Below are 43,210 nucleotides of genomic sequence, written 5' to 3' on the forward strand. Positions count from 1 at the left end.
ACCAGTGCGCGCGCGGATTCTTCCGGCGAGGTGCGCTCGCTCAACAATACTTGCAGGCGGTGATCGGCCAGCACGCCATGAACACCGTCGCTGCAGACCAGGAGCCTGTCATGCTGGCGCAGTCCGACGGTGGCATAGTCGAAGCGGGCAAAATCCTCGAAGCCGATGGCGCGGTTGAGCAGGTGTGCGAGATCGCCGCGTCCGGCGATGTGATCCGTGGTCAGCCGCTCCAGGCGTCCCTCGCTCAGGCGATAGGCGCGGGTGTCGCCGATGTGAATGACGTGGCACAGCCGCCGCGACAGGATGATCGACGAGAAGGCGCAGCTCATGCCGCTGAGCCGGGGATCGGTTCGGCCTTGTGTGTAGATCCAGCTATTGGCGGCTTCCAGCGAACGCGACGCCCGGCGGCGCACGCCGAGCGTCTCGGGGAGGGAATAGTATGCGTCGATGAAGCAGCGCACCGCGAGCTCGGCAGCTTCGCGTCCGCCCTTGTGTCCGCCGACGCCGTCGGCGACGGCGGCGACGATGTCGCGATTGCTTAGGCCTGATTGCCCGAGACAGGTTCCGACATAATCCTCATTGGCGGACCGCTTGCCGGTCTCGCTGACGAAGCCGACGCGAACCCCGAGATTTCGTTGCGAACCGATCGTCACCCGCGCGGCCTGTCAAGGCTTTACTATTGACGCGTTTTCTTCACGCGAACCGGTAACCACTTCGCTAGAAAACGCTATGGTAGCGCGCGTGGTCAGACCCGCGCTCCTGATGCGGCGCCCCATGTGGTGCGCCAGCGGACCTTGACCATGGCAAGTCCGAGGAAACCAAGCAACGCCAGCAGGCCGAAAAACAGGAAGCCTGCGCCGAACCCGCCGGTCATTCCCTTGGCGATGCCAAGCGCCTTGGCCAGGAAGAAGCCGCCGATGCCGCCGGCGCAGCCGACCAGGCCGGTCATCAGCCCGATCTCGTGACGGAAGCGAAGCGGGATCAGCTGGAACACCGCGCCATTTCCCATGCCGAGCGCGAGAACGCCGATCGAGAACAGCAGCACCGAGACCCAGGCAATGCGCGGCATCTGCATCAATGTCCAGCCGGTAGATGTCGGCGCGGCCGGTCCTTCCGGCATGAAAGCGATGACGAGATACGCCGCGACGACGACGCCAAACAGGATCGACAAGGAGCGGATGCCACCGATGCGATCGGCAATCAATCCGCCGACGGGGCGGAAGCCCGAGCCGAAAGCGACGATCAGGCCCACCAGCAAGCCCGCCGCGACGCCGGACACGTGATACTGCACGGTGAAGTACAGCGGCAGCGCGTTGGCCAGTCCGACGAAACCGCCGAAGGTGATGAAATAGAAGAACATGAACCAGCGGCTATCAGGGTCGCGCAGCAGGGCGCCATAGGCCTTCAGCGAAATCGGCTTCCGCTCGCCGGGCGCATCCTTGGCGGCGAAGACGTAGTAGGCGAGGATCAGCACCATCGGCACCAGCAGCACGCCGAACACCGCCTGCCAGCCCCAATGTTCGGCGATCGACGGCGCGAACAGCGTGTCGAGCACGACGCCCATATTGCCGGCGCCGGCGATCCCCATCACCACGCCCTGATATTGCGGCGGATACCAGCGGCTGGCCTGTGGCAGCGCCACCGCGAACGACGCGCCGCCGATGCCGAGCGCGAGACCGAAGATCTCGATGGCGAGCTTGCTGTTGAGGCCGAAGTACCAAACCCATGCCGTTGCAAGGATGACGACGATCTGCGCGATGATTCCGGTTCGCTTGGCGCCGATGAGATCGGCGAGCAGGCCCATCGGAACCCGCAGCAGCGCGCCGGCCAGCACCGGGATGGCGACGAGGGTAAACTTCTCGTCGACGGCAAGGTTCATGTCGTGCGCGATGTAGACGATCAACGGACCGAGCGCGACCCAAGCCATGAAGCTTATGTCGAAATAGAGGAAGGCGGCGAGCAGCGTGGGCCAATGGCCGGCCTTCTTGAATTCAGCAAACTTCATCGAGCAGCCTCGAACATTGGCGCGCGACACCGCGCGGGCTGCGCAGTGGTCTCGGCACAAGGGACGGAATGTTGGGAAGCGAGTCGTCTCGTCGTTGAGGCGCACTCTCGCCCTGACGTCAGCAATTCGTGTGCCAGAAAAACCAGCGCGCCAGTTCGTGTGTATTTGCAGGGCCTTGCCGGGCGCGGACAAACTGCCGGGAATGCGGCCGCTGCTACGTTTGTCGGCAAAACCAGCCGCTCGAACGNTGCAGTGTGGTGTTTTATTATGCTGTGCGAAGTATTAACGGGAAAGCGCCTCNNNNCGAAATCCCGCTTGCCCGTGTCGTGCCGTCTCCGCGGTCACCCTGCCGCTTCTTCACCGTGGCGCATTCGCGTTGTGCACAATGGATAGCCCGAGTGGCTGATTTTTTGGGCATTCGTGCACCCGAAGAGGACGATTCATCAGCCGAAGCCCGATGTTGCGTCCGAAAAACTACGGGTTCGGCGTTGGCACGTCTCTTGAATACATGAGAACTCGATCGTCATAGCCGACGACTCTCTGCCCGCCGATGGGCGCTCCCAATCAATCAATATTATTTGCCGATCGACGATGCAGAGTTGCGCCGTCGAGCGGGGCCATCGGAACCTGGATCAGAAGGCAGAGCATGCTCAATAAAGTGAACAAGCCAAAGTTGGTGGTGATCGGCAACGGCATGGCCGGCATCCGCACGGTGGAATTGCTGCTGGACCGTGCGCCGGATCTCTATGACATCACCGTGTTCGGCTCCGAACCATACGGCAACTACAACCGCATTCTGCTGTCGCCCGTACTTGCCGGTGAGAAGACCGTCGACGACATCATGCTTAACACGGAGCAGTGGTACGACGATAACGGTATCACGCTGCGCAAGGGTGAAATGATCGAGATGATCGATCGGCGTACCTGCGAAGTTGTGACGAAAGAAGGCGCACGGGTACCTTACGACCGCCTGCTGATCGCCACGGGCTCGAACCCGATCATGTTGCCGCTTCCGGGCAAGGACCTTCCGGGTGTCATCGGCTTTCGCGACATCCAGGACGTCGAGCACATGGTCCAGGCGTCGACGAGCTACAAGAATGCGGTGGTGATCGGCGGTGGCTTGCTCGGCCTCGAAGCGGCCAACGGCCTGATGAAGCGCGGCATGACCGTCACCGTCGTGCATCTGCTCGACACGCTGATGGAACGTCAGCTCGATCAGGTCGCGGGCGGATTGCTGCGCAAGTCACTCGAAGAGCGCGGCATGGTGTTCAAGATGCCCGCGCAGACCGAGGCGATCCTGGGTGAGGATCGCGTGACCGGCGTGCGCTTCGCCGACGGCGAGGAGCTTCCGGCGGATCTCGTCGTGATGGCGGTCGGCATCCGCCCCAATTTCGAATTGGCGCGCAAGGCGGGCCTGCATTGCGAGCGCGGCATTGTCGTCTCCGATACCATGCAGACATACGACGGGCGGATCTACGCGGTCGGCGAATGCGTGCAGCACCGGCGCCAGACCTACGGCCTCGTGGCGCCCTTGTTCGACCAGGCCAAGGTTTGCGCCAACCACCTCGCCATGAAGGGCTTCGCCACCTATGACGGGTCGGTGGTTTCGACCAAACTGAAGGTGACCGGGATCGACCTGTTCTCCGCCGGCGACTTCGCGCCGGGCGCTGACAAGGAAGAGATCGTGATGCAGGACGCCTCTCGCGGCGTCTACAAGCGGATCATCCTGCGCGACAAGAAGATCGTCGGCGCCGTGCTCTATGGCGATACCATCGACGGTCCCTGGTACTTCCAGCATCTGCGCGATGGCACCGACGTTTCGCACATGCGCGAGCGGCTGGTGTTCGGTGCAGCCAACCTCGGCGACGGCGGCCATAGCGGCAAGAACTCGGTCGCCGCGATGAGCGACGAGACGGAAATCTGCGGATGCAACGGCGTCTGCAAGGGAACCATCGTCAAGGCGATCAGTGAAAAGAAGCTGTTCACGATCGACGACGTGCGGGCTCACACCAAGGCGTCCTCGTCGTGCGGCTCGTGCACCGGTCTTGTCGAGCAGGTTCTGGCTTTCACGCTCGGCGGCGACTATTCGGCGGCGCCGAAGGTCAAGCCGATGTGCGCCTGCACCGATCACAGCCATGACGATGCGCGCCGCGTGATCATCGAAAATGGACTGAAGACTATTCCCGATGTCATGAAGTTCATGGACTGGAAGACGCCGAACGGATGCCACTCCTGCCGGCCGGCCCTGAACTATTACCTGCTCGCGACCTGGCCCGGCGAGTACCGCGACGACCAGCAGTCGCGCTACATCAATGAGCGTGTCCACGCCAATATCCAGAAGGACGGGACCTATTCGGTCGTGCCGCGGATGTGGGGCGGCGTCACGACGCCGGACGAACTGCGCGCCATCGCCGACGTTGCGGACAAGTTCAACATTCCGACCGTCAAAGTAACCGGTGGGCAGCGCATCGATCTTCTCGGCGTCAAGAAGGAGGATTTGCCCGCGGTCTGGGCCGACCTCAATGCCGCCGGCATGGTGTCGGGTCACGCCTACGCCAAGGGTTTGCGTACGGTGAAGACCTGCGTCGGTTCGGAATGGTGCCGCTTCGGCACGCAGGATTCCACCGGCCTCGGCGTCAAGCTCGAAAAGTTCATGTGGGGCTCGTGGACACCGGCCAAGGTGAAGCTTGCGGTATCGGGTTGTCCACGCAACTGCGCGGAGGCGACCTGCAAGGACGTCGGCGTCGTCTGCGTCGATTCCGGCTACGAGATTCATTTCGCCGGTGCTGCCGGCCTGCACATCAAGGGCACCGAGTTCCTGACCAAGGTCGCGACCGAGGAGGAGACGCTCGAGATCATCGCCGCCCTGACGCAGCTCTATCGCGAGCAGGGCTGGTATCTGGAACGTATGTACAAATGGTGCGACCGGATCGGCCTTGACGCGATCCGCAAGCAGGTGGTCGACGACGTGGCCAACCGCAAGGCGCTGTTCAGCCGCTTTGCCCATTCGCAACAATTCTCGCAGAGCGACCCGTGGGCGGCGCGCGCCCAGCGCGGCGTCGATCGCAATGAATTCACCCCGCTGGCGGAGCTGGAACTTGCATGACCAAATGGATCGAAATCGGGACCCTGAACGATATTCCGGTTCTCGGCTCGCGTGTCGTGCGGACGGCCTCCGGCGACATCGCGGTGTTCCGGACCGCCGATAACGAGGTGTTCGCGCTCGACGACCGCTGCCCGCACAAGGGCGGGCCGTTGTCGCAAGGCATCGTTCACAACAAGCGCGTCACCTGTCCGCTGCACAATTTCGTCATCGAACTCAAGAGCGGTACGGCGGTCGCGCCTGACGAGGGATGCACGCGCGCGCATCAGACCAAGGTGGAGAATGGTGTCGTCTGGCTTGGTGTCCAGGTGGCAGCGACCGTGCCTGCCGAGTGAGGGTGATCGCCCGTGGCGGTGAAGACAACCTGTCCGTATTGCGGAGTCGGCTGCGGCGTTGTTGCTGACAGGGATGCCGCGGGCGGCGTGACGGTCCGCGGCGATCCGCATCATCCTGCCAATTTCGGCCGGCTGTGCGGGAAAGGCTCGGCGCTTGCGGAGACCATCGGCCTCGAGGGGCGGCTGCTCGCGCCTGTTATCAACGGGCAGGAGACGGACTGGGATACGGCGCTCGACCATGTCGCAGACGGATTTGGCAGAATCGTCCGCGAGCATGGACCGGATGCGGTGGCCTTCTACGTCTCCGGCCAGATCCTCACCGAGGACTATTACGTCGTCAACAAGCTCGCCAAGGGTTTTATCGGCACCGCCAATATCGACACCAATTCCAGGCTGTGCATGGCGTCGAGCGTGGTGGGCCATAAACGCGCATTCGGCAGCGACACCGTCCCGGGCTGCTACGAGGATCTCGAAGCCGCCGATCTCCTGGTCCTCGTCGGCTCCAACGCTGCCTGGTGCCACCCGATCCTTTACCAGCGCATGATCGCTGCCAAGGCTTCTAACCCCGCATGCCGCATCGTCGTCATCGATCCGCGGCGGACCGCGACATGCGACGGCGCCGATCTGCACCTGCCGCTTCGCTCGGGTAGCGACTCGGTGCTGTTCAACGGATTGCTCGCGCATCTGGCATCGCGCAACGCCATCGACGGCGCGTTCGTGGAGGGATTCACCACCGGCGCCGAAGCCGCGCTGCAGCAGGTCGCGGGCCAGACGGTGGCGCAGACCGCGGACATCTGCGGCCTCTCCGAGGGCGCCGTGGCGCTGTTCTTCGACTGGTTTGCCAAAACCGAACGGGTCGTCACGCTTTATTCGCAGGGTATCAACCAGTCGAGCAGCGGCGTCGACAAGGTCAATGCGATCATCAACTGCCATCTGTTGACCGGCCGCATCGGGCGTCCCGGCATGGGCCCGTTCTCGCTGACCGGACAGCCCAACGCGATGGGCGGCCGGGAAGTCGGCGGGCTGGCCAATCAGCTTGCCGCGCATATGGAGATCGAGAACGCGAAGCATCGCGACATCGTGCAGCGCTTCTGGCACTCGCCCGTCGTCGCGGACAAGCAGGGCCTCAAGGCCATCGACATGTTCGACGCGATCGCCGACCGGCGCATCAAGGCGGTCTGGATCATGTCGACCAATCCGCTGGTCAGCCTGCCGGACGCCGATCGCGCGCGCCGCGCGCTCGATGCCTGCGAACTCGTCGTCGTCTCCGATTGCATGCGCCATACCGACACCACGCGTCATGCCCACGTCTTGCTGCCCGCGCTGACCTGGGGCGAAAAGGACGGCACCGTCACCAACTCCGAGCGCCGCATCTCCCGGCAGCGTCCGTTCCTGCCGGCACCCGGCGCCGCACGGGCGGATTGGCGGAGCATTTGCGACGTCGCCCGTCGCATGGGTTTTTCGGGATTCGACTATTCGAGCGTTGCCGAGATCTTCCGCGAACATGCAAGGCTTTCCAGCTTCGAGAACGACGGGACGCGCGATTTCGATCTGTCCGCGTTGAATACGCTCGACGATCGCGCCTACGATGCGCTGACGCCGATCCAGTGGCCGGTGACGCGGGAATACCCGACAGGCACGCCGCGGATGTTCGAGACGGGTGAATTCTTCACCGCCGACCGCAAGGCTCGTTTCGTACCGGTGACGCCGCGCCCCGCCGTCAACGCGACCAGCCGCGACTATCCGCTGGTGCTCAATACCGGGCGGGTCCGCGATCAATGGCACACCATGACGCGGACCGGAAAATCGCCGCGGCTGCTGGCGCATATGTTTGAGCCTTGCGCCGAATTCCACCCCGACGATGCGCGCATGGCCGGTGTCGAGAATGGCGGGCTCGCGCGGCTGACCAGCCAGTGGGGCGAGATGGTGGCGCGTGTCGTCGTCACCGCCGACCAGCGGCGTGGCTGCGTGTTCGTGCCGATGCACTGGAATGGCGAGTATGCCGGCGACGGCCGGGTCAACGCGCTGGTCAATCCGGCGACGGACCCGATCTCCGGACAGCCTGAATCCAAGCATACGCCGGTCAAGGCGGCAGCCTACTTGCCGAAATGGCACGCCTTCATCCTCAGCCGTCAGGAAATCGAACGTCCTGTGGCGGGCTACTGGGTCGGTGGTCTCTCAGGGACGTGCTGGCGGATGGAATTGGCGTTCGACGAGCGGCAGCCGAGCTGGCGCGACTGGGCGCGGGAGCAGCTCCGTGTCGGACACGACATTGAATGGATCGCCTATCGCGATCCGAAGGCTGGACGCTTCCGCTACGCCGCCGTTCGCGACGGCCGGCTGGAAGGTTGCGTATTCATCGCCCCCGATCACAGGCTGGTCTCGCGGTCGTGGCTGACCGGCTTGTTCGCGGAACAGGCATTGTCAGCGAATGCGCGGATGTCGCTGCTGACGGGACAGCCGCTGGATGCCGGCCAGGACGTCGGGCCGATCGTCTGCTCGTGCTTCGGCGTGGGCCAGCATCAGATCTCGGCCGAAATCCAGAAAGGGGCGGCCAGCGTCGACGACGTCGGCCGGCGTCTGAAGGCCGGCACCAATTGCGGTGCCTGCAAGCCGGAGATCGGAAAACTGCTGCGCGGCGCGGCCGTGCGCGATCCGCATCCGGCATGAGCACTTCCTGATCGCATCATGCGGGGCTCGTCATCGCGATGAAGAAGCCTCGTCGAGCTTCGCGATAGCAGAGAACATCACGGCGGCCACAATGCCTGACAGCAGCGAGGCGGCGAGGACGCCGAGCCGCACCTGCTTCAGAACGATCTCATCGTCGAAGGCGAGCGTTCCGATGAAGAGGCTCATCGTGAATCCAATGCCGGTCAGGATGGCCATGGCGTAAAGCTTTGCCGTCGTCGTGCCCTCCGGCATCGCCGCCAGGCCAAGGCGGATCGCGAGCAGCGAAGCGGTAAAGACCCCAAGTTGCTTGCCTATGAAGAGTCCCGCGATAATGCCGAGCGGTATCGGTGCTGCCAGAGTAGAGAAGGCGAGGCCGTGAAGCGATACGCCGGCATTCGCGAAGGCGAAGATCGGCACGATGGCGAAGATGACCCACGGCCGGAGCGCGTGTTCGGTATCTTCGAGCAGGCTGTGCCCGTCGCGCCTGGTCAGCGGCATCGCGAGCCCGACGGCGACACCTGCGAGCGTCGCGTGTACGCCGGATTCGAGCACGCAAACCCAGGTGAACAGCCCGGCAATGAGATAGAATGATGGCCGGCGCACATCCAAAAGATTCAGGATTGCGAGTGCGGCGACGCCAAGCCCGCCGAGCGCCAGCGCCAGATGCGAAAGACTGGCGCTATAGAAGATCGCGATGACGATGATGGCCATCAGGTCGTCTATGATCGCGAGCGCCAATAGAAACGTTTTTAGCGAAGCCGGCACCTTGCGTCCCAGCATGGCGCAAACGCCGAGCGCAAAGGCGATGTCGGTGGCCGCCGGTATGGCCCAGCCGCGCAACGCCTGCGCGTCGCTCCAGTTGACCACGGTAAAAATCGCGGCCGGCGTGATAAAGCCGCCGAATGCGGCGATCACGGGCAATGCGGCCAGCTTTGCGCTCGCCAGCGTTCCCTCGATCACCTCGCGCTTGATTTCGAGCCCGACCAGCAGAAAGAACACGGCCATCAAGCCGTCATTGATCCAGTGATCGATGGTCTTGGTCAGTCCGATCGATCCGATCCGGACCTCGCCGGTCGTCCGCAGCAGTGCCTCGTAGTCCGGGCCTAACGGCGAGTTCGCAACGACAAGCGCCGCGATGGCGGCCAGACCGAGAACGGCGCCGCCGTAGAGACCCGTGTTGTCGGGTCCCTCGGATGCTGGACTTTTGATTGTCATTGGCCGGTCTTGCCGTTTATCGCGACCGACAGTGCGAGTTTGGTTTCTTCGACGATGTCCTCGACCAGTTCTTCGCGGCTGACCTGAGCGAGCTGGCCGGTGAGCAATCCCTGTTCGGCGAGCATGACCACGCCGTGCAGCGAGGCCCAGATCTTCAGCGCGCTGCGCTCGCGCAACAATCCCACGGCGGGCGCCTCCAGCGCCTCCACCAGGAGGTCGAAGGTCTCGATGGCCGCGCTGTGCAGCTCGCTGCCTTTCGGCGCGCATGCCATGGTTCGCGACGCGAACATCAGGCGATAGATGCCGTTGCGGCGCAGGCCGAAATCAAGCGTGAGCTGGGCGAAACGGGACAGTTTCGACTGCTTCGACGGCTTTTCGATCGCCGCGCGCATCATGGCCGAGAACTGGCGGAACGCTTCGGCGGTAACGGCCGTCAGCAGCGTCTCGCGATCGGCAAAATGCTTGTAGGGCGCCGGCTGCGAAACGCCGAGCTTCTTGGCAAGCGCGCTGATGCTGATTGCTTCGGGACCGCCGAGTTCGACCTCGTGCAATGCGGCTTGAACCAGGGCATCACGAAGATCCCCATGGTGATAGGCATTGAGCGCTTTTCGTGCGGGTCGCGGCGGCATTGAGTTCCATGATCTATAACTTTTGCCTTGACAGCACAACGGCAACACGAATGTAATACGATATAACTTTGCGGCGCGCCGGCGAGTCTGTCTCGACATGCCGCAACAAGGCAGCGCGAGACAATGCGCGCCAGAAAGAGGGGAACGCTGCGATGGCCGGAAAGCTGAAAGTCCGCGTCGACCAGGACAAATGCCAGGGTCACGCGCGTTGCAAATCACTGGCGCCCGAACTGTTCGACCTCGACGAATTCGGCAACGCGCACGAAGTCGGCGACGGCTCGGTGCCTGAGGGCCTGGAAGACAAGGCCTACCTCGCCCAGAGCAACTGTCCGGAAATTGCCATCGAGGTGACCGAAGAATAATCCGGTCGCGAGATCTTTCATCCACCACGATCTGAACGAACCAAACAGAGGATTTGCTCCGATGTCCGATTCCGCCAGCATCATGCCCGAACATCCTCCGGTCACCGACTGGGTCAACGATTTCGATCACACCGATCCGACCTGGACGGAAAATCCGTTTCCGATCTGGGAAGAGCTGCGCGCGGCTTCGCCCGTCGTTCACACCGAGCGCTTTCTCGGCTGCTACATGCCGACCACCTACCAGGCGGTGAAGGAAATCGCCTACGATACCGAGCACTTCTCCTCGCGGCGCGTCATCGTGCGCGACATACGGCCGGAGATCACCGCACGGGCGCCGCCGATCACCTCCGATCCGCCCGAGCACAAGCCCGCCAAGCAATTGCTGCTGCCGCCGTTCACGCCGGACGCAATGAAGAAGCTGGAGCCGCGGGTGCGCGCGATCTGCAACGAGCTGATCGACGAGTTCATTGCCGACGGCAAATGCGACGCCGCCGCGCGCTACACCAAGCACGTTCCGGTGCGCGCCATCGCGCATATGCTCGGCATTCCGGAGAAGGACGGCGACCTCTTCATCAAGTGGATTCACGGCATCCTTGAGCTCGGCATCAAGGACGACAATGCGCTGATGGAGGCGGTGAGGGAGATGACCGGCTATTTCGCCGCCCATCTCGAGCAGCGCAAGCAGAATCCGACCGACGACCTGATCTCGACGCTGATGAAGGCGAGGGACAAGGATGGCAACCCGCTGGCGGACGAACACGTGCTGGGTTCGCTGCGGCTGCTGCTGATCGCGGGCATCGACACCACCTGGAGCGCGATCGGCTCCTCGCTGTGGCATCTGGCGAAGACCCCGGCGGATCGCGAGCGCCTCGTCAAGGAACCGGAGCTGATGCCGCTCGCGGTCGAGGAACTGCTGCGCGCCTATTCGCCGGTGACGATGGCGCGCGAGGTGATGAAGGAGACGACCGTCAGCGGCTGCCCCGTCAAGTCCGGCAACATGGTGCTGCTGTCGTTCCCGGCCGCCAACCGCGATCCTGCGATGTTCCCCGATGCCGACAAGGTGGTGATCGACCGCAAGGAAAATCGCCACGCCGCGTTCGGACTCGGCATTCACCGTTGCGTCGGCTCCAACCTCGCCCGCATGGAGATGACGGTCGCGATCGAGGAATGGCTGAAGCGGATTCCGGATTTCCGGCTGGACCCGGCCGGCAAGGTCACCTGGTCGGAAGGCACCGTGCGCGGCCCGCGTCAGTTGCCGATGCTGTTCGGGAAGACGAATTGAGCGCTCTATAGATGAGGCGGGAGGGTCGATTGTCTCGGCCCTCCTTTTTCGTTTTGGCTACTTGACCTCGATCTTCGCGTCGCTGGCGACCTTCTTCCAGGCTTCGATGTCGCGCGCGTTGATGTCGCGCTGCTGGTCTCCGGCGATGAAGTCCACGGAGATGCCGAGCGCCAGCAGCTTCTCGGCGATATCGGCCTCGGCCAGCGACTCCTTCAGCGAGGCCGAGATCTTCTGCGCGATCGGAACGGGAAGACCCGCCGGCGCATACATCACCCAGGACAGGCTCCGTTCGAAATCGACGCCTTGCTCCTTGTAGCTTGCGACCTCCGGCAGGCTCGGCGATCGTCCGCCGCATACCGCAAGCGCCTTCAGCTTGCCGTCCTTCACCAGCGGCGTTCCGGTTGCCATGTCGACCAGTCCGACCGAGATGTGCCCGCCCATCAGGTCGTTCGCGAGCTTGGCGGCGCCGCTGAACGGGACATGCTGCAGACGGACGCCGGCCTTCTGGGAGAGGATTTCGCCGCAGAAATGTCCGGTCGAGCCGACGCCCCAGCTGCCATACTGGATCGGTTCGCCCTTCTTCGATCGCTCGGTCAGCTCGCGCAGATCGCTTGCGGGAAAATCCTTTGCCGCGATGAGCAGGATCGATGACGTTCCGATCCGCCCGATGGTGGTGAAATCCTTGATCGGATCATAGGGCAGGTTGGGGTAGACCGCCGGCGCCAGCACGTGGGTCGTCATGCCGCCGATCGTGATGGTGTAGCCATCCGGCGGAGAGGTTGCCGCCTGCTGCGCGCCGATGGTGCCTGCGGCGCCGGTGCGGTTTTCGACGTAGATGGTCTGGCCGAGGCGTTTTCCCATTTTGTCGGCGAGCAGGCGGCCGAGCACGTCGCCGCCGCCTCCGGCCCCGAACGGCAACAGCATCTTGATCTTCTTGGAGGGGTAGTCGGCCGTGTCATCTGCGTGGGCCGAACAGGCCACTGACGCGAGCGCAAGCAGCGACAGCATCATCGCGCGTAACTTCATTTACTCACTCCCTGGGTTTTGTTTTTTTGGTCGTTCGTCGCCGACGTTTTTCGCCGGGTGTAGAGATCGTCGCGTCGTCAGGGCGCGCGAGGCGTCGCACCGGAGTGCCGCAGGATGAACCGTGTCGGCAGGTAGACCGGCCGTATCTTCCTGGCGTCGTCACCGCCGCGGATACGGTCGAGCAGGATGTTGGCGGCGACCCGGCCCATCTGGTCGAGATCCCAGGTCAACGCGGAAATGCCCGGCGTCGCATGCCGTGCCAGATCGGTGTCGCCGATGCAGACCAGCGATACGTCGTCGGGATAGCGGAGACCGCTGCTGGCGAGTGCATCCATCACGCCGGCCAGCATGTGCGTGCCCAGCGTGATGATCGCGGTTGGACGGTTCGGGCCCCGCAGCAATTGGCAGACGTCGCTGAACGCAATGCTGGAGCCCTGCGTCTGCGGCCGGATCAAATCGGGATCTATCGCGAGCCCGGCTTCGGCATGGGCCTGGCGATAGCCGGCGAGGCGCTCCGAACTCGGCAGTAGCGCGGCGCGTCCGGTGAGCAGCGCGATGCGGCGATGGCCGAGGCCGATCAGATAGCGTGTGATTTCGAGGCCGCCGCCGCGATGGTCTGCGCGCACAGACGGCACGCCGGGCACTTCGCGGTCGATCGCCACGCAGGGCAGGTCCAGATTTGCAAGCGCACCGGTGAAGTCCGTGTGGGCATTGTCGCCGGCGAACAACAGCAATCCGTCCATCCGCCGCCGGCGCACCGCCGAGACGAACGCCGTCTCTCGGTCTTCCTCGTGGCGGGTCGCCGCGAGCATCAGCACATAGCCGGCGCGCTGCAGCTCTTCCTCGGCGCCATTGATCATCTCGCTGTAGAGCGGGTTGGAGAGGTCGGCGACCATGCAGCCGATCGTCTTGCTCTCGCGCGAGCGCAGCGCCTGCGCCGCCGAATGCGGCTCGAAGCGCAGCCGGTTCACCGCCCGCATGATCCGCGCGTGCAATTCCGGGCTGATGTGCGGCTCGCCGTTCATGACCCGGCTGACGCTGCTGACGGATACGCCGGCCTGGGCCGCGACGTCACGAATGGTGGCGCGTGCAGGCCGTGTCCGCCGGCTCTTGGCCTCTGGTCCCTCTTGCACCCTGTTCATCGCGACATCTCGATCGTCCGCAGATTTGAGGCGCGGGCCCGCGCAACACCGAAACCTAACGTATTCTGAGAACGATATACAAGATACTACGGCTTTAAATATGCCTATTGCGTGATGCTGGCGGACAAAGTATGGAAACGTTTCCAAAGAACGGCGGGACGGCGAAATGACCGCTGCTCCTGCGCGACAACAACACGGCCGAACGGCCTGAAACGGGGAAACGGATCCAGCCATGACGGGGCGTGTCGAAGGGAAGGTCGTTCTGGTGACCGGCGCTGCCAATGGCATCGGGCGGGCCGCGGCGCTGGTGCTGGCCCGCGAGGGCGCGAAGATCGTCGCGGCCGATCTGCAGGATGAGAGGGGCGAGGGCCTGCTGCGCGAATTGCGCGCCGGCGGCTGCGAGTGCGAATACACCCACCACGACGTGACGCGCGAGGAAGACTGGCAGTCGGTCGTGGCCGGGATCAAGGCGCGGTTCGGCAGGCTCGATGTCCTCGTCAACAATGCCGGGATCGGCCTCTCGGGCGCCGTCGTCGACATGGCGTTCGCCGACTGGAAGCGGCAGGTGGCCGTCAATCTCGACGGCGTCTTTCTCGGCGTGAAGTATTCGCTGCCGCTGATGAGGGCGAGCGGCGGCGGCAGCATCATCAACGTTTCCTCGATTGCAGGGATCAAGGCGTCGCCGAACGTTTCGGGCTATTGCGCGACCAAGGGCGGCGTGCGGCTGTTCACCAAATCGGTCGCGCTGGAATGCGCCGCCGCCAAGGACGGCGTTCGCGTCAACTCGCTGCATCCCGGCATCACCGAAACCGCGATCTGGGACACGCTGATCGGCACCGTCGAGGACGGCTCGAACGGCGGACGGGAACGCGGGCCGACGCTGGACAAGTTCACCGAACGCGCCGTTCCGCTCGGGTACAAGGCGACGCCTGAAGATATCGCCAACGGCATCCTGTGGCTCGCCAGCGACGAGAGCCGCTACGTCACCGGCACCGAACTCGTCATCGACGGAGGCAGGTCGATCGGCTGAAGCGAGATTGCGATAACCAGAAGGTAAAATGAGTGGGAGGAGAGGATGTTCAAGCGTGCGTTCTGGCCGGCGCTGCTGGCCAGTGTTGTTGCGGTAACGTCAGGGACAGGCTCGGCATCGGCACAGAAGAAATACGATTCCGGCGCGTCCGATACTGAAATCAAGATCGGCCAGACCATGCCCTACAGCGGTCCGGCCTCCTCCTACGGCACCATCGGTCTGGCGATGGCCGCCTATTTCGAGAAGATCAGCGGCGTCAACGGCCGCAAGATCACGCTGTTGTCGCGCGACGACGGATTTCAGTCGAGCAAGACCGTCGAAATGACCCGCATGCTGGTGGAGAGCGACGAGGTCCTGTTCATGGCCGCCTCGCTCGGCACGGCGCCGAACATCGCCGTGCAAAAATATCTCAACGGCAAGAAAGTGCCGCAGTTGTTCGTCGCGACCGGCGCCACCCGCTGGAGCGATCCCGCCAACTTCCCGTGGACCATGGGATGGCAGCCGAGCTACCAGATCGAAGGCGCCATTCTCGGCCGTTACACGATCGGTGCGCACCCGGCCGCCAAGATCGGTATCCTCTATCAGAGCGACGATTCCGGAAAGGACTACATCAAGGGATTCAAGGCGGGACTTGGCGACGCCACCAAGCAGATCGTGGCGGAAATCTCCTACGAACTCACCGATCCCACCGTCGATTCCCAGATCGTGGCGCTCAAGACCGCGGGCGCGGATACTTTCTTCCTGCACGCCAATCCGCGCTTTTCGGCACAGGCGATCCGCCGCGCCTACGAGGTGAACTGGCGTCCTGCGATGATCATGGCAAGCGTCGGCGCGTCGGTCGGATCGGCGTTGGCGCCGGCAGGATTGGAGAAATCGGTCGGCGCGGTCACGGCCGCCTACCTGAAGGACCCCGCCGACAAGGTCTGGGAAAACGACAAGGCTCTGCTCGATTGGGCCGCCTTCATGAAGCAGTGGTATCCGCGCGGCAACCTGAACGACGGCAGCAACGTCTATGGCTATTCACTGGCGCAGACGATCGTCGCCGTGCTCCGGCAGTGCGGGGACAATCTGACGCGCGAGAACGTCATGAAGCAGGCGGCCTCGCTCAAGAACCTCGAACTGCCGATGGCATTGCCGGGCGTCCGTCTCAACACCAGCCCTGAAAAATTCCTTCCGATCGAGGAGATGCGCCTCGTCCGTTTTGACGGGACTTCGTGGGTGCTGATGGAGGCAAAGCCCTGATGAGTGCGAGAGACGCTCTCGAAGGCGAGTACGATGCCGTCGTCGTCGGCGCCGGGTTCGGCGGCCTCTATGCGCTGCATCGGCTTCGCGAACTCGGGTTGTCGGTCATCGGCTTCGAAGCCGCGCCCGAGGTCGGCGGTACCTGGTACTGGAACCGCTATCCGGGCGTGCGCTGCGATGTTCCGAGCCTCTATTACTCCTACACCTGGTCCGCCGAATTGCGGCGCGAGTGGCGCTGGTCGGAGAAATATGCCACCCAGCGCGAAATCCTCGACTACGCCCGCTATGTCGCGGATCGCTTCGGGATCCGCGACCTGATCCGGTTCGAGACGCGCGTCACCGCGGCCGCGTTCGATGAAGCGGAAAATATCTGGCAGGTATCGACGGATCGGGGAGATCGCATCCGCGCCCGCTTCTGCGTGATGGCCAGCGGCTGTCTCTCGGTGCCCAACAATCCGAAGGTGGCGGGCGCGGAGAGTTTTCGCGGACGAATCTACCATACCGCGCGCTGGCCGGAGCAGCCGGTCGACTTTTCAGGCTTGCGCGTCGGCGTGATCGGCACCGGCTCATCGGGTGTGCAGGCCATTCCGCTGATCGCCGAGGCGGCGCAGCAGGTCGTGGTATTCCAGCGCACGCCGAATTTCTCGGTGCCGGCGCGCAACCGACAGCTTCGGGACGAGGATTACGAGCAATTCGAGGCGGCCTATCCGGCCTATCTCGAAAGCCTCGAAAGCCCGCATTTCGGCCGCGTCAATTCGGCAGCGTTTGAGGCGCCGATACCCTCCCGCGAAGAACAGTGGCGGCGCTATGAGGAACTCTGGCAGGAGGGCGGCGGTGGAATTCTGCTGTCGTTCCCGAACCTCCTCACCCATGAAGCCGTCAACGACGTCGCCTGCGATTTCGTGCGCGAGAAGATCAGCCAGATCGTGAAGGATCCGAGGACCGCGGCAGCCTTGAGCCCTGGCGGTTATCCGCTGGGCGTCAAACGCATCTGCGTCGATACCAATTATTATGAAACGTTCAACCGCGAGAACGTCGAACTGGTCGACCTCAAGCAAGAGCCGCTTGACCGCATCACGGCCGATGGCATCAAGACGTCGGCGCGGCAGTTCGAACTCGACGCACTGGTATTTGCCACCGGCTTCGACGCCATGACGGGCGCGTTGTTCGCCATGGACATTCGCGGACGCAACGAGCTTGGCCTGCGCGAGGCGTGGAAGGACGGACCGCGCGCCTATCTCGGCCTCACCGTGGCGGACTTTCCCAACCTGTTCATCGTCACGGGTCCCGGCAGCCCGTCCGTGATCGGCAACATGATCAACGCCTGCGAGCAGCATGTCGACTGGCTGGCCGACTGCATCGACTACATGCGCCGGCGCGGCCTGCAAATCCTGGAGCCGGAGCCCGCAGCGGAACGGGCCTGGATGGACCATGTCGCCGACATGGCTGCGCGCACGCTGTTTCCAAAAGCCAATTCCTGGTACCTCGGCGCCAACATCGCGGGCAAACCGCGCGTCTTCATGCCCTATGTGGGCGAAGGCTACCGGTTCAGATGCGCGCAGATCGCCGCGCGCGGGTACGAAGGTTTTCGCCTGACTTGAGCTGCGACATCGGGGCGACGCGGCTCCAGCACGTGGGCCGATAGCGTCGCCGGACAACAACGGGAGGTTTCAATGAGCCGCATCTTCGGCGCGGTCTGCCAGAACGGATATGTGGTGCGCGATATCCGCGCCGCGATGGATCACTGGGTCAATGTGATGGGCGTCGGGCCCTGGTATTACATCGACAGGGTCAAGACCGATTACTTCCGCCATCGCGGGCATGACTCCGCCATGGAGATGAGCGTGGCGCTCGCCAATTCCGGCGATCTGCAGATCGAGCTGATCCAGCAGCGCAACGATGCGCCCTCGATGTACAAGGAGTTTCTCGACTCCGGCCGCGAAGGCCTGCAGCACATGTCGTACTGGACCCGCGACTATCAGGGCCTCTACGACCGCGCGCTGTCGCTTGGCTATAAAGTGGGACATGAGGGCCAGATCGGCGGCGAGAAGGGCCGCTTCGCCTATTTCGATACGCAGGCCCACCCCGGCACCGTGGTGGAAATCTCAGACATCAGCGGCAGCAAGGGGAGCTTCTTCGAGCATATCCGCAAGGTCGCCGCCGGTTGGGACGGCTCCGATCCGATCCGCGAAGTCGGCGGCCGCTGAGCGGCGCCGCGGCGCGGGCGATTCAACAACAGGAACAGCGACATAAGGAAATAAGTGGATGGCAAGACTTCCCCTGATCGACCCGGCGGCAACCGGCGGCGACATACGCACGTCCTTCGACAGGATGCCGGTCGTCCTGAACATTTTCCGGATGATGGCGCACGCCGAGGCCAATTTCATTCCGGCGATGCGGTTCGCCAATTCGATCCTGCACCGCCAAAAGCTCAGCCACGTCAATCGCGAACTGCTGATTCTTCAGGTCGCGCAGTGGGAGCACGGCGAATATGAGTGGCGGCAGCATGTTCCGATCGCGCTCGGCGTCGGCGTTTCGCAGCGGCAGATCGATTGCATCGAGCAGGGCAAGTACGAGGACGCCGCCTTCAATGACGCCGAAAAGGCGCTGCTGGCGTTCGGCCGCGAGGTGATCGAGAACGTGAGCGTTGCAGCACCGGTCTTTGCTGCGATGCGCAAGCACTTCAGCGAGCAGGAGATCGTCGAATCGATCCTTGCGATCGGATTCTACATGACGATGGCCCGCCTGACCGAAGCAACCGAGGTCGACCTCGACGCCGCCGCCGGCATGACCGTTTTCGAGAGCAGCAAGAAGCGATCGGGCTGATACCTGCACATTGACCACGCCCCCGGTTGCAGCGATCATCGACCGGTCCAAAGCAGCGATGGCGTGGAGCAAAGGCCATGACGGGTGAGCCGGGAGCGGGCGGGCCGCGACCACTGGGCGAGATCGCCAGCTATCACGCCCATATCTATTACGATCCGGCGACCACACGGGCCGAGGCCGAGCAATTGCGCACCTGGATCGGCGAGCGCTTCTCGGTCACGCTCGGGCGCTGGCACGACGTCAAGGTCGGGCCGCACGACCAGGCCATGTACCAGGTCGCCTTTGCCCGCGAGATATTCCCTGAACTGGTGCCCTGGCTGATGCTCAACCATGGCAAGTTGAGTGTTCTGGTGCATCCGAATACAACCAATCCGCGCCGGGACCATCAGGCCGATCCGATCTGGATCGGGCCGGCGCTCGCAGTGCATGCCGACAAGCTGCCGGAGCACGCTGAGATGGAGCAGGCGCCGGTGCCGAATACCAATCCGGTTCTGCGGCCCTGAGCGGTGCCCCGCCGGTGCGGCTTGGTGGATTCACTATCAGAAGGCTTGAACCTGCGAATTGCGCCGGCCATGATGGCGGCCAATACTTGTCTCGATTATGCCTTACTTTGGTTTGCATTATGGTGGGACTTATTCGGTGAATCCTTTAGGAATCAGACGTGATTCCGAAAGCGCCGAGCCGGGGGTAGATGGGTAAACGTACGACCAGCGCAGCCGGGCCTGCTTCGCGCCCGCGTACCCGATTGTACCGTGAAGCGACGTTCGGCGTCGCGGCGCTCGCTATCGCATTGGGGCTGGCCGCCTGGGTGACCGATTTCGATGTGACCCGCTGGATCGATCCCGCGTCCGCCAACGTCCCCAGCACAACCTCGTTCGACGAGCGTTTCGGTCCGTCCTCGGTCCGCCGTTCGCTGGCCATCAACTACCCCTCGCGTCCCGTCGTACGCCAGCAACGCGCTGACTTCGAGGCGGAGTTCGGGCATATCGAAAGCCAGTTGGGCGGACCATTGCGGGAGCAGGCTGTCCAGCCCGAGCCCGAGCAGCCTGCGCCGTCAGTTGAAGTCGCGATTCCCTTGCCGAGATCCCGGCCGGTCCTGGCCAATCTTCAGTCCATGAGAAACGATCCGCCGACGGTCTCGGCTGACAATCGCACGATGTTCGAGAAGCTTGCCGACCTGGTGCCGATGCGCTTCTCGCTGGCATCGCTGACGCCGGGCGACGGGCTGCTCGGCGAGCGCAAGGATCTGGGAGCGCTTGGCTTCGACGGTCAGACCGCTGTCTACGACATTTCGGCTCGTACGGTGTACTTGCCCAACGGCACCAGGCTCGAGGCACATTCCGGGCTCGGCAGCCTGATGGACAATCCGGCGCATGTCGATCAGCGCATGGTCGGCGCAACGCCGCCGAACGTCTACGATCTGAAGCCGCGCGAGAAACTGTTTCATGGCGTCGCGGCATTGCGCATGACGCCGGTCGGCGAAAACGAAATGCATGGGCGAAACGGCCTGCTCGTCCACAGCTACCTGCTCGGCCCCAACGGCGATTCCAACGGCTGCGTCTCGATCAAGGATTATGACAGGTTCCTGCAGGCCTACCGGAACGGCGAGGTGAAGCGGCTGGTCGTCGTGCCGAGCCTTCGCGAAGGCCTGACCGCGTCGCGGCGCTCACCGTCCCCGTCATGACTTCGGTCGCCGGCGACGTCGCCGATTCCGACACGCCGCTGCGGGCGGTATTCAAGATCAACCTGAACGGCAAGACGGTGTCGATCGCCACCGTCGGTCAGGCCTATCGTTTCATCACCAATCTCTCTTCGGTCGAATGGATCGAATTCCGCGCGCTGCACGCCGATGCTGTTAGTGCACTGCAAGGCGCCGCCGATAATGCGATGCTGACCGTGCAGGCGACCAACGCGCTGCGTGCGCTGTTCGTTCGCGCCAGGCTGTTGTGACGGCGCCGGGCCGTCCACTAACGCCCTCGGTCTACCCGGCTTGTCAGCTTATGCCCGGCGTGGCTATGTCTCAGGAACGCCTGAGAAATATGGCCGAAGGAAAACGTCCGCATGCCCCGAAGTGACGCCGAGATTGAAGACGATCGCCTGGTCCGGGAATTGCTGCAGAACTGGGCGATCTGGCGCGATGCCGGAGACTGGGAGCGTTTCCGCACCGTCTGGCATCCCGACGGCCGCATGATGGCGACCTGGACGCAGGGCACCGGCGACGAGTTCATCGAAATCAGCAAGCAGGCCTGGGCCAAGGGCGTCAGCATCCTGCATTTCCTCGGCGGCATTTCGGTCGATCTCGCCGGAAACCGGGCGATCTCGCAGACCAAGATGACGATCTCGCAGCGCGCCGAGGTCGAAGGCGTGCTGTGCGACGTGCTCTGCACCGGGCGGTTTTACGACTTCCTCGAAAAGCGGGAAGGGCGGTGGGGGATCGTGCTGCGCCAGCCGATCTATGAGAAGGACCGCATGGACCCCGTCACGCCGGGGACGGCGCCGGTCCTGGACAAGGCTCTCCTCGAGCAATTCCCTCACGGCTACCGGCACCTCGCTTATTTGCAGACCCGTATCGGCTACACGGTCAAGCGCGACATGCCGGGCCTGAAAGGGCCCGAAGTCGAGGCATTGTATGCGCGGGGCGCGGCGTGGCTGAAAGGTAATCCGATCTAGGTTATCTGGCTGCGCGGTGCCCTGCACCGTCACGACCCTTGACGTGGATCAAAGAAACCATCCAGCGCCGGGGGGCAGCATGAAAGCATCACCTATGGCAGGGGATGCGTATGGCGAGTCACCTGGAGTTGAGTTCGCGAGCAGCACTTTGCAGACTGCTCGCGCAGCGCGAACCGGACAGCAAGGTCTATTGGCTGGCTGAGGCTGAAAACTGGTCGCGTCTTTCCCGTGAACCCATCGATCTGCAACGAACGGGCCGTGAAGACGACCCGCTCGAACAGTTTCTGGCTCGGATCGGCAGCCGCCTGGGTCTTAGCTGATCTCCTTGCGCACGGTCGCCGCTGCATCGCACATCGCCTTCAGCTTTCCGAACGCGACATGGCGCGGCATGTATTTCATGCCGCAATCGGGCGCGACGACGAGGCGCTCCGCGGCGACGTGCTTCAGCCCGTTGCGAATCCGGCCCGCCACCACGTCGGCGGTTTCGATCTCGGGATTGCCGAGGTCGAGCACGCCAAGCATGATCTTCTTCGACGACAGGTCCTTGAGCACGCCGAGATCGAGTTTTGGCTGCGCCGCCTCGATCGAAATCTGCTCGGCGCTGGTGTCGGCGAGTTCGGCGAGGAAGGAATAACCGGCCGGCTTGGTCGAGCCGGGGACAACCGCGGCATAGCCGAAACACAGGTGCACCACGGTCGGCACGGTGATGCCCTGCAGGGCACGGTTGATCGCCTTGACCGCGTAGCGCCGGGCGAGGTCCGGATTGTTGCGCACCCAGGGCTCGTCAAGCTGGATCACGTCGGCGCCGGCCTTCTGCAGGTCGAGCGCTTCGGCGTTGACGGCTTCGGCAAACGCCATCGCCAGCTCTTCGTCGTCCTTGTAGAACTCGTTCTTGGCCTGCTGGCTCATCGTGAACGGGCCGGGCAGGGTGATCTTGGCCGCACGGTCGGTGTTCTTGCGCAGGAATTCCATGTCGTGCCGCTCGACCGGGCCGCGGCGCTTCACCGGGCCGACCACGCGCGGCACCGGCGTCTCGTGGCCGCTGCGCGACGTGATCATCGCCGGCTTTTCGTCGTCGATGCCCTCCAGCGCGGTGGCAAAACGATTCGAATAGCTTTCGCGGCGGATTTCGCCGTCGGTCACGATATCGATGCCGGCCCGCTCCATGTCCCTGATCGCAACAATTGTAGCGTCGTCCTGTGCCTCCTCCAGATGTTCGGCCGGCAGGCGCCACATCGCATGCAGGCGCGTGCGCGGCACCACTTTCGACAGCATCGCGCGATCGACCAGCCATTCCGGCTGCGGGTAGCTGCCGACGACCGTGGTCGGCAACAGATGCTTGGGCAGGTTCATGATTGCCTCCTTGCTCTTTTTATTGTGACTAGGCCCATCAGGCCGCGCGAGTTGCAGTTGCCGCGACCTCGTCCTTGACCGGATTGCGCAGCACGCCGATGCCGGACACTTCAACCTCGACCACGTCGCCACCCTTCATCCAGAGCGGCGGCGTGCGATAGGCGCCGACGCCGCCGGTGGTGCCGGTGACGATGACGTCGCCAGGGACCAGCTCGGTGAAGGTCGAGCAATAGGCGATCAGGGCGGGGACATCGAAGACGAGGTCCGAGATCGGCGCGGCCTGCACCTCGACGCCGTTGAGGCGGGTGGCGATGGTCTGCTTGGAGATGTCGGGGATTTCATCCGTCGTGACCATCCACGGCCCGAATCCGCCGGTGCCGACGAAGTTCTTGCCCGGCGCGAATTGCGAGGTGTGGCGCTGCCAGTCGCGAATGCTGCCGTCATTGTAGCAGGCATAGCCCGCGACATGCGCGAGTGCCTCTTCGCGCGAAATCCGCCGGCCGGCCTTGCCGATGATGACGGCCATCTCGCCTTCATAGTCGAACCGCTCCGACTCCAGCGGCCGGATCATCGGCTGGCCGCTGCCGACCTGGCTGTTGGCAAAGCGGGTGAAGATCATCGGATGCGGCGGGGTGGGGTGGCCGCTTTCGGCAAGATGCGTGGCATAGTTGACGCCGATGCAGAAGATCTTGTCCGGATCGGGCACCGTCGGCAGCAGCTCGATTTCGGCAAATGCGTAGTCTGGACGCTCGCACTGCAGGGCCTTCAGTTCGCCGAGCAATCCCCGTGCGAGCAGTGACTTCAGCGTCGGAACCGTCTTCAGCCGCTTCCCGGCATCGATGATGCCCGTGTTTGTGACCAGGCCATAGGTTGCGGTCTGGCCTGCCTTGAAACTCGCGATCTTCATGGTGTGACACTCTCTTCGATGTTGGAAACGTAGGGATGGATGGGCCGCACGATCTCGCCCGATCGGATCGGGACGCAATCAGGCGGAAAGTCCTGGTGGAAACGCGCGCCGGCTTTCGCGGCGCGGTCGACAAAGCGTTCGAGGTGATCCATCGCGCCGCTGGGGAGATCGTGCAGCACCATCAGGCTCCACGGCTGCGAGCGGCATTGTTCGATGGCCCGATCGGCCCAGCCGTCCGGATCATCCCAGTCGCGCGGGATGGCGTTCCAGAGCACGACGCTCAGCTTGTTGCGGATGAGGTAATCGACGACGGAAGGTTTTAATAGCCGGTCGTCGAGATTGCCGCCGCCGCCGAATGGCCGGAACCAGCGATGCGCGTGGGCGAGGTCGCCGATTGCATCTTGCGTCCGGCCGATCTCGTTGCGTGCCGCTTCCGGATCACGTTGTTGCCCGAGCGGCACCGAATGCGTAAAGGTGTGATTGCCGATCCAGTGGCCCTCATCGTGCGCGCGCCTCGCGAGATGGCGGCGTTCGGGGTCACCAAGCTTTTCGCCGATCACGAAGAAGGTCGTCCTGATGCCGCGTTCGCGCAAGGTATCGAGCACGCGCGGTGTGGCGCCGGGCTCGGGACCATTGTCGAATGTCAGCGTCAGGTCGAACACGTTCGCTCCGTCAGGTTGCTGGCTGCAGGCCAGTCGGTGCGATTTCGCCGGCGGCGTCTTGTCCGGCGCGCGTGCCGGTCTGCCAGATCGCAGCCTTGCGCTCGATCCATTTGATCGCGGCGTTGAAAGCGATCGCCATCGCCAGCACCAAGAGCACGCCGGCGAACACATGCGGGCTGTCGAGAATGGTACGGTAGCGCGAGATCAGATAGCCGATGCCGGCCGACGAAATCAGCATTTCCGACACCACCACGCCGACGATGACGAGCGCGCCGCCGACGCGCAAGCCCGACAGCACGGTCGGGATTGCGGCCGGAATGATTACCCGAACCAGCCGCTGGCTCAGCGTCGCGCCCATGCTGCGCGCAGCCAGCAGCAATTGCGGATCGATGGTCTGAATGCCGGCGGCGGTCGCCAGCATGGTCGGCAGGAAGCCGTAGATCGAGGCGAATGCGATCTTGGATTCCGAGCCGATGCCGAGCCACACCGTGAAGACGGGATAGAGGATGACCAGCGGCACCGCATAGAGGCTCGAGACCATCGGCATGATCAGGATGCGCGGCCGCGGCAGGCTGCCGACGATGGCGCCCAGCAAAATGCCGCCCCCGCAGGCGAACGCCATCGAGATCGCGACCTCATAGAGCGTGACGGCAAGGGCATGGCCGTATTCGCCGGCCTCGTTCCATCCGGCCGCGAGCGTCGAGGACAGCGATGGCAGGAACAATTCGGGAATGAGGCCTGCGCGCGGCAGGAACTCCCATAGCGCGATCAGGGCTACGACGATCAATCTGCGAAGCGTTGCGGCGCTCATGTCAGCCTCACGCCGATTTGCGGATATGCCGCCAGATGCGGTCGCGCAGGCTGCCGAACGCGTCGCCGCTCAGCATCTCATAGGTGCGCGGTCGCGGCAGCGAGACCTGCAGATGATCGACGATGCGGCCGGGCCGCGGCGACATCACGATCACCTCGTCGGCGAGATAGACCGCTTCCGTCAGGCTGTGGGTGACGAACACCACCGTCTTGCCGGTCGCGGCCCAGATCCGCAGCAGTTCGTCGCCCATGGTCATGCGGGTCTGCTCGTCGAGCGCCGCGAAGGGTTCGTCCATCAGCAGCACCGGCGGGTCCTGCACCAGGCCGCGCGCGATCGAGACACGCTGCTTCATCCCGCCGGACAGTTCGTGCGGATGGCGCTTGCCGAAGCCGTCGAGGCCCACGAGCTTCAGGGCATCCTGCGCTCTGGCACGGCGATCGCTTTTGGTGACGCCGCGCAGCGCCAGCGGGAACTCGACGTTCTCTTCCGCTGTCAGCCACGGAAACAGGCTGGCTTCCTGAAACACCACGCCGACCCGGTTCGGATCGGGCTCGGGAATCGGCGCGCCTGAGATGGTGATGGTGCCTGAGGTCTGCTGGCGCAGGCCGGCCATCATCATCAGGAGCGTGGACTTGCCGCACCCGCTCGGGCCGACCAGAACGACGAAGCGGCCGGGCTTGACGTCGAGCGAGACGTTCTCCAGCGCGACGACGTCCTGCGTCGTGGTCTTGAAGACCTGCCCGACATTGCGGACCTCGATCGCGCCGGCCGGCTTCAGCGGGGTTATGTTCGCCAATGGCTGCATCGTGTTTCCACCCATCTGACCAGTTCATTGAAGGCAATCGCGATCGCGGCGATCATCACCACGCCGGCCAGCAACTGCTTCATCTGGAAGTTTTCGCCCCAGGTCGCGATCTGGTGACCGATGCCGTCACGCGAGGCGTACATTTCGGCGAGGATGACGCCGGTGAGATTGAAGATCATCGAAATCCGCAGCGCTTCCAGCAGGACGGGAAGCATGCTCGGCAGGTAGACGCGGAAGGCGGTCTGGACAGGTGTCGCGCCATAGGAGCGGGCGACGGTCAGATGCTCGACCTTGACCGACTCGACCGCCGTCGTGGTCGACATGATCACGATGAAGATGGTCGAGAAGAAGCCGAAGCCAACCTTCTGCGAGAAGCCGACGCCGAACACCAGGATGAACATCGGCAGGAAGATCGATTTCGGAATGCTGAAGGCGAAGAACAGCAACGGTTTTGCCACGTCGGCAAAATAGCGGTTCTCCGCGATCAGGAAGCCGATCAGCGCGCCGACGGGAACGGCAAGCGCGAATGCGGTAGCCACCTCGCTGGCGGTGACCACGAGATCCTTCCGCACGCTCGCCCGCTGCAGCAGATCGCCAAGTGTAGCGAGCGTATCGGAAGCGGAGGGGAGCAGGCGCGGGTTGACGATGCCGGTTCGCGACAGGATTTCCCATATCGCAAACAGCGCCACCACGATGGCGACCCGCGTCGCCTTCACCGCAAATCCGCTTTGCATCGCGGTTGCCTCAGAACTTGGTCGGAACCGGCTTGAACTGCGTCGAGATGATCTCCGCCGCCGGCCCAAGGTCCTTCATGCCGCCGGCCTTGGCCATGTCGAGCGCGAGCTGAAGCTGCTCGGTGATCTTCGGCCCATCCATGCTGCCGTCGGTTTCCAGCTTCATGATCGTGTTTTCATACTCCAGCGCTGCGATCTCGGCGGGAATTTCATAGAGCTCGGTGATCAGCTTGACGGAGGCGTCCTTGTTGGCGCGCATGAACATCAGCGCGCCATAGAGCGCGTTCAGCGTCTTCTGCACCAGCTGCGGCTTGTCCTGCACGTATTTGTCGAGCGCGATCCACCCCGCTGCAAGGTTCGGCGGCACTTCCTTGGAGAAGTCGAGGATGGTACGTGCTTCGCCCGATTTGGAGATCTGGAAGCTCAGCGGCGAATAGACCACGGCGGCATCGACATTGCCGGCGAGCAGGTTCGGCACCAGGCCGCCGCCGCCGACGGGAACGCGGGTGAACTCGATCTTCTTGTCCTGCTGGGTCCATAGCGCCAGCAGATCGGAGCCTGAGCCCGCGGAGGTGATGGCGACCTTCTTGCCTTTCAGATCGTTGACGCCGAGCGTCGATTTCGAAAGCGTCATCAACTGCCAGCCGTAATAGCCCATGGCGGCGTTCGCGAGCACCTTGGAGTTCACGCCCTTCTTGCGACCGGCGGATACCAGCGAGGTCGCGTCGAGAATGACGTCGGCGGCGCCCGCCGCCATCGCCTCGAATGTCTCGGCGCCGCCGCGATAGATCGTCAGCTCCGCCTTGATGCCTTCCTTCTCGAACAGCTTTTGGCGCACCGCGGTTTCCGCGATGGTGGTCGGCCAATAGGTTTTTGTCGGCAGCCCGATGCGAACGGTATCGGCGGCCTGCGCCATGGCCGATGTAACAAGCACGGTGATGGCTGATATCGTTGCCAGGACGTGGCGTCGCGTGATCTTCATGGTGACGTTTCCCTTTTGCTTTTCTTGATTTGGTCTTCGAGCGGTCGATCACGCGGTGTCGCCACCTCCGGAAATTTTCGGAGCGGCGAGCTCGACGAGATGCATGGTCGTCATGAAATGCTTCGAGAGCGCCGCGACCGCGGCGTCGGCATCGCGCTTGAGTGTGGCGCGCACGATGGCGGCGTGCTCGGCCTCGACGTTGCGGGTTATTTCGCTGTTGCGGCGGATCGCGAGCCGTCGATAGCGCTCGCTCTGCTCGTGCAGCACATCGCGAAAGCCGAGCAGCCATTGCGAGCCGCAGGCATTCACCAGCGTGCGGTGGAAGACGCGGTGCCGCACCACCCATTCCTCATAATGATGGGTCGGATCATCAGGATAGGTGTGGGGAACGGCGCACAACGCCGCGAACGATTTTTCCACCGATGCAAGCCAGGCCGCATCGCCACGCTCGATCGAGCGGCGAAGCGCCAGCCCCTCGATATCGACGCGGGTTTGGGTCACGTCGCGCAGGTCGGTGGGCGATACCGGGCTGACGCGAAAGCCGCGCTGGTCGGACGCCTGTACCAACCCGTCCGCGACCAGCCGCGACAGTGCTTCGCGCACTGCGGCAAGGCTGACCGAAAACTGCTTGGCGAGGCCGGCGATATGCAGCTTCTGGCCGGGCAACAGCCGGGTCGAGAGAATATCCGCGCGCAGCCGCTCCTGGACGGCGGACGTCAGGCTACGCGGCCGTTCACCGGCAAGGCTCTCGCCAAAACTCAACCCGATACTGCTCATGCCGGCGGCAGATTGGCGAGGCAAGGCGAGATCGTCAATCGAAAATCGATTTTTTTGATAAGCGGCTGTTCAGGCTGCGTTTTCTTCCTGGCTGGCTCGCTTCAAGCGGATCTCCCTCCGAATTCTCGTGGCACCGGCTGAAAATCATCGTGACAACCTCCGGGCACTCACCTAGATAGTTCGCATGCGAAATAAATCGACCCCGCTGGCATGAGTCCGCGCCGCGAACACCGGCTGGTGTTCCTGCTCACCGTCGCGCAGCGCCGCCTGCAGCGCTGGATGGCGGCGCAGAGGCAGAACAGCAGCGTGACCGCCACGCAGGCCGGCTTGCTGTTCATTCTGGGCCAGCGCGATGGCGTGCTGATGGGCGAGGCGGGCGCGGCGCTCGATCTCGGGCCGCCCGGCATCAGTGGGCTGGTGGACCGGATGACCGCGGCAAACCTGATCAAGCGGCGCGCCGATCCGGATGACGGGCGCGCATGGCGGCTATGGCTGACACCGGCCGGCCGAGAGGCGATCGCACAGTCGAAAGCAGGACTCGTCGAGGTCAACGCGCGCCTCACGGATGGATTTACCGACGCCGAGATCGACGTCGTCGCGCGTTGGCTGACCACGATGCAAACGAGATTTCCCAGAGGAGAAGACGAATGACCGAGCATGTCAAGATCGAGAAGAGCGACGGGATCCTGACGCTGACGATGGCCCGTCCCGACAAGAAGAACGCGTTGACGAACGCGATGTATGGCGCGCTGGCCGATGCGATCCAGGCCGCCGAGACGGATTCATCCGTCCGCGTGCTGCTGATCCGCGGCGAGGGCGACATGTTCACCGCCGGCAATGATGTCGGCGAGTTCGCCGCGATTGCGACAGGCGCGGTCCAGGGCGAACGGCATGTCGGCCGTTTCCTGCAGTCGCTCGCACATTCGAGCCGCCCGCTGGTCGCGGCCGTCCAGGGCCGCGCCGTCGGCATCGGCACCACCATGCTGCTGCATTGCGACCTGGTCGTGCTGGCCGAGAATGCGCTTCTGTCGACGCCGTTCGTCAATCTGGCGCTGGTGCCGGAAGCCTCTTCCAGCGTCTTGATGCCGCTTCGCATCGGCTATGCCCGCGCCTTTGAGATGTTCGCGCTCGGCGAAGCCGTCGATGCCAAATCCGCATTCGCCTGGGGACTTGCCAACCGCGTGGTGTCGCTGGAGAAGCTCGACGCCGAGGCGAGGGCGTTCGCGTCGCGGCTGGCGAAACAGCCGGCCGGTGCCGTCAGCACCACCAAGCGGCTGATGCGCAATCCGGAAGTTCTGATGGCGCAGATCAAGATGGAAAGCGAGCAGTTCGCGGCGCGCCTGAAGACCGCCGAAGCGCGAGAGGCTTTTGTGGCATTCGCCGAGCGCCGGCCGCCGGACTTTCTGAAACTCGCCGCCAGCTAGTTGGAAGAATTCCGGCAATCTTTCGCAGTTCGAAAATGCATCCCGGGATAACGAAGCGAGCGCCTCGTCATTCCGGGATGCGGCAGATTGTCCGGTGAAGGTTTCGCCACGACGATTGGAAGTCGTCTATTTCCATGCCTGCTCCCGGGAGGGAATTGACCGCCTGTGGCAGCCCCGCTACCTCTTCTGTCCGCTTGCGGGGGAAACAAAATGAACAAGAACAATGATGCTTCCGAATTCGATTACGTCATCGTCGGCGCCGGCTCGGCCGGATGCGTGCTCGCCAATCGGCTGAGTGCCGACGGCAAACACTCTGTCCTGCTGTTGGAGGCGGGGCCGAAGGATACCAATCTCTGGATCCACGTGCCGCTCGGCTACGGCAAACTGTTCAAGGAAAAATCCGTCAACTGGATGTACCAAACCGAGCCGGAACCTGGCTTGAACGGGCGTCAGGTGTTCCAGCCGCGCGGAAAAGTGCTCGGCGGCTCCAGTTCGATCAACGGCCTGCTCTACGTGCGCGGTCAGCACGAGGATTACGATCGCTGGCGCCAGCGCGGCAATGCCGGCTGGGGCTATGACGACGTGCTGCCCTATTTCAAGAAGGCCGAGAACCAGCAGCGCGGCGCAGACAAATATCACGGTAGCGGCGGCCCGCTGCCGGTGTCCGACTGGCGGCATCACGATCCGTTGTCGGAAGCCTTTGTCGTTGCCGCCGCGGAGACCGGCATTCCGACCAATCCCGATTTCAATGGCGTCACCCAGGAAGGCGCGGGATTTTTTCAGACCACGACAAGACGCGGGCGCCGCGCCAGTTCCGCATTTTCCTATCTCCGTCCTGCCAGGACGCGGCCCAACCTTCATATCGAGACTTCAGCGCTGGCGCAGCGCATCCTGTTCGAAGGACGTCGCGCGAAAGCTATCGAATACAAGCAGGAAGGTCGCGTCCGCACGGCGCGGGCGCGCAAGGAGATTCTTGTTTCCAGCGGGGCGTATAATTCGCCGCAACTGCTGCAGCTCTCCGGCGTCGGACCTGCCGATCTGTTGAAACAGCATGGCATCGAGATCGTGCTCGATGCACCCGGCGTCGGCAACGATCTGCAGGACCACATGCAGGTGCGCCTGATCACGCGCTGTGCGCAAAAGGTCACGCTGAATGACGTGGTCAATCATCCCTTCCGCAAGATGATGGCGGGCCTTCAGTATGCAGCCCTGCGCAAGGGGCCGCTGACGATTGCGGCCGGCACGTCAGGGGCGTTCTTCAAGACCAGCCCGCGGCTGGCCTCGCCGGATATCCAGATCCACTTCCTGCCGTTCTCGACCGACAAGATGGGTGAGAAACTTCACGCGCTGTCCGGCTTCACGGCATCGGTCTGCCAGTTGCGTCCCGAAAGCCGCGGTTCGCTCCGCATCAAGAGCGCCGATCCGTCCGTGCCGCCGGAAATCCGCATCAATTATCTCGCGACCGAAACCGACCGCCGCGCCTTCATCGACGGCATCCGGATTTTGCGCAAGATCCTCGCGGCGCCTGCGCTGAAGCCCTATGCGGTTGGTGAAGTCGATCCCGGCCCGAAGGTGCAGAGCGATGACGAGTTGCTTGATTTCTGCCGCCGCACCGGCAGCACGGTCTATCACCCGACCTCGACCTGCCGGATGGGCAGCGATGCGCTCGCGGTCGTCGATCAGCGTTTGCGCGTGCGCGGCATCGAAGGATTGCGCGTCGTCGATGCGTCGATCATGCCGGATCTGATGTCGGGGAATACCAATGCGCCGACCATCATGATCGCCGAGAAGGCGTCCGACATGATTTTGGAGGATGCGCGGTAGGCTACCCCTTATAATCGCGCACGCGCTTCAGCATCTGCTCAACATGCGCGATCGGGGTTTCCGGCTGGATGCCGTGGCCGAGGTTGAAGATCAGCCGGCCCTGCGCGTAGTTCGCCAGCACGTCGTCGACGGCGCGGTCGAGCGCGGCGCCGCCTGCGATCAGCACCAGCGGATCGAGATTGCCCTGCACGGCGACGCGGGTCTGCACGCGCTCGCGGATCATGGAAGGCTCGGCCGCCCAGTCGATGCTGACGGCATTGACGCCGGTTGCCTCGACATAGGCCGGCAACAGCGCGCCGGCGCCGCGGGGAAAGCCGATGATCTTGGCATCGGGCGCTTGCGCGCGCACGCCGGCGACGATGCGTTTCACCGGTTCGATCGACCAGCGCTCAAACTCGCGCGGCGGCAACACGCCGGCCCAGGTGTCGAAGATCTGCAGGCAATCGGCACCGGCCTTGAGCTGGCCAAGCAGGTACTGGATCGAATTCTCCACCAATACGTCGATGATTTCAGCAAACGCTTCGGGATGGCGATAGGCCATCATGCGCGCGGGCGCCTGGTCCGGCGTGCCCTGTCCTGCGACCATGTAGGTTGCGACAGTCCACGGCGCGCCACAGAAACCGATCAGCGCGATGTCGGATGCGAGTTCCCGCCGCACGCGGCGCAACGCTTCATAGACCGGCTCGAGTTTTCCGAAATCGGCATGGCGCGCAAGCGTTGCCACTTGCTCCGGCGTGTCCAGCGGATCGAGCCGCGGGCCTTCGCCGGCCTCGAAGCGCACCGAGCGACCGAGCGCGTAGGGAATCACGAGAATGTCGGAGAAGATGATCGCGGCGTCGAAGTTGAAGCGGCGGATCGGCTGCAGCGTCACCTCGGCGGCATATTCTGGCGTGAAGCACAGATCGAGGAAGCCGCCCGCCTTGGCGCGCAGTTCACGATATTCCGGCAGATAGCGGCCGGCCTGCCGCATCATCCAGACCGGCGGCACCGTCTGCCTGCGGCCGCACAGCACTTCGAGAAAGGGTTTCACGGCGGGTTTCTGGGACAAAACGAAAGGTTCCTGCGGCAGGGCTACTATGGCGCCTCTGATACACGCAGGTTCCCGATTGGCCAAGAAGCGATGCATGGCGCGCGCGAGGAACCTGCGCAAAATCGAGCCGTTATCTCAGCCATGGAGGTACCTATGGCTGAGAAATTCAATCCTGCGGCGCATGACAAACACGCCGAAGATCCCCGCGAAGCGCAGAAGGCCGATCGGGAAACCCACGAAAAGCTCGAGGCCGGACTGGTCGATACGTTCCCGGCATCCGACCCTGTGAGCGCCGCGCAGCCGGCGCCGTCGAAAGCCGATCGCGAACATGAGAACCCATCGCTGTGGAACAAGGTCCTCGCGGTTTTCCGTTAGCGCAGCCCTCATCTCAACCCCGCGCATGGTCGCGCGGCAGGAGCGGCTCCTTCCCTAAGGGGCCGCTTTTGTTTGGCCGAGCGAGCCTTAGTAATGCGGCGGCCGTTCGTTTGTTGGGCCCGGCATGTTGTTCTCGGCTTCTTGCAGGCGCTCTTTCAGTTCTGCGACCTTCCGCGTCAGCCTGTCGATCTCGGTCCACTGCGTCGTGACCGTTTGGTTCAATGTTTCGATGGTCACGTCCTGATAGGTCAGCCGCATCTCCAGCGAATCGATGCGATCGTTCAAGCTGTCGATGCGATCGCTCAATCTATCGACTTCACTCATGCGAGCCATCGCCGCGCTCCCGCAGGCCGTGGCCCAGCGCCACGCGCTCATCGAACACGAAACATTCACCGCGCCAGCGGCTGTCTTGTTCCGGTACCCCTTCCAGGTAGCGGAGAATGCCGCCCTTGAGGTGATAGACCTCGGAAAATCCGTGCGCCAGCAGATAGGCGCTGGCCTTTTCGCAGCGGATGCCGCCGGTGCAGAACATCGCGATCTTCTTGTGCTTCGCCGGGTCGAGTTTCTCCGCGGCGAACTCCTTGAACTGCCCAAAGCTCTTGATGCCGGGATCGACCGCGCCCTCGAACGTACCCATCGCCACCTCAAAGGCGTTGCGGGTATCGATCACCAGCGTGTCGGGAGCGGCGATCAGTGCGTTCCATTCCGACGGTTCGACATAGGTGCCGACCTGCCGTGTCGGGTCGACCGTCGTGTCTCCCAGCGTAACGATTTCCTTCTTCAGCCGGATCTTCAACCGTTGAAACGGCATCTCGGAAGCGCCCGAAAACTTGAGTTCGAGATTGCCGAGCCGGCCGCCGAAAAGGGCGCCGTGCTGCAACTCCTGGACGAGCGCGTCAATGCCCTCATCGCTGCCCGCAACCGTGCCGTTGATACCCTCATTGGCGAGCAGCACGCTGCCCTTGATCCCGAGGCTTGCGGCTATCGCACGCAGCGGCTCGCGCAACTCCCGGAAGTCCGGCAGCGGGGCGAATTGATAGAAGGCGGCGACCTTGACCGGCATGGCGACCATTTATCAGGCAGGCCGGGCAGGGGAAACCCCGTAAAGCCCTGCATATTCCGCACATTGGCCCTGACGCCCCGCTGGCATGCCAACCATTGCCCTGCCGGGGATGAATATGCCAAAGAACCGTCTGTAAACCCGCCCCTGATGCTCCCCGCGGGATGCTCAAGAAACGCTGAAAGAAAGCACTCGCGATGAGGAATTTCCATTTCGCCGGCCGCTCGACGGTCCATGCCCAGAACGCGATGGTGGCGACGTCGCATCCGGACGCCGCGCTGGTCGCCATCGACGTGATGCGCGCCGGCGGCACCGCGGCGGACGCTGCGGTGGCAGCCTGCGCGCTGCTCGGCGTCATCGAGCCGCAATCGACCGGCATCGGGGGCGATTGTTTTGCGCTGATCCAGCCAAGGGGCGAGGGCAAGATCGTCGCCTATAACGGCTCCGGTCGCGCGCCGATGGCCGCGACAGCCGAATGGTACCTGGAGCGCAAGATCCATTCGGTGCCACTGACCTCGGCGCATGCGGTCAGCATTCCCGGCGCGATCGACGCCTGGGACACGATCCTGCGCGACCACGGCAAGATGGGGCTCGACACCCTGCTGCAGCCCGCCATCAAGGCCGCCGAGGAAGGCTATGTCGTCGCCCCGCGCATCGCCTTCGACTGGAAGAACCAGTTCGAGAAGCTGAAGAACGGCACCAACACCGAGCGCTATCTGCTGCCACACGGCAAGCCTGCGGTCGCCGGCGACGTGATCCATCAGCCCGAACTGGGCAAGACGCTGCGCGCGATCGCCAAGAACGGCCGCGACGCGTTCTATAGCGGCGAGATCGCCGCCGACATGGTGGAAACCCTGCGCGGCATCGGCGGCCTGCATACGCTGGAAGATTTCGCCGCGCATTCGACCGAAACCACATCGCCGATCGGCACGATGTACAAGGGCCATGACGTCTGGCAGTGCCCGCCGAACGGCCCTGGCATCACCATGCTGGTGATGCTGAACATCCTCTCGCGCTTCGACCTGACCAAGTTCAAGCCGCTCAGCATCGAGCGCTTCCATCTGGAGGCAGAGGCCGCGCGCATCGCCTACATGATGCGCGAGCAATATATCGGCGATCCCCAGCAGGTTCATGTCGACGTCGCCGGCATCCTCGCCAAGGAGTTCGCCGAGGAGCACATCAAGAACATCAAGATGGACCGGCTGCTCGACCTGCCGAACGTCGCGCCGCCGATGAATCCGTCGACGGTCTACATCACAGTCGTGGACAAGGACCGCAACGTCTGCTCGTTCATCAACTCGATCGCGCATTCGTTCGGTTCGGCGATCGTGTCCAACAAGACCGGCATCCTCTTGCAGAACCGCGCCGGCGGTTTCCGGATTCAACCCGGCCATCCCAATTGCATCGCGCCGGGCAAGCGGCCGCTGCATACCATCATTCCTTCGCTCGCCACCAAGAACGGCCGTGCGGTGATGCCGTTCGGCGTGATGGGCGGGCAGTATCAGCCGGTGGGCCAGACCCATGTGCTGACCAACATCCTCGACTATGGCTGCGACGTGCAGGAAGCCATCGATATGCCGCGCGGCCTGCACTACGAGGGCGTCTACCAGCTCGAAGACAGCGTGCCGGCCGAGATCGTCGAAGGCCTGAAGAAGATCGGCCACAAGACCACCAGCGTGGTCGGACCGCTCGGCGGCGGCCAGGCGATCTGGATCGACTGGGAGAAGGGCACGCTGACCGGCGGCTCCGATCCCCGCAAGGACGGTTGCGCGCTAGGCTACTGAGCCCCGCGCGGTCGCCGCCGCAGGAACCGTTGGCCCCTCGCATTCGTTATGACGATGCGGCGGGCCGTCCTTCTTGTCAGGAGAGATGGCCGCCTGTTTTCAGGGGGCTATCATCAGCTCACTCGATCCCGAGGATTTCGATCAGGCCGACCTGCGCGGCGGGCATTCGCCCTGGTTTGCGAAGCCGGGACATCATCCGCGTCACGAGGTCAGCGAAAATCTCAAATGCGACGCGCTGGTCGTCGGCGCCGGCATCACAGGCTCGATGGTCGCCGAACGTCTGACGCGTCAAGGCCTGGATGTCGTCATCATCGATCGCGAGTTGCCCGGCCGCGGCAGCACCGCCGCCTCGACCTCGATGCTGCTGTGGGAAATCGATCAGCCGCTTCGGCACCTGAGCGAGGCCTGCGGCTTCGAACGCGCGGCGCGGGTCTATCGCGCCAGCCTTGAGGCCGTCGCTGGCCTGAAATCGCGGGTGGCCGAACTCGGCATTGTCTGCGGCATGCGGGACAAGAACTCGCTCTATCTCGCGGCGAACGAGATCAGCGCCGATCTGATGGAGGAGCATCGCTGGCGGATGCGCGCCGGCCTGCCGGGCGAATTTCTGGACCACGGCAGGCTGCGCGACGGCTTTGGCATTGTGCGTGCCGCTGCGATCGTTTCATCGGGGGCGGCCGATGCGGATCCCGTGCAACTGGCGCATGGAATGCTGGAGGCTGCGATCGGGCGCGGCGCGCGGCTGTTCGAAGCAGAGGCCGTCGCGTTCGAAGCCGCCGGGCGCATGGTCAACGTCCGTCTTGGCGACAATCGCGAGATCGAGGCGCGATCCGTCATTCTTGCCACCGGCTATGTCATGCCCGACATCGTGCAGTCTTCCGTGCATGCGGTGTCGTCGAGCTGGGCGATCGCGACCGTGCCACAGCCGCAAAGCGTCTGGAACGACGGCACGCTGATCTGGGAGGACGCGAAGGATTATCTCTATGCGCGAACGACGCGGGCGGGACGCATCATCATCGGCGGCGAGGACAGCAGCGCAATTATCGAGCCGGAGGCGCGCGATCGTCTGATTTCGGAAAAATCAGGCATCCTCGCGCGAAGGCTCGCAGCACTATGGCCGGTGGCGAAGACCGACATCGAATTCCGCTGGGCAGGCACGTTCGGTACCACGCAGGACGGATTGCCGCTGGTCGGCCCCGTCCCCGGCGCAAAGGGCATCTATGCGGCCTATGGCTATGGCGGCAACGGCATCACGTTCAGTTTTCTCGCCGCGCGGCTGATCGGCGATCTGATCGCCGGGAAAACCTCGCCGCTGCTGCACGATTTCGCCATCGATCGCGACGGCAGCATGGCTGGCCGCTGAAAAATGGCTAGGGAAACCGCCCGCTCTGGGCTAGAGCTTCGGTTCTGAAAGGATCAGAACCGAAGCTCTAGATTCTTAATTTTGACGCGTTTTCTTCATGCGAACCGGTATCCACTTCGCTCGAAAACGCTATGGAGACGTCGGTCTCTCGAACGAGGTATACTGAGATGCGCTTCTCCCGACGCACGATTATCCGGACCGCATGTGCCACCGTGGCAGCGGCGGTTTCCACGCCCGTTGCCATCAGGGTGGCATCGGCCCAGACCGCAGGAAAACCCATGACCACAGCTTCAGGTTTGCAGATCATCGACAGCAAGGAAGGCACCGGCGCCACGCCGAAGACCGGCCAGACCTGCGTCATGCACTACACCGGCTGGCTTTACGAGAACGGCCAGAAGGGCAAGAAGTTCGATTCTTCCGTTGACCGTAATGAGCCGTTCGAGTTCAAGATCGGCCAGCGCCAGGTGATCGGCGGCTGGGATGAGGGCGTCGCCTCGATGAAGGTCGGTGGCAAGCGCACGTTGATCATTCCGCCCGCGCTCGGCTACGGCGCGCGCGGCGCCGGCGGCGTCATTCCGCCGAACGCGACGCTGATGTTCGACGTCGAATTGCTGGCGGTGAAGTAACGCGCAAGCGGGGAAGCGCATCGTGAAGATCTCGATCCTCGACGATTATTTCGACACGGTGCGCACCCTCGATTGCTTCCGCAAGCTCGCCGGGCACGACGTCACCATCTGGAACGATCACGTCCAGGACGTCGACGCATTGGTGGACCGCCTGAAGGACACCGAAGCGCTGGTGCTGATCCGCGAGCGGACACAGATCCGCACGCCGCTCTTGGAGCGGCTGCCGAAACTGAAGCTGATCAGCCAGCGCAGCGTCTATCCGCATATCGACATCGACACCTGCACGCGGCTCGGCATTATCGTGTCATCGAGCCAGCATGCGGATACACCGTCGTATGCCACCTCCGAATTCACCTGGGGCCTGATCCTGGCGGCGATGCGCGCCATTCCGCAGCAGATGGCGGCGCTCAAGGCTGGCAAATGGCAGATCGGCGTCGGCCACACCCTGCGCGGCAAGACGCTTGGTATTTATGGCTACGGGCGGATCGGCGCCGTCGTTGCCGGCTACGGCAAGGCGTTCGGCATGAACGTGCTGGTATGGGCGCGCGAGCCGGCGATGGCGAAGGCTAGAGCCGATGGATACGCGACCGCCGCCAGCAAGGCTGATTTCTTCGAGCGCTGCGACGTGCTGTCGCTGCACATGCGCCTCGTCGATGCCACGCGCGGTATCGTCAAGGCCGAAGATCTCGCGCGCATGAAGCCTACGGCGCTGCTGGTCAACACCAGCCGTGCGCCGCTGATCGAGCCGAACGCGCTGGTCAATGCGCTCCGCGCCGGACGCCCCGGCATGGCGGCGGTCGATGTCTACGAGAAGGAACCGCTGCGCGACGTCAACGATCCGCTGTTGAATATGGACAATGTGGTCTGCACCCCGCATCTCGGCTACGTCTCGCGCGACGAATACGAAATCCAGTTCACGGATATCTTCGATCAGATCGTGGCGTATGCGGCAGGCACGCCGACCAACGTGGTCAATCCGGATGTGATGGAAAAGCGGCGGTAGCTGAACTCCCTCTCTCCGCAAGGCAGGGGCGAGGTAAGAAGAACGCGCATACAAGACCGGCTCAAAAGTTCCCCGATTTGGCTGGTTTGCCATCGCGGTTTTATGTACCGTCCGGCAATCAGACCCTTGAGAAAGCAACAAGATGAGCGGCACTCACGATCACACCCATTCCCACGATCATTCGCACGGCGATGCCGAGCGCTGGAAGCACGACGGCGTCCGCGTCATTCCCGGCAATCAGCTCGATCCCAACGTGCCCTCGACCGCCGGCATGGACCGCAAGGCCGCGATCAATTTCGCCCGCGTCGGCGCGCAGAAATTATGGGCGGGCACTGTGACGATCCGTCCCGACGCCAAGACCGGCGCACATCACCACGGCCATCTCGAAAGCATCATCTATGTCGTGAAGGGCAAGGCGCGGATGCGCTGGGGCGAGCACCTGCAATTCACTGCGGAAGCCGGTCCCGGCGATTTCATCTTCGTGCCGCCTTACGTGCCGCACCAGGAGATCAACGCCAGCCGCGACGAGGTGCTGGAATGCGTGCTGGTGCGCTCTGACGGCGAAGCTGTCGCCATCAACCTCGACATCGAGCCGGTGGAAAAGCCGGAGACCGTGCTGTGGGTCGATCCGGTGCACCGCGATCCCGCCGAGAAGAAGTAAAAAAACAAAAGCCGCCGTCGTGCGGATGGCGCGGGGGAATCCCATGAAGCTTGTTCGCTACGAGAGCGCGGGCCACGTCGCTACCATCACCATGGATCGCGCCTCGGCGCACAACGCGCTCAATAATGCGTTGTGCGACGAACTGCGCGAAGCCTGGTTCCGCTTTGACGAAAGCGACGACCGCGTCGCCGTGCTGGCGTCGTCCGAAGAGAAATATTTTTCGGTCGGCGCCGACGTCGGGGATCTCCCCGTCAACATGTGGCACGCCGTGCCCGGACTGGGCGTCGAGCTCGACAAGCCGGTCATTGCCGCGACATCCGGCTGGGTCGTGGGCGGCGCCTTCGTGCTGGTGCAGATGGCCGATATGTGCGTGGCGTCGGAGACGACGCGCTTCATCTACCCCGAGGGCAAGATCGGCACCACCGCCGGCGGCGTCTCCTCGGTGATGGCGCGCATGCCGCACAAGATCGCGATGGAGTTTTTGCTGGTCGGCGAGGAAATGTCGGCGGAGCGCGCCTACCAGATCGGCTTCGTCAACAAGGTTGCCCCGAAGGGGCAGCACGTCGCGCTCGCGCAGGAGATGGCGGCCAAGATCGCGGCGAACGCGCCGCTGGTGGTGCGGGCGTTGAAAAAGCTCGCCCGCGAGTCCATGCCGAAGGGGCCGCTGGAAACGGTTGCCGACGTGCGCCGGCTGCTCGATGTCGTCCGCGACAGCGATGATCTGAAAGAAGGCGTCAAGGCGTTCGCCGAAAAGCGCAAGCCCGACTTCAAGGGTAGCTAGGCTGGTTGCGGTAGACGTTGTGCACAACCCGCCTGCTCGCGCGATCGTGTTCGTGCGGCGCGGCGGGCACCGGCTTCAGAACGGATATCCGCTGCTAAGCTTCGCCCAATAAACTTCACTGAAGAAAAATGTGACGCGGGGATGAAGCGATGACAGGTTCCGAAAGTCTGGTGGGGCGGCGCACGGTTCTGAAGGGCCTTGGCCTCGGCGTGGCGGCGACCGCCACGATGCCGGCGCAAGCGGCGACGGTGGCTCCATCCGAGGGCGGCGAGATCTGGAGCAACGAATACTGGACCAAGAAGGGCGACATTCCCTTGTGGATGTTCCGCAAGCGGATCGGCGCGCCCAAGCCCGGCGAACCGGCGCGGCCGGTGGTGTTCTTTGTCCATGGCTCGTCGGTGACGTCGCGGGTGTTCGATCTCAACGTGCCCGGCAAGGGCGAATATTCCGCGATGAACGAGTTCGCCCGCCACGGTTTCGACTGCTGGACCATGGACCACGAGAACTACGGCAAGTCCGGCCGTAGCTCGGGCAATTCCGATATCGCCAGCGGCGTCGAGGATCTGAGGGGCGCGGTCGAACTGATTGTTCGCGAGACCGGGCAACAGAAGGTGCATTTTGTCGGCGAGTCCTCGGGTGCCTTGCGAGCGGGCGCCTACGCCATGGTGGCGCCCGAGCGGGTCGATCGCCTGGTGTTCGCCGCCTTCACCTACAAGGGCGAGGGGTCGCCGACCCTGACCAAGCGGGCTGAGCAGCTCGACTATTTCCGCGCCCACAACATGCGCAAGCGCGACCGCGACATGATCCGTTCGATCGCGACCCGCGACAAGCCCGGCACCTCCGATCCGGCTGTCATGGAGGTGCTGGCGGATGCCGAGATGCAGTTCGGCGACCAGATCCCGACGGGCACCTATCTCGACATGACCGCCAATCTGCCGGTGGTGCATCCGGAGAAGGTGCTGGCGCCGGTGCTGCTGGTGCGCGGCGAATATGACGGCATCGCCACCGTCGCCGACCTCGAGGAATTCTATAACAAGCTGCCCAATGGCGACCGCCAGTTCGTCATCCTGCCCGGCACCGCCCATTCGGTGACGCTCGCGATCAACCGGCAGTTGTTCTGGCACGTGACGCGGGCGTTTCTCACCATGCCGCCCCCGATCGCGACCTGACGTCCTCGCTCGCCCGTCATTGCGAGCAAAGCGAAGCAATCCATAGCGCGGCATAACGCATAGGTGGATTGCTTCGTCGCTTGCGTTCCCTCGCGCAAACGCTTCGCGTTTGTCGCAGGCAATGACGTCCGGTTATGGTCAGTTCCCCAAAAAAATTATTTCAAGCTGGATGTCGGATCCCGGTCGGCCGGTCCGTCCTTGGCTCGAACCCCGTGAAAAGGAGCCCATTATGGCCAAAATGATCTTCGTCAACCTGCCGGTCAGCGATCTCGCCCGTTCGACCGCCTTCTATTCTGCGATCGGCGGCGAAAAGAACCCGCAATTCTCCGACGATACGGGGTCCTGCATGGTTTTTTCAGAAGCCATCTACATCATGCTGCTGACGCACGACAAATACCGGCAGTTCACCTCGAAGAAGATCGCCGACGCCAAGGCCACCAGCCAGGTTCTGATCTGCCTTTCCGCCGACGGCCGCGATGCGGTGGACGACATGGTCGCCAAGGCGCAAGGCGCGGGCGGCGGCGCCGATCCGGGCCCGAAGCAGGATTACGGCTTCATGTACGGCCGCAGCTTTGAGGATCCCGACGGTCACCACTGGGAAGTGATGTGGATGGATGTTGCGGCTGCCACCGCCGCACAGCCCGCCGCCTGACAGATCGAAGCATCGGCAACCGGAGTTTATCGATGTCCAAGATTTCCCCCTGCCTGTGGTTCAACGGCGAGGCCGAGGAGGCCGCGAATTTCTACGTCTCGCTGCTGCCGGATTCCCGGATCGAGAAGGTCCAGCGCAACACCACGGATAGCCCCGGCGGCAAGGCCGGCACCGTGCTGGTGGTGGATTTCACGCTGGCCGGCCAGCGCTTCATGGCGCTGAACGGCGGTATGAAGATGGAATACACCCACGCGGTCTCCTTCAAGATCGATTGCGCCGACCAGGCGGAGGTCGATCGGCTCTGGGATGGCCTGTTGGCGAATGGCGGCCAGCCCAGCAGATGCGGCTGGCTCAAGGATCGCTTCGGCGTGTCGTGGCAGATCGTGCCAACCGCACTGCCCAAATATCTCGGCGGCGCGGACAAGGCCGGTGCGCAACGCGCCATGCAGGCGATGCTGGGTATGGTCAAGCTCGACATCGACGGCCTGAAGCATGCGTATGAAGGCAAGAGCGCGGCGTAGTAGAGTGTCGTAGGGTGGGCAAAGCCAACGGGTCGCGCGAATGCGCGCCCGTTGACAGGCTCCGCGTGCCCACCACTCACGACAACAATTGCGGATGGATGGTGGGCACGGCGCAAATGCGCCTTTGCCCACCCTGCAGATCCCCTCAATAACTGATCCGCAGTCCCACGCCGCCGTGAAGCGTGTTGCCGATCGGCTGCGGGCCGGCGGTGCCGTTGAGGAAGAGGTCGGCAACCCAGCCCTTGGTGATGCGGAAGCCGAGCCGGCCGCCATATTCGAACCAGCCCTGGTTGCCGATCACAGGCACGATGGTGCCGTCNACCGGTCACGCTGGCGACGATGCCGGATCGCGTCCCGAAGGATTGCACCCAT

46 protein-coding genes (1 of these 46 only partly in view) are annotated in these 43,210 nt (G+C 63.5%); 28 read left to right on the top strand and 18 right to left on the bottom strand.

Annotated features, from left to right (window positions below; genetic code table 11):
* Together CQ14_RS38845 and CQ14_RS38850 are read right to left on the bottom strand one after the other, a co-directional pair.
* On the bottom strand, positions 1-653 hold the 5' portion of the coding sequence (locus CQ14_RS38845; protein ID WP_057863017.1) for a bifunctional protein-serine/threonine kinase/phosphatase. It extends 1,060 nt beyond the left edge of the window; the window shows 653 of its 1,713 coding nt (coding positions 1-653); it begins with the start codon at positions 651-653; the stop codon falls past the left edge of the window.
* A gap of 92 nt (positions 654-745) precedes the next feature.
* A complete protein-coding gene (locus CQ14_RS38850; protein ID WP_057863018.1) occupies positions 746-2,005 on the bottom strand; it encodes a nitrate/nitrite transporter in 1,260 nt (419 codons plus the stop codon).
* Between the two features lie 646 nt (positions 2,006-2,651).
* Between CQ14_RS38850 and nirB the strand changes: the two genes are divergently transcribed.
* From nirB to CQ14_RS38865, 3 genes are read left to right on the top strand one after another with little or no spacing between them, the layout of a single operon-like run.
* A complete protein-coding gene (gene nirB / locus CQ14_RS38855) occupies positions 2,652-5,111 on the top strand; it encodes a nitrite reductase large subunit NirB (protein WP_057863019.1) in 2,460 nt (819 codons plus the stop codon).
* Positions 5,108-5,443 carry a nitrite reductase small subunit NirD gene (nirD, locus tag CQ14_RS38860; protein ID WP_057863020.1) on the top strand — a complete coding sequence of 112 codons (336 nt, stop codon included), beginning with the start codon at positions 5,108-5,110 and terminating at the stop codon, positions 5,441-5,443. Before nirB ends, nirD begins: the two co-directional genes overlap by 4 nt.
* Positions 5,444-5,455: 12 nt before the next feature.
* A complete protein-coding gene (locus CQ14_RS38865) occupies positions 5,456-8,113 on the top strand; it encodes a nitrate reductase (protein WP_057863021.1) in 2,658 nt (885 codons plus the stop codon).
* Between the two features lie 30 nt (positions 8,114-8,143).
* Here the strand turns inward: CQ14_RS38865 and nhaA are convergent, their stop codons facing one another.
* Positions 8,144-9,328, bottom strand: a complete 1,185-nt coding sequence (gene nhaA / locus CQ14_RS38870; protein ID WP_057863022.1) for a Na+/H+ antiporter NhaA — start codon at positions 9,326-9,328, stop codon at positions 8,144-8,146.
* Entirely contained in the window at positions 9,325-9,957 is a 633-nt protein-coding gene (locus CQ14_RS38875; RefSeq protein ID WP_057863023.1) for a TetR/AcrR family transcriptional regulator, read from the bottom strand. The genes nhaA and CQ14_RS38875 overlap by 4 nt, the downstream gene beginning before the upstream one ends.
* Before the next feature lie 152 nt (positions 9,958-10,109).
* Here CQ14_RS38875 and CQ14_RS38880 point away from each other — a divergent pair, with 152 nt between their 5' ends.
* Together CQ14_RS38880 and CQ14_RS38885 are read left to right on the top strand one after the other, a co-directional pair.
* On the top strand, positions 10,110-10,319 hold the full coding sequence (locus CQ14_RS38880; protein ID WP_057863024.1) for a ferredoxin: 210 nt from the start codon (positions 10,110-10,112) through the stop codon (positions 10,317-10,319).
* Positions 10,320-10,380: 61 nt separating this feature from the next.
* Entirely contained in the window at positions 10,381-11,601 is a 1,221-nt protein-coding gene (locus tag CQ14_RS38885; protein WP_057863025.1) for a cytochrome P450, read from the top strand.
* A 57-nt stretch (positions 11,602-11,658) separates the two neighbouring features.
* On the opposite strand, the gene CQ14_RS38890 is transcribed toward CQ14_RS38885, so the two are convergent.
* Together CQ14_RS38890 and CQ14_RS44290 are read right to left on the bottom strand one after the other, a co-directional pair.
* The gene (locus CQ14_RS38890; protein ID WP_057863026.1) at positions 11,659-12,627 is read right to left on the bottom strand and encodes a Bug family tripartite tricarboxylate transporter substrate binding protein; all 969 of its coding nucleotides are present in this window, start codon (positions 12,625-12,627) and stop codon (positions 11,659-11,661) included.
* Positions 12,628-12,704: 77 nt separating this feature from the next.
* Complete coding sequence (locus CQ14_RS44290; protein ID WP_057863027.1) at positions 12,705-13,769, bottom strand: LacI family DNA-binding transcriptional regulator; 1,065 nt, start codon at positions 13,767-13,769, stop codon at positions 12,705-12,707.
* Positions 13,770-14,001: 232 nt separating this feature from the next.
* On the opposite strand from CQ14_RS44290, the gene CQ14_RS38900 reads away from it, so the two are divergent.
* The 10 genes from CQ14_RS38900 to CQ14_RS44295 all read left to right on the top strand — a co-directional run bounded on the left by CQ14_RS38900 (position 14,002) and on the right by CQ14_RS44295 (position 21,857).
* Complete coding sequence (locus CQ14_RS38900) at positions 14,002-14,799, top strand: SDR family NAD(P)-dependent oxidoreductase (RefSeq protein WP_057863028.1); 798 nt, start codon at positions 14,002-14,004, stop codon at positions 14,797-14,799.
* A gap of 45 nt (positions 14,800-14,844) precedes the next feature.
* Positions 14,845-16,041, top strand: a complete 1,197-nt coding sequence (locus CQ14_RS38905) for an ABC transporter substrate-binding protein (protein ID WP_057863029.1) — start codon at positions 14,845-14,847, stop codon at positions 16,039-16,041.
* Positions 16,041-17,642, top strand: coding sequence for a flavin-containing monooxygenase (locus CQ14_RS38910; RefSeq protein WP_057863030.1), 1,602 nt, complete (start codon positions 16,041-16,043; stop codon positions 17,640-17,642). The genes CQ14_RS38905 and CQ14_RS38910 overlap by 1 nt, the downstream gene beginning before the upstream one ends.
* Before the next feature lie 72 nt (positions 17,643-17,714).
* On the top strand, positions 17,715-18,248 hold the full coding sequence (locus tag CQ14_RS38915; protein ID WP_057863031.1) for a VOC family protein: 534 nt from the start codon (positions 17,715-17,717) through the stop codon (positions 18,246-18,248).
* 58 nt (positions 18,249-18,306) lie between these two features.
* The gene (locus CQ14_RS38920; protein ID WP_057863032.1) at positions 18,307-18,867 is read left to right on the top strand and encodes a carboxymuconolactone decarboxylase family protein; all 561 of its coding nucleotides are present in this window, start codon (positions 18,307-18,309) and stop codon (positions 18,865-18,867) included.
* 77 nt (positions 18,868-18,944) lie between these two features.
* Positions 18,945-19,370, top strand: coding sequence for a DOPA 4,5-dioxygenase family protein (locus CQ14_RS38925; RefSeq protein WP_057863033.1), 426 nt, complete (start codon positions 18,945-18,947; stop codon positions 19,368-19,370).
* A 188-nt stretch (positions 19,371-19,558) separates the two neighbouring features.
* Positions 19,559-20,551 carry a DUF2778 domain-containing protein gene (locus CQ14_RS38930; protein ID WP_082650234.1) on the top strand — a complete coding sequence of 331 codons (993 nt, stop codon included), beginning with the start codon at positions 19,559-19,561 and terminating at the stop codon, positions 20,549-20,551.
* Positions 20,548-20,817: a hypothetical protein gene (locus tag CQ14_RS38935; RefSeq protein WP_057863035.1), complete on the top strand. Its 270-nt coding sequence runs from the start codon at positions 20,548-20,550 to the stop codon at positions 20,815-20,817. Before CQ14_RS38930 ends, CQ14_RS38935 begins: the two co-directional genes overlap by 4 nt.
* Before the next feature lie 111 nt (positions 20,818-20,928).
* A complete protein-coding gene (locus CQ14_RS38940) occupies positions 20,929-21,537 on the top strand; it encodes a nuclear transport factor 2 family protein (RefSeq protein ID WP_057863036.1) in 609 nt (202 codons plus the stop codon).
* Between the two features lie 110 nt (positions 21,538-21,647).
* A complete protein-coding gene (locus CQ14_RS44295; protein ID WP_156435846.1) occupies positions 21,648-21,857 on the top strand; it encodes a hypothetical protein in 210 nt (69 codons plus the stop codon).
* Here the strand turns inward: CQ14_RS44295 and CQ14_RS38945 are convergent.
* Genes CQ14_RS38945 through CQ14_RS38980 form a run of 8 tightly spaced genes read right to left on the bottom strand, consistent with a single transcriptional unit; the run spans position 21,850 to position 28,592 of the window.
* Complete coding sequence (locus CQ14_RS38945) at positions 21,850-22,890, bottom strand: uroporphyrinogen decarboxylase family protein (RefSeq protein WP_199805733.1); 1,041 nt, start codon at positions 22,888-22,890, stop codon at positions 21,850-21,852. The two genes, CQ14_RS44295 and CQ14_RS38945, sit on opposite strands and share 8 nt — an antisense overlap.
* 37 nt (positions 22,891-22,927) lie before the next feature.
* Positions 22,928-23,797: a fumarylacetoacetate hydrolase family protein gene (locus CQ14_RS38950; RefSeq protein WP_057863037.1), complete on the bottom strand. Its 870-nt coding sequence runs from the start codon at positions 23,795-23,797 to the stop codon at positions 22,928-22,930.
* The gene (locus tag CQ14_RS38955; protein ID WP_057863038.1) at positions 23,794-24,459 is read right to left on the bottom strand and encodes a polysaccharide deacetylase family protein; all 666 of its coding nucleotides are present in this window, start codon (positions 24,457-24,459) and stop codon (positions 23,794-23,796) included. The genes CQ14_RS38950 and CQ14_RS38955 overlap by 4 nt, the downstream gene beginning before the upstream one ends.
* Positions 24,460-24,469: 10 nt before the next feature.
* On the bottom strand, positions 24,470-25,270 hold the full coding sequence (locus CQ14_RS38960; protein ID WP_057863039.1) for an ABC transporter permease: 801 nt from the start codon (positions 25,268-25,270) through the stop codon (positions 24,470-24,472).
* Positions 25,271-25,277: 7 nt separating this feature from the next.
* Positions 25,278-26,075, bottom strand: coding sequence for an ABC transporter ATP-binding protein (locus CQ14_RS38965; RefSeq protein WP_245320875.1), 798 nt, complete (start codon positions 26,073-26,075; stop codon positions 25,278-25,280).
* Positions 26,054-26,809 (bottom strand): ABC transporter permease, encoded by a 756-nt coding sequence (locus CQ14_RS38970; protein ID WP_057863041.1) that lies wholly within the window; start codon positions 26,807-26,809, stop codon positions 26,054-26,056. Before CQ14_RS38970 ends, CQ14_RS38965 begins: the two co-directional genes overlap by 22 nt.
* 10 nt (positions 26,810-26,819) lie before the next feature.
* The gene (locus tag CQ14_RS38975; protein WP_057863042.1) at positions 26,820-27,791 is read right to left on the bottom strand and encodes an ABC transporter substrate-binding protein; all 972 of its coding nucleotides are present in this window, start codon (positions 27,789-27,791) and stop codon (positions 26,820-26,822) included.
* Between the two features lie 48 nt (positions 27,792-27,839).
* Positions 27,840-28,592: a GntR family transcriptional regulator gene (locus CQ14_RS38980; RefSeq protein WP_245320876.1), complete on the bottom strand. Its 753-nt coding sequence runs from the start codon at positions 28,590-28,592 to the stop codon at positions 27,840-27,842.
* Between the two features lie 186 nt (positions 28,593-28,778).
* On the opposite strand from CQ14_RS38980, the gene CQ14_RS38985 reads away from it, so the two are divergent.
* The 3 genes from CQ14_RS38985 (at position 28,779) to CQ14_RS38995 (ending at position 31,816) form a co-directional block, all read left to right on the top strand.
* Positions 28,779-29,219 carry a MarR family winged helix-turn-helix transcriptional regulator gene (locus CQ14_RS38985; RefSeq protein ID WP_057863044.1) on the top strand — a complete coding sequence of 147 codons (441 nt, stop codon included), beginning with the start codon at positions 28,779-28,781 and terminating at the stop codon, positions 29,217-29,219.
* Positions 29,216-29,992, top strand: coding sequence for an enoyl-CoA hydratase (locus CQ14_RS38990; protein ID WP_057863045.1), 777 nt, complete (start codon positions 29,216-29,218; stop codon positions 29,990-29,992). Before CQ14_RS38985 ends, CQ14_RS38990 begins: the two co-directional genes overlap by 4 nt.
* 210 nt (positions 29,993-30,202) lie before the next feature.
* Positions 30,203-31,816 carry a GMC family oxidoreductase gene (locus tag CQ14_RS38995; RefSeq protein WP_057863046.1) on the top strand — a complete coding sequence of 538 codons (1,614 nt, stop codon included), beginning with the start codon at positions 30,203-30,205 and terminating at the stop codon, positions 31,814-31,816.
* A 1-nt stretch (position 31,817) separates the two neighbouring features.
* Here CQ14_RS38995 and hemE read toward each other — a convergent pair whose 3' ends face one another.
* Positions 31,818-32,942: a uroporphyrinogen decarboxylase gene (gene hemE, locus CQ14_RS39000; RefSeq protein WP_082650237.1), complete on the bottom strand. Its 1,125-nt coding sequence runs from the start codon at positions 32,940-32,942 to the stop codon at positions 31,818-31,820.
* A gap of 57 nt (positions 32,943-32,999) precedes the next feature.
* Between hemE and CQ14_RS39005 the strand changes: the two genes are divergently transcribed.
* Positions 33,000-33,221 carry a hypothetical protein gene (locus CQ14_RS39005; RefSeq protein WP_057863048.1) on the top strand — a complete coding sequence of 74 codons (222 nt, stop codon included), beginning with the start codon at positions 33,000-33,002 and terminating at the stop codon, positions 33,219-33,221.
* 87 nt (positions 33,222-33,308) lie between these two features.
* Here the strand turns inward: CQ14_RS39005 and CQ14_RS39010 are convergent, their stop codons facing one another.
* Positions 33,309-33,527 (bottom strand): SlyX family protein, encoded by a 219-nt coding sequence (locus CQ14_RS39010; protein ID WP_057863088.1) that lies wholly within the window; start codon positions 33,525-33,527, stop codon positions 33,309-33,311.
* A gap of 10 nt (positions 33,528-33,537) precedes the next feature.
* Positions 33,538-34,284, bottom strand: a complete 747-nt coding sequence (trhO, locus tag CQ14_RS39015; protein WP_057863089.1) for an oxygen-dependent tRNA uridine(34) hydroxylase TrhO — start codon at positions 34,282-34,284, stop codon at positions 33,538-33,540.
* Positions 34,285-34,478: 194 nt separating this feature from the next.
* Between trhO and ggt the strand changes: the two genes are divergently transcribed.
* Together ggt and CQ14_RS39025 are read left to right on the top strand one after the other, a co-directional pair.
* A complete protein-coding gene (gene ggt, locus CQ14_RS39020) occupies positions 34,479-36,065 on the top strand; it encodes a gamma-glutamyltransferase (protein ID WP_057863049.1) in 1,587 nt (528 codons plus the stop codon).
* Positions 36,066-36,150: 85 nt separating this feature from the next.
* Positions 36,151-37,425 (top strand): NAD(P)/FAD-dependent oxidoreductase, encoded by a 1,275-nt coding sequence (locus CQ14_RS39025; RefSeq protein WP_082650235.1) that lies wholly within the window; start codon positions 36,151-36,153, stop codon positions 37,423-37,425.
* A gap of 67 nt (positions 37,426-37,492) precedes the next feature.
* Here the strand turns inward: CQ14_RS39025 and CQ14_RS39030 are convergent, their stop codons facing one another.
* Entirely contained in the window at positions 37,493-37,705 is a 213-nt protein-coding gene (locus tag CQ14_RS39030) for a hypothetical protein (RefSeq protein WP_057863050.1), read from the bottom strand.
* Between CQ14_RS39030 and CQ14_RS39035 the strand changes: the two genes are divergently transcribed.
* The 7 genes from CQ14_RS39035 to CQ14_RS39065 all read left to right on the top strand — a co-directional run bounded on the left by CQ14_RS39035 (position 37,638) and on the right by CQ14_RS39065 (position 42,838).
* Positions 37,638-38,051: an FKBP-type peptidyl-prolyl cis-trans isomerase gene (locus CQ14_RS39035; protein WP_245320880.1), complete on the top strand. Its 414-nt coding sequence runs from the start codon at positions 37,638-37,640 to the stop codon at positions 38,049-38,051. The two genes, CQ14_RS39030 and CQ14_RS39035, sit on opposite strands and share 68 nt — an antisense overlap.
* Positions 38,052-38,073: 22 nt before the next feature.
* Entirely contained in the window at positions 38,074-39,054 is a 981-nt protein-coding gene (locus CQ14_RS39040) for a D-2-hydroxyacid dehydrogenase family protein (RefSeq protein WP_057863052.1), read from the top strand.
* Between the two features lie 142 nt (positions 39,055-39,196).
* Positions 39,197-39,715 carry a cupin domain-containing protein gene (locus CQ14_RS39045; RefSeq protein ID WP_057863053.1) on the top strand — a complete coding sequence of 173 codons (519 nt, stop codon included), beginning with the start codon at positions 39,197-39,199 and terminating at the stop codon, positions 39,713-39,715.
* A 43-nt stretch (positions 39,716-39,758) separates the two neighbouring features.
* Complete coding sequence (locus CQ14_RS39050) at positions 39,759-40,496, top strand: enoyl-CoA hydratase/isomerase family protein (RefSeq protein ID WP_057863054.1); 738 nt, start codon at positions 39,759-39,761, stop codon at positions 40,494-40,496.
* A 149-nt stretch (positions 40,497-40,645) separates the two neighbouring features.
* Positions 40,646-41,665 carry an alpha/beta hydrolase gene (locus tag CQ14_RS39055; RefSeq protein WP_057863055.1) on the top strand — a complete coding sequence of 340 codons (1,020 nt, stop codon included), beginning with the start codon at positions 40,646-40,648 and terminating at the stop codon, positions 41,663-41,665.
* Between the two features lie 229 nt (positions 41,666-41,894).
* A complete protein-coding gene (locus CQ14_RS39060; RefSeq protein WP_057863056.1) occupies positions 41,895-42,317 on the top strand; it encodes a VOC family protein in 423 nt (140 codons plus the stop codon).
* A 32-nt stretch (positions 42,318-42,349) separates the two neighbouring features.
* The gene (locus CQ14_RS39065; RefSeq protein ID WP_057863057.1) at positions 42,350-42,838 is read left to right on the top strand and encodes a VOC family protein; all 489 of its coding nucleotides are present in this window, start codon (positions 42,350-42,352) and stop codon (positions 42,836-42,838) included.
* The last annotated feature ends 372 nt before the right edge of the window (positions 42,839-43,210 follow it).

Source organism: Bradyrhizobium lablabi, from assembly GCF_001440475.1.
Lineage (GTDB): Bacteria > Pseudomonadota > Alphaproteobacteria > Rhizobiales > Xanthobacteraceae > Bradyrhizobium > Bradyrhizobium lablabi.

Excerpts from the sequence above, each read along its gene's own strand:
- CQ14_RS38850 (WP_057863018.1), bottom strand. The coding sequence starts at position 2,005 with ATGAAGTTTGCTGAATTCAAGAAGGCCGGCCATTGGCCCACGCTGCTC.
- nirB (WP_057863019.1), top strand. The coding sequence starts at position 2,652 with ATGCTCAATAAAGTGAACAAGCCAAAGTTGGTGGTGATCGGCAACGGC.
- nirD (WP_057863020.1), top strand. The coding sequence starts at position 5,108 with ATGACCAAATGGATCGAAATCGGGACCCTGAACGATATTCCGGTTCTC.
- nhaA (WP_057863022.1), bottom strand. The coding sequence starts at position 9,328 with ATGACAATCAAAAGTCCAGCATCCGAGGGACCCGACAACACGGGTCTC.
- CQ14_RS38875 (WP_057863023.1), bottom strand. The coding sequence starts at position 9,957 with ATGCCGCCGCGACCCGCACGAAAAGCGCTCAATGCCTATCACCATGGG.
- CQ14_RS38880 (WP_057863024.1), top strand. The coding sequence starts at position 10,110 with ATGGCCGGAAAGCTGAAAGTCCGCGTCGACCAGGACAAATGCCAGGGT.
- CQ14_RS38885 (WP_057863025.1), top strand. The coding sequence starts at position 10,381 with ATGTCCGATTCCGCCAGCATCATGCCCGAACATCCTCCGGTCACCGAC.
- CQ14_RS38890 (WP_057863026.1), bottom strand. The coding sequence starts at position 12,627 with ATGAAGTTACGCGCGATGATGCTGTCGCTGCTTGCGCTCGCGTCAGTG.
- CQ14_RS44290 (WP_057863027.1), bottom strand. The coding sequence starts at position 13,769 with ATGAACAGGGTGCAAGAGGGACCAGAGGCCAAGAGCCGGCGGACACGG.
- CQ14_RS38900 (WP_057863028.1), top strand. The coding sequence starts at position 14,002 with ATGACGGGGCGTGTCGAAGGGAAGGTCGTTCTGGTGACCGGCGCTGCC.
- CQ14_RS38905 (WP_057863029.1), top strand. The coding sequence starts at position 14,845 with ATGTTCAAGCGTGCGTTCTGGCCGGCGCTGCTGGCCAGTGTTGTTGCG.
- CQ14_RS38910 (WP_057863030.1), top strand. The coding sequence starts at position 16,041 with ATGAGTGCGAGAGACGCTCTCGAAGGCGAGTACGATGCCGTCGTCGTC.
- CQ14_RS38915 (WP_057863031.1), top strand. The coding sequence starts at position 17,715 with ATGAGCCGCATCTTCGGCGCGGTCTGCCAGAACGGATATGTGGTGCGC.
- CQ14_RS38920 (WP_057863032.1), top strand. The coding sequence starts at position 18,307 with ATGGCAAGACTTCCCCTGATCGACCCGGCGGCAACCGGCGGCGACATA.
- CQ14_RS38925 (WP_057863033.1), top strand. The coding sequence starts at position 18,945 with ATGACGGGTGAGCCGGGAGCGGGCGGGCCGCGACCACTGGGCGAGATC.
- CQ14_RS38930 (WP_082650234.1), top strand. The coding sequence starts at position 19,559 with ATGGGTAAACGTACGACCAGCGCAGCCGGGCCTGCTTCGCGCCCGCGT.
- CQ14_RS38935 (WP_057863035.1), top strand. The coding sequence starts at position 20,548 with ATGACTTCGGTCGCCGGCGACGTCGCCGATTCCGACACGCCGCTGCGG.
- CQ14_RS38940 (WP_057863036.1), top strand. The coding sequence starts at position 20,929 with ATGCCCCGAAGTGACGCCGAGATTGAAGACGATCGCCTGGTCCGGGAA.
- CQ14_RS44295 (WP_156435846.1), top strand. The coding sequence starts at position 21,648 with ATGGCGAGTCACCTGGAGTTGAGTTCGCGAGCAGCACTTTGCAGACTG.
- CQ14_RS38945 (WP_199805733.1), bottom strand. The coding sequence starts at position 22,890 with ATGAACCTGCCCAAGCATCTGTTGCCGACCACGGTCGTCGGCAGCTAC.
- CQ14_RS38950 (WP_057863037.1), bottom strand. The coding sequence starts at position 23,797 with ATGAAGATCGCGAGTTTCAAGGCAGGCCAGACCGCAACCTATGGCCTG.
- CQ14_RS38960 (WP_057863039.1), bottom strand. The coding sequence starts at position 25,270 with ATGAGCGCCGCAACGCTTCGCAGATTGATCGTCGTAGCCCTGATCGCG.
- CQ14_RS38965 (WP_245320875.1), bottom strand. The coding sequence starts at position 26,075 with ATGCAGCCATTGGCGAACATAACCCCGCTGAAGCCGGCCGGCGCGATC.
- CQ14_RS38970 (WP_057863041.1), bottom strand. The coding sequence starts at position 26,809 with ATGCAAAGCGGATTTGCGGTGAAGGCGACGCGGGTCGCCATCGTGGTG.
- CQ14_RS38975 (WP_057863042.1), bottom strand. The coding sequence starts at position 27,791 with ATGAAGATCACGCGACGCCACGTCCTGGCAACGATATCAGCCATCACC.
- CQ14_RS38985 (WP_057863044.1), top strand. The coding sequence starts at position 28,779 with ATGAGTCCGCGCCGCGAACACCGGCTGGTGTTCCTGCTCACCGTCGCG.
- CQ14_RS38990 (WP_057863045.1), top strand. The coding sequence starts at position 29,216 with ATGACCGAGCATGTCAAGATCGAGAAGAGCGACGGGATCCTGACGCTG.
- CQ14_RS38995 (WP_057863046.1), top strand. The coding sequence starts at position 30,203 with ATGAACAAGAACAATGATGCTTCCGAATTCGATTACGTCATCGTCGGC.
- hemE (WP_082650237.1), bottom strand. The coding sequence starts at position 32,942 with ATGCATCGCTTCTTGGCCAATCGGGAACCTGCGTGTATCAGAGGCGCC.
- CQ14_RS39005 (WP_057863048.1), top strand. The coding sequence starts at position 33,000 with ATGGCTGAGAAATTCAATCCTGCGGCGCATGACAAACACGCCGAAGAT.
- trhO (WP_057863089.1), bottom strand. The coding sequence starts at position 34,284 with ATGCCGGTCAAGGTCGCCGCCTTCTATCAATTCGCCCCGCTGCCGGAC.
- ggt (WP_057863049.1), top strand. The coding sequence starts at position 34,479 with ATGAGGAATTTCCATTTCGCCGGCCGCTCGACGGTCCATGCCCAGAAC.
- CQ14_RS39025 (WP_082650235.1), top strand. The coding sequence starts at position 36,151 with ATGGCCGCCTGTTTTCAGGGGGCTATCATCAGCTCACTCGATCCCGAG.
- CQ14_RS39030 (WP_057863050.1), bottom strand. The coding sequence starts at position 37,705 with ATGGGTTTTCCTGCGGTCTGGGCCGATGCCACCCTGATGGCAACGGGC.
- CQ14_RS39045 (WP_057863053.1), top strand. The coding sequence starts at position 39,197 with ATGAGCGGCACTCACGATCACACCCATTCCCACGATCATTCGCACGGC.
- CQ14_RS39050 (WP_057863054.1), top strand. The coding sequence starts at position 39,759 with ATGAAGCTTGTTCGCTACGAGAGCGCGGGCCACGTCGCTACCATCACC.
- CQ14_RS39055 (WP_057863055.1), top strand. The coding sequence starts at position 40,646 with ATGACAGGTTCCGAAAGTCTGGTGGGGCGGCGCACGGTTCTGAAGGGC.
- CQ14_RS39060 (WP_057863056.1), top strand. The coding sequence starts at position 41,895 with ATGGCCAAAATGATCTTCGTCAACCTGCCGGTCAGCGATCTCGCCCGT.
- CQ14_RS39065 (WP_057863057.1), top strand. The coding sequence starts at position 42,350 with ATGTCCAAGATTTCCCCCTGCCTGTGGTTCAACGGCGAGGCCGAGGAG.